At 53.2% G+C, this 57,671-nt stretch carries 53 protein-coding genes (1 of these 53 cut by a window edge); 25 read left to right on the top strand and 28 right to left on the bottom strand.

Annotated features, from left to right (window positions below; translation table 11 throughout):
* Positions 1-58: 58 nt before the first annotated feature.
* From ONV78_RS16920 to ONV78_RS16910, 3 genes are all read right to left on the bottom strand, one after another.
* Positions 59-688, bottom strand: coding sequence for an HAD hydrolase-like protein (locus ONV78_RS16920; protein WP_279504852.1), 630 nt, complete (start codon positions 686-688; stop codon positions 59-61).
* 22 nt (positions 689-710) lie between these two features.
* Positions 711-953: a hypothetical protein gene (locus ONV78_RS16915; RefSeq protein ID WP_279504850.1), complete on the bottom strand. Its 243-nt coding sequence runs from the start codon at positions 951-953 to the stop codon at positions 711-713.
* Between the two features lie 315 nt (positions 954-1,268).
* Positions 1,269-1,712: a DUF6334 family protein gene (locus ONV78_RS16910; protein ID WP_279504849.1), complete on the bottom strand. Its 444-nt coding sequence runs from the start codon at positions 1,710-1,712 to the stop codon at positions 1,269-1,271.
* Positions 1,713-1,840: 128 nt separating this feature from the next.
* Here ONV78_RS16910 and ONV78_RS16905 point away from each other — a divergent pair, with 128 nt between their 5' ends.
* Complete coding sequence (locus tag ONV78_RS16905) at positions 1,841-2,062, top strand: transposase (RefSeq protein ID WP_279505023.1); 222 nt, start codon at positions 1,841-1,843, stop codon at positions 2,060-2,062.
* Positions 2,063-2,170: 108 nt separating this feature from the next.
* Here ONV78_RS16905 and ONV78_RS16900 read toward each other — a convergent pair whose 3' ends face one another.
* Positions 2,171-3,130, bottom strand: coding sequence for a hypothetical protein (locus ONV78_RS16900; RefSeq protein ID WP_279504847.1), 960 nt, complete (start codon positions 3,128-3,130; stop codon positions 2,171-2,173).
* A gap of 659 nt (positions 3,131-3,789) precedes the next feature.
* On the opposite strand from ONV78_RS16900, the gene ONV78_RS16895 reads away from it, so the two are divergent.
* From ONV78_RS16895 to ONV78_RS16870, 6 genes are all read left to right on the top strand, one after another.
* Positions 3,790-5,406 (top strand): peptide ABC transporter substrate-binding protein, encoded by a 1,617-nt coding sequence (locus ONV78_RS16895; protein WP_279504843.1) that lies wholly within the window; start codon positions 3,790-3,792, stop codon positions 5,404-5,406.
* An 84-nt stretch (positions 5,407-5,490) separates the two neighbouring features.
* The gene (gene oppB / locus ONV78_RS16890) at positions 5,491-6,411 is read left to right on the top strand and encodes an oligopeptide ABC transporter permease OppB (RefSeq protein WP_279504842.1); all 921 of its coding nucleotides are present in this window, start codon (positions 5,491-5,493) and stop codon (positions 6,409-6,411) included.
* Between the two features lie 9 nt (positions 6,412-6,420).
* On the top strand, positions 6,421-7,353 hold the full coding sequence (locus ONV78_RS16885) for an ABC transporter permease subunit (protein ID WP_127970628.1): 933 nt from the start codon (positions 6,421-6,423) through the stop codon (positions 7,351-7,353).
* A 70-nt stretch (positions 7,354-7,423) separates the two neighbouring features.
* Positions 7,424-8,413: an oligopeptide/dipeptide ABC transporter ATP-binding protein gene (locus tag ONV78_RS16880; RefSeq protein ID WP_279504840.1), complete on the top strand. Its 990-nt coding sequence runs from the start codon at positions 7,424-7,426 to the stop codon at positions 8,411-8,413.
* Between the two features lie 24 nt (positions 8,414-8,437).
* Positions 8,438-9,433: an oligopeptide/dipeptide ABC transporter ATP-binding protein gene (locus tag ONV78_RS16875; RefSeq protein WP_216739713.1), complete on the top strand. Its 996-nt coding sequence runs from the start codon at positions 8,438-8,440 to the stop codon at positions 9,431-9,433.
* A 126-nt stretch (positions 9,434-9,559) separates the two neighbouring features.
* A complete protein-coding gene (locus tag ONV78_RS16870; RefSeq protein WP_279504837.1) occupies positions 9,560-11,347 on the top strand; it encodes an aminopeptidase P family protein in 1,788 nt (595 codons plus the stop codon).
* Positions 11,348-11,595: 248 nt separating this feature from the next.
* Here ONV78_RS16870 and ONV78_RS16865 read toward each other — a convergent pair whose 3' ends face one another.
* Positions 11,596-12,147, bottom strand: a complete 552-nt coding sequence (locus tag ONV78_RS16865; protein WP_279504835.1) for an NAD(P)H-dependent oxidoreductase — start codon at positions 12,145-12,147, stop codon at positions 11,596-11,598.
* 122 nt (positions 12,148-12,269) lie between these two features.
* Between ONV78_RS16865 and ONV78_RS16860 the strand changes: the two genes are divergently transcribed.
* Positions 12,270-13,163: a LysR family transcriptional regulator gene (locus tag ONV78_RS16860; protein ID WP_279504833.1), complete on the top strand. Its 894-nt coding sequence runs from the start codon at positions 12,270-12,272 to the stop codon at positions 13,161-13,163.
* A 166-nt stretch (positions 13,164-13,329) separates the two neighbouring features.
* Here the strand turns inward: ONV78_RS16860 and ONV78_RS16855 are convergent, their stop codons facing one another.
* The 3 genes from ONV78_RS16855 to ONV78_RS16845 form a co-directional block, all read right to left on the bottom strand.
* Positions 13,330-13,803, bottom strand: a complete 474-nt coding sequence (locus ONV78_RS16855; RefSeq protein ID WP_279504830.1) for a PIN domain-containing protein — start codon at positions 13,801-13,803, stop codon at positions 13,330-13,332.
* A complete protein-coding gene (locus ONV78_RS16850; protein ID WP_279504829.1) occupies positions 13,800-14,945 on the bottom strand; it encodes an XRE family transcriptional regulator in 1,146 nt (381 codons plus the stop codon). The genes ONV78_RS16855 and ONV78_RS16850 overlap by 4 nt, the downstream gene beginning before the upstream one ends.
* 113 nt (positions 14,946-15,058) lie before the next feature.
* Complete coding sequence (locus ONV78_RS16845) at positions 15,059-15,292, bottom strand: UPF0175 family protein (RefSeq protein ID WP_279504827.1); 234 nt, start codon at positions 15,290-15,292, stop codon at positions 15,059-15,061.
* A 250-nt stretch (positions 15,293-15,542) separates the two neighbouring features.
* Between ONV78_RS16845 and lptF the strand changes: the two genes are divergently transcribed.
* Positions 15,543-16,643 (top strand): LPS export ABC transporter permease LptF, encoded by a 1,101-nt coding sequence (gene lptF / locus ONV78_RS16840; RefSeq protein ID WP_279504825.1) that lies wholly within the window; start codon positions 15,543-15,545, stop codon positions 16,641-16,643.
* A 298-nt stretch (positions 16,644-16,941) separates the two neighbouring features.
* The gene (locus tag ONV78_RS16835) at positions 16,942-17,664 is read left to right on the top strand and encodes a response regulator transcription factor (RefSeq protein ID WP_279504824.1); all 723 of its coding nucleotides are present in this window, start codon (positions 16,942-16,944) and stop codon (positions 17,662-17,664) included.
* A gap of 65 nt (positions 17,665-17,729) precedes the next feature.
* Here the strand turns inward: ONV78_RS16835 and ONV78_RS16830 are convergent, their stop codons facing one another.
* The 3 genes from ONV78_RS16830 to ONV78_RS16820 form a co-directional block, all read right to left on the bottom strand.
* A complete protein-coding gene (locus ONV78_RS16830) occupies positions 17,730-18,941 on the bottom strand; it encodes a HAMP domain-containing sensor histidine kinase (RefSeq protein ID WP_279504822.1) in 1,212 nt (403 codons plus the stop codon).
* 388 nt (positions 18,942-19,329) lie between these two features.
* Positions 19,330-21,414: an extracellular solute-binding protein gene (locus ONV78_RS16825; RefSeq protein ID WP_279504820.1), complete on the bottom strand. Its 2,085-nt coding sequence runs from the start codon at positions 21,412-21,414 to the stop codon at positions 19,330-19,332.
* A gap of 45 nt (positions 21,415-21,459) precedes the next feature.
* Entirely contained in the window at positions 21,460-22,821 is a 1,362-nt protein-coding gene (locus ONV78_RS16820; RefSeq protein WP_279504818.1) for an extracellular solute-binding protein, read from the bottom strand.
* 597 nt (positions 22,822-23,418) lie between these two features.
* On the opposite strand from ONV78_RS16820, the gene ONV78_RS16815 reads away from it, so the two are divergent.
* Positions 23,419-23,604 carry a hypothetical protein gene (locus ONV78_RS16815; RefSeq protein WP_279504817.1) on the top strand — a complete coding sequence of 62 codons (186 nt, stop codon included), beginning with the start codon at positions 23,419-23,421 and terminating at the stop codon, positions 23,602-23,604.
* A gap of 31 nt (positions 23,605-23,635) precedes the next feature.
* On the opposite strand, the gene ONV78_RS16810 is transcribed toward ONV78_RS16815, so the two are convergent.
* Positions 23,636-23,992, bottom strand: a complete 357-nt coding sequence (locus ONV78_RS16810) for a hypothetical protein (RefSeq protein ID WP_279504816.1) — start codon at positions 23,990-23,992, stop codon at positions 23,636-23,638.
* Positions 23,993-24,015: 23 nt separating this feature from the next.
* Positions 24,016-25,692 carry a hypothetical protein gene (locus tag ONV78_RS16805; protein WP_279504815.1) on the bottom strand — a complete coding sequence of 559 codons (1,677 nt, stop codon included), beginning with the start codon at positions 25,690-25,692 and terminating at the stop codon, positions 24,016-24,018.
* 248 nt (positions 25,693-25,940) lie between these two features.
* Between ONV78_RS16805 and ONV78_RS16800 the strand changes: the two genes are divergently transcribed.
* Entirely contained in the window at positions 25,941-27,011 is a 1,071-nt protein-coding gene (locus ONV78_RS16800) for an alpha/beta fold hydrolase (protein WP_279504814.1), read from the top strand.
* Positions 27,012-27,071: 60 nt separating this feature from the next.
* Here the strand turns inward: ONV78_RS16800 and ONV78_RS16795 are convergent, their stop codons facing one another.
* The 3 genes from ONV78_RS16795 to ONV78_RS16785 form a co-directional block, all read right to left on the bottom strand.
* Positions 27,072-27,512: a hypothetical protein gene (locus tag ONV78_RS16795; RefSeq protein ID WP_279504813.1), complete on the bottom strand. Its 441-nt coding sequence runs from the start codon at positions 27,510-27,512 to the stop codon at positions 27,072-27,074.
* 1 nt (position 27,513) lies between these two features.
* Positions 27,514-27,891 carry a DUF3703 domain-containing protein gene (locus ONV78_RS16790; RefSeq protein ID WP_279504812.1) on the bottom strand — a complete coding sequence of 126 codons (378 nt, stop codon included), beginning with the start codon at positions 27,889-27,891 and terminating at the stop codon, positions 27,514-27,516.
* A 65-nt stretch (positions 27,892-27,956) separates the two neighbouring features.
* Positions 27,957-28,271 carry a luciferase family protein gene (locus tag ONV78_RS16785; protein WP_216738094.1) on the bottom strand — a complete coding sequence of 105 codons (315 nt, stop codon included), beginning with the start codon at positions 28,269-28,271 and terminating at the stop codon, positions 27,957-27,959.
* A 207-nt stretch (positions 28,272-28,478) separates the two neighbouring features.
* Here ONV78_RS16785 and ONV78_RS16780 point away from each other — a divergent pair, with 207 nt between their 5' ends.
* The 3 genes from ONV78_RS16780 (at position 28,479) to ONV78_RS16770 (ending at position 32,398) form a co-directional block, all read left to right on the top strand.
* Positions 28,479-30,092: an EAL domain-containing protein gene (locus ONV78_RS16780; protein ID WP_279504811.1), complete on the top strand. Its 1,614-nt coding sequence runs from the start codon at positions 28,479-28,481 to the stop codon at positions 30,090-30,092.
* A gap of 119 nt (positions 30,093-30,211) precedes the next feature.
* On the top strand, positions 30,212-31,801 hold the full coding sequence (locus tag ONV78_RS16775; protein WP_279504810.1) for a PAS domain-containing methyl-accepting chemotaxis protein: 1,590 nt from the start codon (positions 30,212-30,214) through the stop codon (positions 31,799-31,801).
* Positions 31,802-32,002: 201 nt separating this feature from the next.
* The gene (locus ONV78_RS16770; protein WP_279504809.1) at positions 32,003-32,398 is read left to right on the top strand and encodes a hypothetical protein; all 396 of its coding nucleotides are present in this window, start codon (positions 32,003-32,005) and stop codon (positions 32,396-32,398) included.
* A 2-nt stretch (positions 32,399-32,400) separates the two neighbouring features.
* Here the strand turns inward: ONV78_RS16770 and ONV78_RS16765 are convergent, their stop codons facing one another.
* The 4 genes from ONV78_RS16765 to ONV78_RS16750 all read right to left on the bottom strand — a co-directional run bounded on the left by ONV78_RS16765 (position 32,401) and on the right by ONV78_RS16750 (position 37,962).
* Positions 32,401-33,228 carry a HEAT repeat domain-containing protein gene (locus ONV78_RS16765; protein ID WP_279504808.1) on the bottom strand — a complete coding sequence of 276 codons (828 nt, stop codon included), beginning with the start codon at positions 33,226-33,228 and terminating at the stop codon, positions 32,401-32,403.
* 48 nt (positions 33,229-33,276) lie between these two features.
* Positions 33,277-33,723 carry a GNAT family N-acetyltransferase gene (locus tag ONV78_RS16760; protein ID WP_279504807.1) on the bottom strand — a complete coding sequence of 149 codons (447 nt, stop codon included), beginning with the start codon at positions 33,721-33,723 and terminating at the stop codon, positions 33,277-33,279.
* Between the two features lie 153 nt (positions 33,724-33,876).
* Positions 33,877-35,061: a glycosyl hydrolase family 28 protein gene (locus tag ONV78_RS16755; protein WP_216738100.1), complete on the bottom strand. Its 1,185-nt coding sequence runs from the start codon at positions 35,059-35,061 to the stop codon at positions 33,877-33,879.
* Positions 35,062-35,367: 306 nt separating this feature from the next.
* Complete coding sequence (locus tag ONV78_RS16750) at positions 35,368-37,962, bottom strand: di-heme oxidoredictase family protein (protein ID WP_279504805.1); 2,595 nt, start codon at positions 37,960-37,962, stop codon at positions 35,368-35,370.
* Between the two features lie 518 nt (positions 37,963-38,480).
* Here ONV78_RS16750 and ONV78_RS16745 point away from each other — a divergent pair.
* Both ONV78_RS16745 and ONV78_RS16740 read left to right on the top strand, forming a co-directional pair.
* Complete coding sequence (locus ONV78_RS16745) at positions 38,481-39,185, top strand: hypothetical protein (RefSeq protein ID WP_279504803.1); 705 nt, start codon at positions 38,481-38,483, stop codon at positions 39,183-39,185.
* A 380-nt stretch (positions 39,186-39,565) separates the two neighbouring features.
* Entirely contained in the window at positions 39,566-40,096 is a 531-nt protein-coding gene (locus ONV78_RS16740) for an NUDIX hydrolase (protein ID WP_279504801.1), read from the top strand.
* 291 nt (positions 40,097-40,387) lie between these two features.
* On the opposite strand, the gene ONV78_RS16735 is transcribed toward ONV78_RS16740, so the two are convergent.
* The 5 genes from ONV78_RS16735 to ONV78_RS16715 all read right to left on the bottom strand — a co-directional run bounded on the left by ONV78_RS16735 (position 40,388) and on the right by ONV78_RS16715 (position 44,237).
* A complete protein-coding gene (locus ONV78_RS16735) occupies positions 40,388-41,191 on the bottom strand; it encodes a hypothetical protein (RefSeq protein WP_279504800.1) in 804 nt (267 codons plus the stop codon).
* Positions 41,191-41,733: a hypothetical protein gene (locus ONV78_RS16730; protein ID WP_279504798.1), complete on the bottom strand. Its 543-nt coding sequence runs from the start codon at positions 41,731-41,733 to the stop codon at positions 41,191-41,193. The genes ONV78_RS16735 and ONV78_RS16730 overlap by 1 nt, the downstream gene beginning before the upstream one ends.
* Before the next feature lie 309 nt (positions 41,734-42,042).
* The gene (locus ONV78_RS16725; RefSeq protein WP_279504796.1) at positions 42,043-42,414 is read right to left on the bottom strand and encodes a hypothetical protein; all 372 of its coding nucleotides are present in this window, start codon (positions 42,412-42,414) and stop codon (positions 42,043-42,045) included.
* A gap of 15 nt (positions 42,415-42,429) precedes the next feature.
* A complete protein-coding gene (locus ONV78_RS16720; protein WP_279504794.1) occupies positions 42,430-42,849 on the bottom strand; it encodes a class I SAM-dependent methyltransferase in 420 nt (139 codons plus the stop codon).
* A 71-nt stretch (positions 42,850-42,920) separates the two neighbouring features.
* Positions 42,921-44,237: a PAS domain-containing methyl-accepting chemotaxis protein gene (locus tag ONV78_RS16715; RefSeq protein ID WP_279504792.1), complete on the bottom strand. Its 1,317-nt coding sequence runs from the start codon at positions 44,235-44,237 to the stop codon at positions 42,921-42,923.
* 440 nt (positions 44,238-44,677) lie between these two features.
* Between ONV78_RS16715 and xylB the strand changes: the two genes are divergently transcribed.
* Positions 44,678-46,171 (top strand): xylulokinase, encoded by a 1,494-nt coding sequence (gene xylB / locus ONV78_RS16710; RefSeq protein WP_279504790.1) that lies wholly within the window; start codon positions 44,678-44,680, stop codon positions 46,169-46,171.
* Between the two features lie 335 nt (positions 46,172-46,506).
* Positions 46,507-47,841, top strand: a complete 1,335-nt coding sequence (locus tag ONV78_RS16705; RefSeq protein ID WP_279504784.1) for a site-specific integrase — start codon at positions 46,507-46,509, stop codon at positions 47,839-47,841.
* Between the two features lie 35 nt (positions 47,842-47,876).
* Here ONV78_RS16705 and ONV78_RS16700 read toward each other — a convergent pair whose 3' ends face one another.
* Positions 47,877-49,202: a glycosyl hydrolase family 18 protein gene (locus tag ONV78_RS16700; protein WP_279504783.1), complete on the bottom strand. Its 1,326-nt coding sequence runs from the start codon at positions 49,200-49,202 to the stop codon at positions 47,877-47,879.
* A gap of 491 nt (positions 49,203-49,693) precedes the next feature.
* On the opposite strand from ONV78_RS16700, the gene ONV78_RS16695 reads away from it, so the two are divergent.
* From ONV78_RS16695 to ONV78_RS16685, 3 genes are all read left to right on the top strand, one after another.
* Entirely contained in the window at positions 49,694-50,188 is a 495-nt protein-coding gene (locus ONV78_RS16695) for a hypothetical protein (RefSeq protein ID WP_216738110.1), read from the top strand.
* Positions 50,189-50,437: 249 nt separating this feature from the next.
* On the top strand, positions 50,438-50,614 hold the full coding sequence (locus tag ONV78_RS16690; RefSeq protein ID WP_279504781.1) for a hypothetical protein: 177 nt from the start codon (positions 50,438-50,440) through the stop codon (positions 50,612-50,614).
* Complete coding sequence (locus ONV78_RS16685; protein ID WP_279504780.1) at positions 50,589-51,053, top strand: hypothetical protein; 465 nt, start codon at positions 50,589-50,591, stop codon at positions 51,051-51,053. Before ONV78_RS16690 ends, ONV78_RS16685 begins: the two co-directional genes overlap by 26 nt.
* 101 nt (positions 51,054-51,154) lie before the next feature.
* On the opposite strand, the gene ONV78_RS16680 is transcribed toward ONV78_RS16685, so the two are convergent.
* Together ONV78_RS16680 and ONV78_RS16675 are read right to left on the bottom strand one after the other, a co-directional pair.
* Positions 51,155-53,155: a catalase gene (locus tag ONV78_RS16680; protein ID WP_279504777.1), complete on the bottom strand. Its 2,001-nt coding sequence runs from the start codon at positions 53,153-53,155 to the stop codon at positions 51,155-51,157.
* Between the two features lie 343 nt (positions 53,156-53,498).
* Complete coding sequence (locus tag ONV78_RS16675; RefSeq protein WP_216738112.1) at positions 53,499-54,104, bottom strand: hypothetical protein; 606 nt, start codon at positions 54,102-54,104, stop codon at positions 53,499-53,501.
* A gap of 315 nt (positions 54,105-54,419) precedes the next feature.
* On the opposite strand from ONV78_RS16675, the gene phnR reads away from it, so the two are divergent.
* The 3 genes from phnR to ONV78_RS16660 form a co-directional block, all read left to right on the top strand.
* Positions 54,420-55,136: a phosphonate utilization transcriptional regulator PhnR gene (gene phnR, locus ONV78_RS16670; RefSeq protein ID WP_216738113.1), complete on the top strand. Its 717-nt coding sequence runs from the start codon at positions 54,420-54,422 to the stop codon at positions 55,134-55,136.
* Between the two features lie 174 nt (positions 55,137-55,310).
* Positions 55,311-56,339 (top strand): putative 2-aminoethylphosphonate ABC transporter substrate-binding protein, encoded by a 1,029-nt coding sequence (locus ONV78_RS16665; RefSeq protein WP_216738114.1) that lies wholly within the window; start codon positions 55,311-55,313, stop codon positions 56,337-56,339.
* 778 nt (positions 56,340-57,117) lie between these two features.
* Positions 57,118-57,671: the 5' portion of a putative 2-aminoethylphosphonate ABC transporter ATP-binding protein gene (locus ONV78_RS16660; protein WP_279504775.1), read on the top strand. The gene runs 529 nt beyond the window's last position; the window shows 554 of its 1,083 coding nt (coding positions 1-554); its start codon is at positions 57,118-57,120; the stop codon falls past the right edge of the window.

The following is a 57,671-nucleotide window of genomic DNA, read 5'->3' as shown; positions in this document are numbered from 1 at the left end:
ATCCGACATTGCGTTGAGTGGCGAAAGCAGGAAGAGTGAGGCTCACAAATAACACTGATTATTTTAATCCAATGAACCTAAAGGCCTTATCAGATTCAGTATAGTCGCCAATGGATTGAGCAGTATGAATCCGACTTCCCACCGATATAAAGTTATAGCCGAGCGCTTCGGACGCCTTCCAATCCCAAGGCCCATCGCCAAAGTAAGTTTTAGAGTCGTAACTCCCCTTGCTTGCACGCATTTCAGCCACCCTCATGATCTCCGTCCTGCAGTAGTGGTCTGAAGATGAAGCCATCGCTATCCCTGGAAGGCTGATGCCAGCCGCGTCCAGCTTCATCCTGGCGGTTTCGGCCCAACCACCTGTCGCAAATGCGATCGCCACATCCTGACGTTTTACGAGCCGTGACAAAAATTCAACCGCCCCACAAATTGGAGACAGTTCATGGTGCGAAATATATTCTTCTACGCGTCTAACGAATTGTGCTTTTACATCGAAAAAAATACGCTCCCGTTCCCTCTGAAGACCGGCCTTTTCAATTATCTCGGAAAGAATTCCTGCGTCAGTGACATGACGATACCGCCCCCAGTCAGTGCCAATCGAAATACCCATCACATTTTTTACGGCAGCCTGAAAGCACTCTGTATCGAAATCGTAGGATTCGACCAACGTTCCGTCTATGTCAAACATGACTAGATGCACGCCATCTCCCCTAACCATCAAATTGCTGTCTGATCACCTGCCACTGCTCCCATGCCTTCTCGGGATCGATATCTGAGTACCCCCTCGATTCCTCAAGCGCTCTTACCTGATGAATCGTACCCATCTGGCATATGGCGCTATCTCTTATTTCGATAACTTCATCTTCTGTAAGAGGTGCGCCTTTTTCACGCTCTTTATTGAGGAGCACCGCCACCAATGCCGGAATCGGTATTGGAATTAGATTATCCGCCATCTGTCACCTACCATTTTTAGCTATTTAGCCCTATAAACCCGATCATCCACTCGCTAAATACAATTTCAAGGAAATACTCTGTAGCAAAGAATCCCCGGAAACCATGGCATAGCGAGTAAAGTAGCGAATTTGAGATATTGAGCGCCATTTTCACCTCACATGGCGGAAAATATGGACAATCATTCACCACATAGTTCGACTTGCCTGGATTACGCCCCTTTCCTCAAACCCTTTTTTAGTAAACATTTCGTCGATTTCTTTCGCAGTTATATCTCTGAAAGGGTTACCGAGGCCTTTACTCCTTGTAACCTCAAATTATTGAGTAAATGTAATAGCACTGCACTTTTCCGCAATATCTCGCTGCTTGATTTCTGAACCGAGAGCAACCAGCTGTACTATTACTGAGCGAGATTCAGTACTTTTCGCAAATTCAAGCTGAATTCCATCAAAGTAGCCTTGCTGATTATGAAGCACCCAAGACCATAGCAGCGGATTTCCAATTGCTAATGACCAAGGCCGTCTTTTCATAAATGATATGGATTTCCATTTAGGGTCACTGCACCAATCGTTTGCATACAGCACAAAACTGTCATCCTCTTGGACCACAATGTAAAATTTTGACTCCTCGAAAATGAATCCCATCGCGCATAAAACACACTCGAGACTGCTCTCTTCACAATTCTCAAAATACCCAACAACATCTACTAACTTTTGCTCAGAATTTGCGTAGTTTGATAATATTTGTTGATTTACGCTCATGCCGAATATTTCTGCCCTTTATTCCCGTCGGTTTTATAATCTTGAAAGCTGATGCTACCCACCAATGATAGACACCTTGTTAAGCGAGTACACTACGCTACAGAGGTGAACTATGACCAAACAGAAACATCAAACTCCAAATCTCGCAACGTTATTCCGACGAGTACAAGGCGGAAGCCCTGGCGTTAGCTCAACGTATCAGCGTGAGCACCGCCGCAAGGCAATTGGGTCTGCACGAGTCACAACTTTACAATTGGCGCAATAAAGCCCGACTGGCGCAGGATCAGGGCACAGCTGAGCTGCCAGCCCCCCCTCCTAATAAAGCCTATAGAAAAATACATCCAGCCTAATACATTGCTCCGAACTTCATAAAGTTGCGTGAACAGCTTTAACTCAGCAGAGAAAATTATTAGGCTTATATATTTTATGTGTAAATCTTACTTATACAACAGCCAGCGCTAATGAAAAGAGAGGTTTACGTATGAATTAACTTTAGGATTAGAAGGAAGATTAACAAAGTCCGATACAACAGTGTCAATCAGTGAATTATATGCAAAAACCCCTTTCGTTTTAAAATATCCTGAATTCAAATAAAAAGTTGCATCTTTTCCCTGTATAGACACAATATTTACGTTGCGTTCAAAATCATCATTTGGCGTTTCGCGTACGTATAGTTCATAGAAAGGAATATAATCCGCATCACTTTTTTCAGGAACAAATCTATTTACTGATTTAATCTCACCATCAGATTCTTTAAAGCAGGCAATGTTATACTCTCCATCAAAAACATTGCCTTTCTCGTCACTATGATTATATATATAATACTTACCATAGCCTTTTCCGGAGTCTAATCCAGCTATTTTAATCCACTCAATTTCTGCATTATGCGCTCGTCTACTGCCAGAAAACAAGGGATGAAACCCCTCAAAATGGGTAAGGGAAAGACGATCGTTAGAGTGCCGATTTACAGTGTAGCGAGACGCTCCATAGGAGGGGGGCTGATACCACTCATTTCCTTCACGCAAGTAAATGCGCTCATTATTATCAATAGCATATATTGAATCACTCCCCCCGCAACTGTTAATTGAAATTTTTCCATCTGGCAACTCCCTCACAAATACAATCTTCCTTGTCATCCCTTTAGAGTAAGTAACTGTTGAGACGCCATCAGAATATTCATTATCCCACTTTGATACCGCTACCCACACGCCATTTAGATCAGCAGAGTTTTTGCAACCTAATGCCTGATATGAATCAATAGAGTACTTATCATCACCTAAACTTTCACTACTTCCACCACAAACTTGAGAGTCAGCACCATTATTTGCTGAGCCATTCCCGTTACTACAGCCAGCCACAAATAAAATCATAACTAATGCCAATTTTTTATTAATCCAACTTCTTATTCCGATACACATATTGGCTTTCCTTCAGTTCCGCCCAGTTTTCATTTAATTCCCCAATACTCAAAAGATCGTTATTTAATCATGCCGTAAAAGCGGATAAAAAACGAACATTTTGATCCCTTTTTATACAGCCACTATATAAATCGAAACTATAAATGAATACGGTTACTAACCATTATCTATAAAATGGCATAGTCCCACCAGAAAAACATAGTATATTTTTTCATGGCAGGCATTAGGCTCTTTGATTGAAAAGCTTATTACCTTGGATTCGCTACTAAATTTTCTACTGACTTACTTGTTTAGAGCTCTGTTGCAAGTCCCGCTATGTTGTTGGTCAAACGAGCATGCTGATGCATAGCGGCCTGGTTGCTTATTGCTCTATCTGGAGATAACTCGTTCTGCTTGTTAAAAGGTCGAAGCAAAACTTCAGTTTCCTATGATTCCAAAACACATCGGGGGCCTTCCAGTGTTCCTGAACTCAGCCAACAATTTGGGGCTGTAATAGATTCATGCCTTCACTTGAATCCTCACCCATCAGTCTCACTTTCTGAGACCGCCAAGCTCTGATTCTGATCCTTCATATTGACGTCTTCAAAGGGTGTTGAGAACGAATTGTATACAATATACATTCCCTCGTTGCATAACGAAAATAATACGACGAGGTAGTCATGAAGATAAGCAAACTACTGATGCTGGGCGCTATTTCTCTGATAAGCAGCGTGTGTACGGTAAGCGCAGTGGCGAAGCCCTACCCTCCAGGAACTCAACTCGCAGCCCGACAGGAAATTACGCTGAACAATGGTGGCGAGGTCACGTCTGTCGATCCCGCCAAGTATGCGGCGGAGCCCGCTTTTAATCTGGGTCGCGATCTGTTTGAAGGCCTCGCGATTCAGGACAAGACCGGTAAAACCATTCCCGGAGTGGCGGAGAGCTGGTCGGTCAATGACGACAACACCGTCTACACATTCAAATTACGTCGCTCACAATGGTCAAACGGCGATCCGGTGACCGCTCACGACTTTGTTTATAGCTGGCGTCGCCTGCTTGATCCCAAAACCGCCTCGCCCTACGCCTGGTTCGCCGCCATGCCGAAAATCAAGAACTCGGCGCAGATCATGAAAGGCGAAGCGGACCCCGCGACCCTCGGCGTGCGCGCGGTGGATGATTACACCTTTGAAGTCACCCTGGAGCAATCCGTTCCTTTCTTCCTCAAGCTCATCACCCATCCGGTGTTGGTCCCTCTGCATGAGGCTACCGTTGAGAAATACGGCGCTGCGTGGACGCAGCCTGCGAATATCGTCACCAACGGCGCTTTTACCGTGTCCGAGTGGAAAGTGAATGAAAAAATGGTGCTGAAGAAGAACCCTCATTACTGGGATGCGGATAATGTGGTGCTGGAAAAAATCACCTGGCTGCCCATCGGCGACGCCAATGTGGCCCTGAATCGATATCTGGCTGGTGAAATTGATCAGGCGTTGTCCATTCCTTCCGCGCAGAAGAAACAACTGCTGAAGAAGTTCCCTGAAGAAGTGGCCAACACCAGCGCGTCCCTGGGCTCCGTTTACTACTACATGAACACCGTCGCCGGCCCCACCCAGGATGTACGCGTGCGCACCGCGCTGTCCTACGCCATTGACCGCGACATCATGACCAAGGCGATTCTGAATAACGGCGGCGTGCCTATGTACACTCTGGTGCCGCCGCAGACCGACGGCTACAAGCCTTACACGCCCGAGTACGCCACCTGGACGCAGAAGCAGCGCAACGAAAAAGCCAAACAACTGCTGACGGAAGCAGGCTATGGCAAAGACAAGCCGCTGAAACTGTCCTTCACCGTGCCTACTTTCTCCAATGACGTGAAGATCGCCACCGCCATGGCTGGCATGTGGAAGAGCGTGCTGGGCGTGCAGGTGGAGATCAAGCAGCTGGAGCCGAAGGTGTTCTACGCCCTCAAAGACACCGGCGACATTCACCGCGGCGGCTGGGTCGCCGACTACAATGAAGCCTCTTCCTGGCTGGACGTCTTCGTCTCCTCCGGCGAATTCAACGACTCCAAATACAGCAACCCGCGCTACGACCAACTCATGCAATCCTCCAAGGTGTTGAGCGATCCCTCCAAGGAATACCGTGAAGCGGAGACGCTGTTGATCAACGACATGGCGATCATCCCGGTGTACCGCTACGGCAATGATCAGTACCTGATCAAACCCTATATCGGCGGCTATGAACGCACCAATCCGGAAGCCTCCTACTACCGCAAGAACGTGTATGTGAAAGCCCATTAAAGTGGGCGATCTCTTGGCCTGGATGTCGGAAGTACAGAGCCGGTGCGTCCAGGCCCTTTTTAACGGATTCCTGAGAGCGTCATTATGTTGCTATACATTTTGCGTCGCCTGTTGATCGCCATTCCGACGCTGCTGTTCATCGCCCTGGTGTCGTTCTGGCTGATGCACGTCGCTCCCGGCGGCCCTTTCGACATGGAGCGTCCCATGCCGGAAATCGTGCGCGCCAATATCGAAGCCAAATACCATCTGAACGAGCCGTTTTTCACCCAGTTTTTCATCTATATTCGCGATTTCGTACAAGGCGATCTGGGTCCGAGTTTCGTGTACCAAGACTTCACCGTGACGCAACTGGTGGGCCAGTCCTGGCCAGTGTCGGCGACGCTGGGCGTGTTGTCCTTCTGTATTTCCGTGCCGGTAGGCATGCTGCTGGGAACTCTGGCGGCGTTCAATCGCAACAGCAAGCTCGATTACTGTCTGATGTCATTGTCCATGACTGGCGTGGTGGTGCCCGCTTTTGTGCTGGCGCCAGTGCTGGTCACGATCTTCGCCATACAGCTCGACTGGCTGCCCGCCGGCGGCTGGGAAGGCGGCAAAACGCCCTTTCTGATTCTGCCTGTATTGAGCCTCGCCATCGGCTCCGTCGCCAGTATCGCCCGGGTCATGCGCGGCGCCATGATTGAGACGTTAAACCAACCTTACATCCGCACCGCCATCGCCAAAGGTCTCTCCACGCCCTACTTGCTGTTTCATCATGCCCTGCGGCCCTCGTTGATCCCTGTGGTGGCGATGTTAGGCCCTGCGTTTGTCGCGGTGGTCACCGGATCAGTGATTATCGATATCTTCTTCGGCACCGGCGGCATGGGGCAGCACTTCGTCTCCGGCGCGCTGAATCGGGACTATGGTCTGGTGATGGGCATCACCCTGATCGTGGCTTCGCTGACCATCTTTTTCAATCTGGTGGTGGACCTGCTGTACACCGTCATCGACCCGCGCATTCGCATTTAGGAGGCCGTCGTGCTGACAACCAGAAAACTCGATCCGCAATGGTTCTCCGATCAAGTCACCGCCCCTGTCGAGGCTGTGGCGGGACGCAGTCTGTGGCAGGACGCCTGGATGCGTTTCCGCAAGAACCGCGCCGCCATGGCGTCGGTGTACGTGTTGCTGTTTATCGTCGTTTGTATCGTCATCGGACCTCATGTCGCGCCTTTCAGCCACGATGAAATCGATTGGAATGTGGTGGCCGATCCTTACGAGCTGGGCAAACCCTCCCTGGAAACCGGGCATTACTTCGGCACCGACGATCTGGGTCAGGATCTGTTCGCCCGCACCATGCAAGGGGGGCGTCTCTCCATCATGGTGGGCTTTATGGGCGCCCTCGTCGCCGTAGTGATCGGTACGGTCTGGGGCGCTATTTCCGGTTATGTGGGCGGGCTGGTGGACAGCGTCATGATGCGGGTCATCGAAGTGCTGGACTCCGTGCCGTTCATGTTCATGGTGATCCTGTTCGTCACCCTGTTCGGCAACAATATCTATCTCATATTTATCGTCATCGGCATGGTGTCCTGGCTCAACATCGCCCGCGTAGTGCGCGGCGTCACCTTCAGCATCAAGCGGCGCGAGTTTATCGAAGCGGCGCACTCCATCGGCGTGTCCAAACTCACCATCGTGCGTCGCCATGTGCTGCCCAACGTGCTGGGCATTGTGATGGTGTATTCGTCGCTGATGGTGCCTGGCTTCATCATGTTTGAATCCTTCCTCAGCTTTTTGGGTCTGGGCGTGCAGCCGCCGGACACCAGTTGGGGAATTCTCATCGCCGAAGGGGCGAAAACCATTGATGTGGCGCTCTGGCTGCTGATGTTTCCGTCTCTGTTTCTGGTCGCCACCCTGTTCTGTTTCAACTTCATCGGCGACGGCCTGCGCGACGCCCTTGATCCGAAGGACCGTTAACTCTCATGCGCCCCGGACCTCTCATGCATCTAATAAAAAAGCAATCATCCAGCAAGCGCCAGGAGCTCTCATGACCATATTGTCCATCGAAAACATGAATGTTCGCTTCGAAACGCCGGACGGACTGGTGCAGGCGGTCAGCGATCTTTCCTTCACCGTGCGCGCCGGCGAGACCCTCGGCATTGTCGGGGAGTCAGGCTCCGGCAAAAGCCAGTCGGTGTTCGCCCTGATGGGACTCACTGCCGATAACGGCCGGGTGTCCGGCGTCGCCAATTTTCATGGCGAAAATCTGCTGGCCATGAGCAAACGACAACTCAACCGCATTCGCGCGGAGAAAATCGGCATGATCTTTCAGGACCCGATGACCTCTCTGCATCCCTTCCTGAAGATCGACAAGCAGCTCACCGAAGTGCTGATGATTCATAAGGGCATGAGCAAAGCGGCGGCGCGGGCGGAATCCATCCGCATGCTGGACGCGGTGCGCATTCCCTCGCCACAGGCGCGTATGGGCCAGTATCCTCACGAGCTGTCCGGCGGCATGCGTCAGCGCATCATGATCGCCATGGCGTTGCTGTGTCATCCAGAACTATTGATCGCCGACGAGCCCACCACCGCCCTGGACGTGACCGTGCAGGCGCAGATTCTGTCGTTGTTGTGGGAGCTGCAGGGGGAGTTCAATACCGCCATCCTGCTGATCACCCACGATATGGGCGTGGTCGCGGAAATGTGCGACCGGGTGCTGGTGATGTACGGCGGGCGCAAGATGGAAGAAGCGGACACGGAAACCCTGTTCGAGCGTCCGGCCCACCCTTACACCCAGGGCCTGCTGAAGGCGATTCCGTCGATCACCGAAGATATGCCGCGCCTGCCGACCATTCCCGGCAATCCGCCCAACGCGCTGATCAACAGCAAAGGCTGTCCGTTCCGGGAGCGCTGCGACTTGCAAAAACCCAGCTGCGAGACCGCCCTTCCGCCCCTGACGCGGCTCGGCGCCACGCAACTGGCCGCCTGCCACGCACTGGCGCAGAACAAAACCACGCCACTGGCGCGCACCGCCTGACGCCATCGACACAGGATCTGCTGGATGAACGCAAAAGAAGTCTTACTCTCCGCCCGAAACCTGGAAGTGCACTTTGCCATCGGCAAACACATTCTGCCCAGCCGACGCCCGCGTCTGAAGGCGGTCAACGGCATTGACGTGGATGTCTATCGCGGCGAAACCCTGGGCATTGTGGGCGAATCCGGCTGTGGCAAGTCCACCCTGGCGCGCGCTTTGTTACGGCTGATCGAGCCTACTCGGGGCGAGTTGCGCTGGAAAGGCGAAGACATGCGCGGTTTCGACAAAAAAGCTCTGGTGCGCCGTCGCCGGGAGTTCCAGATGGTGTTTCAGGACCCCACCGCCAGTCTCAACCCCCGTTTGACGGTATCGGAATGCATCGCCGAGCCCCTGTTGACCCATGAGCCGGGTCTGCAACGCCGGGAAATCGAGCGCCGGGTGATCGCCATGATGGATAAGGTTGGTCTGTCGGCGAGTCAGCGCAACCGCTATCCCCACGAGTTTTCCGGCGGCCAGTGTCAACGCGTCGGCATCGCCCGCGCCCTGATTCTCAACCCGGATCTGGTGGTGTGCGACGAACCGGTCAGCGCGCTGGATGTGTCGATCCAGGCTCAGGTGATCAATCTGCTGGACGACCTTAAGCAGGAAATGGGACTGACCCTGGTGATGATCGCCCACGACCTGAGCGTGGTGCGCCACATCAGCGATAGAGTCATGGTGATGTACCTGGGCAAGCCCATGGAAGTCGGCCTGTATGACCGGGTTTTCGATCAGGCGCAGCACCCCTACACCAAGGCGCTGTTGTCCGCGGTCCCGATCGCTAATCCCAGACTGGCGCGGCAACGGGAGGTGCAGCTTTTGCCCGGCGATCTACCCTCGCCGCTTAACCCGCCCAGCGGCTGCGTTTTCCGCACCAGATGCCCGGAGGCCACCGACCTCTGCGGGAGCCAGCCTCCCACCCAGAGCGGGTCCGACGAGCATCATATTTTCTGTTCCAACACCTTGCTATTGGCGGGCCAATGAGATCGCTCGCCAACATGCCGGCGCCGGGATGCGCTTATCGTGGGAGACAGCACCTGACACGCGCAGGGTCTGTCGTTTTCAGTTTTTCCGCCGATTTAATCGTCTGTCATTAGGAAGTTTTAAACTATGAACACGCCCTCAGTCACGCAACGACTCGAACACCTTCGCAAGGCGATGGACAAGCAGGCGTTCGCCGCCTATATCGTCACCAACAACGACCCGCATTCCAGTGAGTATTCGGCTGATCATTGGCTGACGCGGACCTGGATTTCCGGTTTCAACGGTTCGGCGGGCAATGTGGTCGTCACCGGCGATGGCGGCGGCCTGTGGACGGACGGTCGTTACTTTATTCAGGCAGAGGAGCAATTGGCGGGGTCAGGCCTCAAGCTCTTCAAGGCCAGGCTGCCGGAGACGCCGACCATTCCCCAGTGGCTGGCCGCCACCCTGCCGGAAAACGCACGCGTGGGCGTGGACGGTCGCTCGATCAGCCGCGCATTTTATCAGGAGCTGTTGGAAGCTTTCGCGCCCAAGTCGATTCAGTTGATTCTGGATCAGGACCTGATCACGCCGCTCTGGTATGACCGCCCCGCCCGTCCCAAAGCGCCAGTGTTCAACCATGAGTTACGTTACGCCGGCGTGGACGCCCAGGAAAAAATGCAGCGCATTCGCGACTGGATGACGGAACAACAGGTGGACGGTCTGCTGGTCTCCACGCTGGACGATGTCATGTGGGCGCTGAATATTCGCGGCGGCGATACGCCCTATTGCCCGATTTCCGAGTCCTATCTGCTGGTCACCGCGCAGCAAAGTCAGGTCTTCATCGATCGCGACAAATTGCCAGAGGCGGTGGAGTGCACCCTGGCGGAATATGGCGTGACGGCGCACAGCTATGAGCTTGTCGTCGAAGCGGTGAATCAATTGCCGGAAGGCTGCAAGCTGTCCATCAATCCCGCCAGCGCCAACAGCCTCCTGGTCAATCAGATCAAGTCGGAGATCACGCTGGTGGAAACGCCCTGCCCGGTCACCGACATGAAGGCGCAGAAGAACTCCACGGAAATGGAGAACTTCGAGCAGGCGCTACGTCTGGACGGCGTGGCCATGGTGAATTTCATGTACTGGCTGCAGGCGCAGGTTCCCGGCGGCAAGGTCACCGAGTTATCTGCGGAGAAGCAGTTGCGGGAGTATCGTCGCGCCACGTCCAGCTATATCAGCGACAGTTTCCGCACCATCGCCGGGTTTGGTCCTCACGCGGCGAAGATGCACTATTCCGCCGGCGCCGACAGCAACGCCACCGTGGATGAGAGCAATTTCTTCCTGGTGGATTCCGGCGGCCAGTATCCGGGCGGCACTACCGACATCACCCGCACCTTTCATTTTGGTACGCCCACCGCGCAGCAATGCAAGGACTACACCCTGGTGCTCAAGGCGGTGATACGGCTGACCCAGACCGTGTTTCTGAAAGGGGCCACCGGCGCCAATCTGGATATCATGGCGCGGGGCATGCTGTGGCGTCATCGCATCGACTACAAGTGCGGCACCGGCCATGGCGTCGGTCTGTGTCTGAACGTGCATGAAGGCCCGCAGAATTTCTCGCAGAATCCCAAAGAGGTCGCTCTCAAACCCGGCATGGTCATCACCAATGAACCCGGCGTGTATCGCGAAGGCGAGTATGGCGTGCGCATCGAAAACATCATGAAAGTGGTGGAGCTGGAGGAAAACGAATTCGGCGTCTTCTATGGCTTCGAAACCATCACCCTGGCGCCCATCGCGGTCAACGCTCTGGATATGTCCATGCTCAGCACGGAGGAGACCGATTGGCTCAACGCCTATCACTGGCGCGTGTACGAAGCGCTCAGCCCTTATCTCGAAGCGGCGCAAACCGCCTGGTTGAGGAACGCCACCAAGCCGGTTTAACCGCGCATATCAAACAGACACGCCGTTTTTAGCTTTACTCGTTTATTTGAAATTGACAGGGCCTGTTCATGTTCGGGCCCTGCCTCTCGCGGCGTATCGCCGCACCAGCGCATCCGTGCGCCCGGTTATTAACCTGTCAATGTTGGCGCCAGGTTAATAACAAGCAGTACAGGTAGTAGAAGTACAAGAAGGTCCATCCATGTATTGCCCGGCATTCGCCGGGCTTTTTTTTGCGGGATTCGAAGCGCTTACTGCCCCCGCACAAACTCGGTCCGCCAGTTTTGAATATGGGTGAGATAACGCTGACAGGCGACATCCAGTTCCGCATCGGTCAGGTAGTCGGCCTGATACACCACAAACGGATCTCCCCAGGGCAGACGGCAGCGATTGGCGGTCGCTTGCAGCGGCGTCAGCAGGGTTTCCATGGTGAAACGATTCTGCCCGCGAGGTTGATAAGCCGCCTCGGTATTGCCAGCGGTGGTGGCGATCATGACAGGCGCGCCTTCGAAGCGGCGCCCGGTGTTTTCGTAGTCCAGGTAGTACATGTGGGTCAGCACGAGGTCCTGCCAGCGCTGCAACAATGGCGGCGTGGAGTACCACTGAATAGGAAATTGCAGAATCAGGCGCTCGCTTTGCAGCAGTCGGTCAATCTCCGTGGCGACGTCAATGCGCTCATCCGGATACAGCCGATTCATATCCACCACATCCAGGTTGTCGAGGGTTTGCGCCACCGCCATCAGTGCCGCGTTGATGCGTGAAGGGCGATAACGGGAGTGGAACATCAGCAGTGTGGTTTTCATCGTTGGCAGTCCTATTCAGTTGGTTTTCAGCGCGTTGCTGCGCTGTGTGTCGATAGGTGCTAGATTGCGCCACGGGCTTATATTAATCTAATCGATAGTTTATATATTTGATTATTCGTTTTATGAATTTACGCGGCGTCGATTTAAATCTGTTAGTGATTCTGGATGCGTTAATGGACGAGCGTCATGTCACGCGCGCAGCGAAGCGCCTGCACTTGTCGCAGCCAGCCACTTCCAGCGCCCTGGAACGCTGTCGCCACCTGTTTGGCGACCCTCTGCTGATTCGCGGTCGTGGCGAGATGCGCCTCAGCGCCAAAGCGGAATCCCTGCGCGAGCCGATCAAGGCCCTGTTGATGCAGGCGGAGCGCGTGATTAATCAGGCTGATACGCCTCTGGCGGAACTGCGCCAGACCATACGCATCCTGATGGCGGACTTTCCCGTTTCCGCGCTGCTGGGGCCGTTACATCAACGCCTGCTGACCAGCGCCCCCAACCTGGACCTGATCGTGCAGCCCTGGCATGGCGCCAAGTCCGCCCTGGAACAACTCGCCAAAGGAGAGGCCGATCTGGCCGTATCGGTGTTCCCCAATGTCGGCGCCTCATTCCGCTGCGTTGAATTGTTGTATGAAGACTATTGCGTGCTGATGCGCAAAGACCATCCCGCCGCCCAGGACTTCAACCTGCAACAATGGCTCGCCTATCCCCATGTCCTGGTCTCCGGCCGCGGCGACGCCGACAGCCCCGTCGACCAAACCCTGCAAGCCCATGGACTCCGCCGCCGCGTCGCCCTCGTCGTCCCCTACTTCCAAATGGCCCCCGACCTCGTCGCCCAATCCGACTACATCGCCCTCCTCCCCATCCACTGCGTCCCCCAAGACACAACAAGATTCACCGTCTTCCCACCCCCCATACCAGTAGAAGGCTTCCCACTGCACCTGGCATGGCACGTGAGAAGGCAGGGGGATCAGGCGGTGAGTCATGTGGCTGGGGTGATTCGGGAGGTTACTGGGGGGTGAGTTGTTGGGTTATTTATAAGAATAAAGTAATTTATTGGGAAAGAATGAATGACGTAAAAACAAAGCATTCATTACAATACATTTTCGGAGGCTTAATAAGCAGTCACACACAAAATCATTGACATTCATATTTATAAAATATGAAAAGGAAGATACAAACTTAGTTCTAAAATCGCCAGTCTTCAGCCTCCATGAACTGCTCAAGATTTATGCATGGAACTTTAAAGTGCTTACAGATGTTTGGTATTTTAGCAGCACCAGGCTTTTCTTTCTCTAGTGTAACCACTGATGCTATTGGATCACGACCCGCAGCAGCGGCAATAACGAAAGGGTCAGCATTTTTACCCCCTTTAAGCAATTTTTTTTGCTCAATATTTGCTTGAAAGTGCTTTACATTATAAATTTCACGAATAAAGCCTGCTTCTTTAGGAGTGGGGATAGAAAAGACATCTTGATTTTGTTCACTCCATTCTTTCAAATCATCAGTCTGCTCTTCGATTTCTTTCATGACTTCACGAGTAGAAACAATGCTTCCATTTAAAATCATCGCATCAAACTTTTCCCACAGAGAAGGAAACCTTTCCTTATAATAACTTTTAAAAACATCCCTAAATGCCGAAGTATCAAATACGTATATCATTTAACCTTTCGGATATACCGCTCCTCAATTTCAGAAACAAACTTCGGCTTCATATTCATGTACTCCGCAAGCTGATTAATATCAAAGCGGTTTTGGTGGTATTTTTTAAGCACCATTCCAATATATGAATCACCTAGATAGGACATTTGAGTATTAAAATAATTACCAGTGCCCGCTCCCTTATTTTTGACCTGGCTCCGCCACTCTCTCGCAGCTCTCCCGTACTCTTCCTGACTTATCCTTCCTCTATCAAGAAACTTCCTATATATCACTTCACGACTCACACAAAATAGATTTGAAAGTGATTCTGCAGATTCTCTGCTTGCTTGAAGAGTTGCAATTTGTTGATCAAAAACATCGTTAGGAACAAGAAAGCATCCTGAAAAATGATTGCATGTAACCTCAATATTTTTATTAGCATCTGAGAGATGATTTATATATTCATCATCCATTAAATCAACGCCACTTGTACGAAATAATAAATGTGCAATCTCGTGAAAAACAGTAAATATTTGCCGAGTTTTTGAAACTGAATTATTTAAGTAAATTACAGGAAACTCCTCATCATAGAGGCAAAAACCACAGAAATTACTATCCCGAAAAGCATCTTTGAACACAAAAATTCCGTGGTCAAAAAGTGTCTTCCGCCAATTATCAAGAGCCACTTTTGGTGACTGCCATGAAAGCTGAGTTTCAATCGGTATATTAAAGTATCTCCTCAGATTAATAGACATCTCTTCAACACTTGAAACTGCAGAAAAATCCAGGTCTTTTGTGACAACTTTTTTTGCAGGATTAACACCATCATTAATTTCTGAAAGACTAATTTGCATTGAACGTGCTTTTCTAAGCAATAGACGAATATTTGGTGGTATATTACCTAGATCTTCCTGGGAGAGAGTCCTAAAGGTTTCCTCGATCCTGGGAACATCAGGAGGCGTCGGAAAAAAGAATACCGCTGTTGGTACTTTAAATTTCTCAGCTAGCTCCTCAAGTTGGGGATAGGTAGGAGATGACGTTCCGGCCTCCCAATCAGAAATTTTCTTAAATTTCTTCTCTATTTCCTCAATAGAAAACCCCGCGCGGACTCTTGCCCACGTTACAACAGAGGGAGTAATTGGCATTCTAGCGTTCTGTGTCATCAATTTTTCCACCAAGCAGATTCTACTTATTGTAGATCCAATTTATTTTTTTTCGATCTTTTCTGATATCCCATTAATAGCTCTGCTTGGAAGCAGTACTTTACCCAACATACTCACAAATCGTTACTCTCAATATCCTCAAGAAAGTCACTGACATCGTAGTTCACACTAAAACCCTTTTTGGCCATTAGGCCGTGAAATTCGAACTCGGAAATCCCCGCGACTTTTCCAGCTAATGCGCCGTGAATGCCACGGTCTTTGTACAAGGCGATTGCCAGTAGTTCCAGCGCTTCTTTCTCTGTGAGTTGCAGCTTTTGGGCTATTTCGTCATCTATTTCGATTTTCACGTTTCATCCTTCACGAGTTTCTGAAAGTTGGCCGGCATGGATGCGTTAAGGCAGATATGGAGGTGTTTAAGCTGAGCATCTTAGCATCTGCCCAGCCGCGTCCCCATCAGCCTTTTGCTCCTCTGTACTCCCCCCTTGATATTTAATTGATATCTCCTTGATTTTTGCTTGGTCCCTGCTTTTCTACAATTCCTTATAAGGCTTATCAAACAAGGCGGTTTGGCTATACGAGGGGGTTGGAGGCGGTCGGATGTGGGTGTTGTTTCGTTATCTTAATCGTCAGATTCTGACGTCGCTTTTTGGATTGACGTTTCTGCTGCTGTTTGTGTTCACCAGTACGCGTTTCGCTCAGTATCTGACTGAGGCGGCGACGGGGCAGATTTCTGCGGATGTGCTGGCGCCGATCATGGCTTATCGTCTTCCCGGTTTCCTGCAGTTGATATTGCCGTTGGCGCTTTTCCTGTCGATTTTGCTGAGCTACGGGCGCATGTATCTGGATGCGGAGATGACCGCCATTTTCGCCAGCGGGGTGAGCAAGTCCAGGCTTGTCGCCGTGACCATGGGGTCAGGGTTTGCAATCGCTCTGGTGGTGGGGTCGATGAGCCTTTATCTGAACCCGCTCGGGAGGCAGCAGACGGAACGGATTTTACTGGAGCAAGCCAAGCGCTCCCGGTTTGAACTTGTTACTCCAGGACGTTTTCAACGTTTCTCCGAGGGAGAGGATGGCCGGGTGTCTTATGTGGAGTCGCTCAGCAACGATGACCGCGAGATGCGCAACGTTTTTATGGCGGAAACCGACAAGGAGAAAGGACAAACCGCGGTGCTGACCGGCGAGTCCGGGCATTTGTTTTACGACGCCGCCACAGGAAACCGCTTTCTGGTGATCAATAACGGGGCTCGCTATGTGGGAACGCCAGGACAGGCGGATTATCGCTCGGTCACGTTCGATACCTACGGCATCCGGCTTGATGAGCCGAGCCTGGAGCGCGAAGCCTTTGACGAGACCATCCCCACCGCCACGCTATGGCGGAGCGATTCGCCCAAAGCGTCGGCGCTGCTGCAATGGCGTCTGTCGCTGCCGATGCTCGCGCCTATCGTCGCCCTGCTGGCGGTGTCCTTGAGCCGAGTGAACCCCAGACAGGGACGCTTCCACCGCCTCCTTACGGCATTGCTGGTGTACGTCAGTTATCTGGGATTACTGATCTACTGCAAAAAGGCCGTCGCTAAGCAGTCACTGCCGGAGTGGCTTGGCCTATGGTCCGTGCATGTCGCCTATTTTTGCTTCGGACTGCTGCTGTTGTACGGACAGGAGATCCGCTTGCGGCTGCAGCCGCGAAGCTCAACGCCGTAAGCTGTCTCAAGAACAGCGCTATTGACATGGCTCAACTTTTCTCGCCGCAAGAATCGGCTCCTTGCTCGATTCTCACTCTACAGCCGCGCACATAAATTGTTATACCCATACATTTGTACATAAAAATGAAATATAAACTTCTTCTCCCCTTTTAAGGTGGTCTATATTTCACGTAATGATCTTATAGATAAACTGAATCGCAGCCTCGCAATATATCGGAATATTTGAGCGGCTTAATATTCATAGCGATTAAAAGATATGACAAAGGTAGCTTTATATAAGGAAATAAAGGCTTTTTATGCTGAAACACTGGGACAGCGCGGATCATTTCGATACGAGTAAACTTAAAGTTTTGCTGGTGGAGGATCAAAAGCCTCTGGCGGAGAATATTTTCGAGTTTCTGGGGGACGAGAAATACAGTTTGGACTTCGCCGCCGATGGGCTGACCGCACAACATCTCCTGGCGACCTCTCATTACGACGTCATTATTCTGGATATCATGCTACCTGGACTGAACGGCCTTGCGCTGTGCCGGATCATCAGGAGAAATCTGGGCAAAAATACGCCAATCATTCTAATTTCCGCTAAAACGTCCATCGAGGATAAGGAAGAAGGCTTTAATAGCGGCGCAGACGATTATCTGGTTAAGCCCTTTAATTTGTATGAACTGGAAATGAGAGTTCGAGCCTTATGTCGCCGCAATTTTTCCAAGGACGATAGCTTCATTGCCGAAGACCTGAGATATTCGCCGGGAATGTTGACGTTGGCGACAGAGTCCGGGCAAAGCATCGTATTGACGGGATACAACGCGACTATTTTTGAAACCTTGATACGCTCTTACCCTGTTTATGCCTCATTCGAACTCCTGAGTGAACAATTATGGGGACATAGCGACGGCGCCTCGCACACAATTCGCACCCACGTATACACCCTTCGCAAGGCTCTGAAATCTGAATTGGGACGCTCAATGATTCTCACCGTACATGGACGTGGCTATCGGCTGTCGCCGCAATTGGTTTAATCGCGCGCCCGATGAAAAACACAACGACTGTGGATTAACCTAAACGGCGAAGTTCACCTGTCTGCTTACGCGTAAATCACGCTAATGGTCGATCCCGCGTCTGAGTGATTCTCCGCGGTCAGCCGCCAGCCAAGACGACTGCACATGATGGAGACGATATACAGCCCGAAGCCGTTCAAGCCGGAGCGATAGTGGGTGAGTTCGCGACCATTGGAAAGGGCGTCGAGCAGTTCCGGCGCCAGGCCTGAGCCTGCGTCCGTCACGGCTATTTTTTCAGGGGTGATGTGAATGACGATGTTGTCGTCGGTGTGCTGCAAGGCGTTCTGCACAATATTGCGGATGATCATCTTGGCCATGACGCTATTGGTGGAAAGCGTGACTTTCCGGGTGATTTCCAGATCCACGCGGGTATAGACGGGATAGTCTTCATACAAGTCCTCCAGCACCTCTTCCACCAGCCCGGGAATGGACACAGTCTGCCGTCCCTCCCCTTCCTCGGACTTTTGCGCCATCATCAACAGCACCTTAACGTTGCGCTCCATTTCCTTATTGGCCTGACGAATGCGCATCAAGGTGGCGGCGTCTTTCTCCTGCAATTGCGCCCGCCTTTCCAGCACATCAAGCGCGCCGGTGATGACGGCTATCGGCGTGCGCAGTTCGTGACTGGCCAGGTTCACGAACGCCTGCTCCCGCTTGATAAAAGTTTCCAGTTCATTCAGGAATTGATTGAAGACATCGGCGATCGCCTGCAGTTCGCAGTCAGAATATTGGGTCTGCAGACGCGGCATATTTTCTTTCACCGCCGTGCCTTTGATGCTTCTGGCCAAGTCCCGCAGCGGACGGATGATGCGACGACTGCTGACTTGCGACAGAATCAGACTGCCGCCCAGGGTCAGCAAGCTGACCAGCAATAAAACGCCGTCGAATATCATCTCCCTCGCTTCCAGTCGGGAGATATCTTTGGCGATATAGAATTTGCCGGAGGACTCGCCGCCAATATTCACCAGATAGGTATGATCGTTCTTTTCCACTTCCCCCATAAACGGAAAGCCCAGGCCGTCAAAGATGCTGGGCAGCGCGACGGCGTCGCTGTAATTGGCGGGTACAAACACAATATCGATATCCCCCGCTTCCCAGGCGTAAGGGCTTTCTAAACCATAGTGGCTGGCGACAAACTCCTTCTCTTCAGAAAAGTTTCGGTCCAGCGTCGCTTTCTCCAGCTCCTCGTTTAACAGCAGCACGATAGCGACCATCACACTGATGGTGTAAAAGCTCATTAATATGTAGGTTTTTCTGATCCTGTTCGCGATAGATGTCATACCGGTTTATTAAAAAATCCTGATTCCATTTCCAACGTACAAATTCATTTTTATATCGGCACAAGCACGAGCAACGCCTCCGGCGGGGAGACAAATGCATAAGTCGCGACAATAAAGACGCCTCACGCCGCGCCTGCAATGCCGGCGATCATATTGCTGACGCTCCCGAAGACAGTGTCCGTCGACAACCATCATCGAGCGCTGTGTGACAGGGGTTCGTTCACGATAGGACTGCGATCCGATTTTTTTCCTTACATACTAATCAGGGTCGCAACAACGGATTATCAAAATTACGTCAAGAAAATATCAATTTGGGGAATTGGGGGGTTGAATGTCTTCGGGTTTCTTAGTTTCTTGTTTCCTTCAAGTAACCCGAGTTGATCATCTGATGTTTAATGAGCGCCTGGGACTGCTTCAGGGCTTCATCGATACTCATTTTGTTTTCCAGCACATTGGCGAAATTGAGGCTGATTTGCGCGCCAAATGAGGAGAACTCGTTGATGCTGACGTATTGCGCGCCGGTGTATGGAACAGGCAGTGCGGAGACATTGCTGGCGTCCGAGCGTTCAATGGCGTTCAGCACCAGATCAGAAAACGGCGCCGCCTGATGGTAGGCAGGGTTTTCATAGGTGGAGCGGCGGGTTCCCGGCGGAACCGCCACCCAGCCTTTGGTTTTCGCCACGAGGTCGATGTACTCCCTGGAAGTGGCCCAGGTGATAAATTTCTTCGCCGCCGCTTTGTGTTTGGACGCGGCGGGAATCGCCAGCGACCAGGCCCACAGCCAGCTTTGATCCACCTTGCCTCTCGGCGCAGGCGCAAACCCTGTTTTATCGCTCACCTGGGAGAACTCTGGATTATAGAGAAAACTCGCCGCTACGGTGGCGTCGATCCAGACGGCGCAATGGCCTTGCGCGAACAAATCCAGGCTTTCCCGATACCCCAGACTGGTGGGGTTCGGCGGGCCTTGAGTGGTAATCAGATCCACATAATAATCCAGGGTCTGACGCCACTCTTTTGAATCCAGTTGCGGCGCCCAGTTCATATCAAACCAGCGCGCGCCAAAGGCATGCGACAGAGAAGATAACAGCGCTACGTTTTCTCCCCACCCAGGCTTCCCTCTCAGACATAACCCGTATACCTGATTGTCAGGGTCATGCAGAGATCGCGCAATCAGCTCAATATTCGCGAAAGTTGGATGCTCAGGCATCTCCAGTCCGGCTTTTTTCAGCAGATCCTTGCGGTAATAGGTCATGATGCTCTCGCCATAAAACGGCAGCGCATAGAGCTGATCTTTGTAGGCAAGCGACTGCCTGACCGTTGGTAAGATGTCATCGAGACGATAGGCCTTCGGCAGCGGATCGAGAGGAGATATCCACCCATTGCCCGCCCATAAGGGGATTTCATAGATGCCGATGGTCATCACATCAAACTGGCCGTCGGAAATGGCGAGATCGCCCAGCAGACGTCGTCGTAAAGTGCTTTCGTTGATGATGCGCCAGTCGAGTTCGATATCCGGATTTTGCGCTTCAAACGCCTTCGCCAGCTCCTGCATGATCACCATGTCGGGATTATTCACGGTGCCGATAACCAGTCTGATTTTGTCATCGCCGCGATCCACATTGGGCAGCAGGCCGTATTCAAAGCGCAGCCGGTCCAGCGTCCCATCCTCGCGCATTTTTCTGAGGCCTTGATTGAACGCAGTCACCCACTTGTCAGCGGACGCGCGATTGTTAGCAAAGGCGATATGAAATTGTTTGTCGGCGAGGGGCGGATAGACAAAATCCAGCTTCCCGATGTAGTGCGGCCGATAACCGACGATCAGATCCGCCGCCGTGAACTTATCGATCAGCACGAACTGGATGCGGTTGATCGCCAGCTTGTCGATGTTCTGCAGTTCGCTGGTGACTTCCTCGATTTGGATGCCGGGAATGCTGCGCAACTCCTGCAATGTGGATTCGCCCCGGACTTGCCCGATAACGCCGCCGGACAAGCCGCTTAGCGCCTGCATTAAATTCACGGAGGGCGGCACGGAATATTGAAAGTAATTGTCCTTGCGTTTCAGAATCCCGATGGAGTCTCCCGGAAAAGGGTCGCTCAGCCGAAACTCCTGCTGCGAAAAGGCGCCCGCATAAACCGGCACAATGCCATCGACCTTGCCGCGCTGCGCCATCGCATTGGCTCTCGCCCAGGGATGAAACGAGATATGAACGGTCACGCCAGAGCGCTTGAACGCCTCCGTCACCACCTCATGGGCATAGCCGTTCTTCCATAGATTCACGCCAATGTAGGGCTCTTTCTCCCCGCTCACCAGCTCGACCACCGGCTCCGCTCCCTGCGCCGACATCCAGCCGCAAAGAAGCAGGCATAAACAGCGCTTTATTACCCTATGCAAGGCCATAGCTGATTCCTCCGGCGTCGCGTCTAACGACATTGCCCAACATTCCTTATTACTCCCTATCCACTACGCCATTTTTCATCAATACGCGTCAACGCCTTTCTGACGCAACCTTTCCGCAATATTGTGCGACGCCTGCACGAACTCAGACATATGAGACAATTCCTGCTCCAGATTAATCGGCTTGCCAGTGAGTTTTCGCTCCAGCAGGACGGACAGCTTTTTACCGATGAAGTCGCCAATCTGCTGGAATTCCTCCATCTGGATAAACTGAATGCCCCGGTATGGCACGGGCTGAATGCTGGGGCGTTCGAAATCCGCGCTTTTGATGGCCTTCAGCGTAATATCCGCAAAGCTGGCGTACTCGCGGTACGACGGGTTTTCATACAACGCGTGGCGGGCGCCCGGCGGCGTCTGCGAGATACCGAAATTGCGTTCCACAAGACGATGATAGTCATCAGAGGTCGCCCAGCTCACGAAACGCCAGGCCGCGTCTTTGTGGAGAGAACCTTTCGGCACGGCGAAACCCCAGGACCACAGCCAATTAGTCCCTCTGTCAGTGACCTGCGAAGGCGCGGCGGCGTAACCCACCTGGGCGTAGAAGGACGCCTGGGCGATGGCGCCGCCAGCGGCGGTGGAATCCACCCAGATGTCGCACTGGCCCGCGACAAAGGCCTGCAGGTTTTCGGAATAGCCGTTGTTCCAGGAAGACGCCAGACCGTACTCCGCCATCATGGATAAGTAGAACTCGATGGCCTGATTCCAGGCCGGCTCCGCCAGCGCCGAACGCCAGTTTTCATCAAACCAGCGACCGCCAAAACCGTTCAACATGGTCGCCAGGATAACGACGTTCTCCCCCCACCCCGGTTTGCCGCGCAGACACAATCGCCCATGCTCCCCTTGCGACTTCCGCCGCAACTGCGCCAGGGTTGACTCAATACCACGCCAAGTCGGCTGCGACGGCATCTGCAGGCCATAGCGACTCAGTACATCCTTGCGGTAATAGGTTATGGAACTTTCACCATAATACGGCAAGGCGTAATACTCGCCGTCGTAGCGAAACCCTTCGATAATCTCGGGAATCCACTTCTTCATTTCGCCATCGGTTTGATAGGCCGCCGGCAATGGCGACAAACGCCCTTTACTTCCCCATATGGGCGCTTCAAACAGACCCAGGGTGTAGACATCGTATTGGGCGCGTTTTTGTTTACTGTCGCTGGCCTGCATACGTCGCAACACGGACTCATCCACGATTTTCCAGCTAATTTGAATGTCCTGATTCTGCTCTTCGAAATGGTGCGACAGCGTCTTCATGTTCAACATATCCGCATTGTCGACAGTGGCGACGACAATCTCGACCGCCTGACTTGGAACGCTTGCGAACAGCGTCGCCAGACTCAACATCAACAAGGTTACAAACGGATAGTTACTGCGATGCTTCATGGCGTTTCTCTCTGGTTAAAGCAGCTCCTCGCCGCTGCGGCGATTTACTTCCACAGCGACGCGACCTTTCTGCAGGCGACAAGAAGCCCTGGCCCAAAAACGCGACAGCTTTGGGCGGGTTAACTTGTCAGATAGAAGATTCAGGTATCAGGAAAACAGGGAACGTCGTCAGTTCGGTTTTTGACGTCGCAAAGTTTGGCCCATTGCTATAACAACAAAGGGAAACGGGCTTATCCGTGAGGCTGGCAGAGACTGAACGCCAAGATGGAAACTGAAGACAAAGAAAACGTCTGTTTTGACTTTCATGACAGCGCCTTTGTTGTACTTATTCTGTTAACGACCAGCCTGACCCTTTCATCAAGCGCCGATACTGACGCTCGCGGGAGAGCCTGAGAGTGCAATCATTAGACAACGTGCGCCTATCTGGCTCAAATACTAACCAGGGGAATTACCTGTACATTTTTGTGCATTGTTTTTATCTGTTTTCCGGGGTGAGTCGCCGGAAAACCAAACCGGTTAATTCACGCTACACTAACTGTGCAGGAAGATTTTCCTTATCAACCCGACACAACAAATCGGCATTCCAGCGGTCCCCTTATGAAAGCAATCGGCATCATCAGCATCCTACTGGCGCTCCTTTACGTCGCCTACCTGTCCGTCGAACACAGCGAAGAAGCGGAGCGCCAGAAAGAGAAAGCCGAACAGCAGATCGATCAGGCCCAGAAGCAGATTGAAGCAGCCATGGAGAAGAATCGGGAGCGGTTGGAGCAAGGGGCGCAATAAGCTAACTGATCCTGCCCCCCTCAGGCTCTAGTTAAGAGGACTCCTGAGTGAGATGTGCGGATTGAAACTGGCGCAACAGCCGAAAAAATGCAGCCATCGCATCCTGTTCCCCGAAGTGCTTCAGAAGCATGTTGCACCAGCCAATAGTTGAACACCCCTCGTCCAACTCCTTGGCGACAAAGAGGTCAAACGCAGTCAGTAGCTTATCATCCTTCGCATCATTCCGCCCCACAACCCAACCGTTTACGAACGACATCAAGCAAGGCAGATCGTGATTCTGAAGCCACAGCCAAGGCCTTTTTTCGACTTCGAACAACGCCTCAAGCAGCGGCTTGTCTCTCAGGTTGATGACGTTAATGGGGTACGTGTCGCGTGGGTCTTTTTCCATGGGGAAGTACCTTAATTGGCGTCCTATACCTTCGACGCATTCATGGAAGAAACATATTTCTCTATAGCGTCGAGTATCTTCATGGATTTAACCGTTTTCGCCTTGTCGATAAGAGAAATAAGGTTGTGCAGGATTTCCTGATTTGGCTTAACGAACCAATAAGATTGATAGTGAAGTTCGAACCATTCTCTTAGCGCACTTTCTGGCAGGTCGGACTCAGGATTCTTTAGATGGACATTTAGAAGAATGACCAGATAGTCCCATTTGCTTTTCTTCCTGGCTATCTTGACGATACGTCTAAGCCGCCCAGTTTCATTGCTCCTCCACAACAAGCTAACAACATCCTGGGCGCTGTAGTTTTCATCCGCCGCCAAAATTTCACTCGCTATGCGCGCCTCTGATTCTGAGCCGGCAATTATTTTGCCTTCAAACCAGGCGGGAGGCATGCAACCAAGGTTCCCCGCCGCCCTGACGACGGCGCTGCGAATTCGCGGATCATTTGAGCTTTCGAAGTGGCTCACGTGCGCCCAATCGCCAACATTGCCGACTTCAGACAAACCTAGTATTGCCGAAACGAGTTTTCTGGGGTTATCAGATTGCAGATGATTTATGTAGAACTCCGTGAAGTTAACGGCTGACAAACGCTGAAGATAATACTTGCAGGTATTTCGGGTGCCTTTGCTTTGATGGAGCAGGTTGGCGAGCAGGAGCGGTTCGGCGTCATTTGGAAAAGCCTCCACGACTGCATACAACGCCCTTTTACAAATTGAAGGCTGCCGATCCGCGGCTAAGGTTTCCAGAAGCGCATACTGAGACTGGGGACTCTCCAGTCTGTGAATGAGATTAAACGACTTGCCCCGGATCACCACGTCTTTGCTGGCTGTCGAGAGCTGCAGCAATGCGCCTGGATCGTATGAAAGTTCCGTTAATACCTTGAAGGCCAACCGCGCCAGTTTGTAATCCGCGTCTTTGACGGCTGTGGCCAGCGCCTCGTGTCCTTTATCTGAATCAAGGCGGTCTTTCACCGCGCGTTGGATAGCGCTCAAATCACGTCGTGTCTTGTTGGTGAGCTGATCCATGAGGTGCAAATACTGGATGAGCTGACTTTCCTGAAGCCGCGGAAGATTTACGGCAGTGACGTCAAACGCAATCTGGCTGACCTGTGACACCCAGTCGTTGGCTCGCACAAAAGAAACTCTTATCGCAGTCTCCATGTCCACCGACGCCAGTCGCTCAAGCGCCTGCATGCGGACATAACCGTTATTGTGGCAACAGAAAAGCGTGAGCGCTGTGACGAGGAGTCTTCCCTCAAAGGGGAGATTATCTACCGTTGATACGGTTGCCTGAAACCAGTTTTCCAGCCAGCTTTTACAATCAGGGTCGTAATAAGCCGAGCGAATGCTTTGATCCAACCAATGCAGGTTTAGACTGTCATGGCCGTCCAGAATGCGGGCCATTTGCTCAAGCGCCATAGTGCTTATTGTGATATCGGGATGCGCGACGAATGGCGTCAGTGCAGCAATGGCTCCAGGGCTCTCCAGTTGACTAAACAGGGCCGAAATGATTTCAGCGGGCGGTGCGGCGTTATTCCCGGTGAAGAAGGCTCTCAGCTTGCCTTTTGGTTGGGTTGGTTGAGTTGGTTGGGCTGCGGTGTAGATCTGGTGGACTATCGCCCTCTCGGCGGACGTCAAGTTTCTCATGTATAGCTAATCTCCGCGAAGTGAGCATTACACCCTACGTAATGCTACCAGCCGTTTTTTGGCCAGTCGGCCAGATTAAGGGAAGTTCAATCGCCAGGTCAATCTCTTATTCATATCACCAGATCGACCACTTTCCAGCTCCATCTTAAGACGGTCTTAATGCCCAGTGGCGTTTAATGCCGTTTCCTGGACCAGAAATCGATCACCTCACCCACACTCGGCACCAAAAGAACAATCGGGGCATAACGTTGAAAAAGTTCTCTCTGCTAACCAGCGTTTTCATGTTTTTGACGGCATGCGCTGACTCGCTTGGCTGGTTATCCAGGCCACAAGATCCTAAAGACAGGAACTATCGAATTGAGCAGGTGCGATTTCAGGGCGGCGAAGCGGATGTCACGCTGGCGGGGGAGTTAACCATGCCTCTAGGGCAAGGGCCGTTCCCGGCGATTATATTGATTACAGGCTCAGGCCCTCAGGATCGCAATGAGGCGATCGCCGGCCATAAGCCCTTTCTGGTTTTGTCGGATTACCTTACCCGTAATGGATTTGCGGTGCTTCGTTATGATGACAGAGGCGTTGGCGAAAGCACTGGTACGTTCTCAAGTGAGAACAGGTGGAAGCCCACCCTATCGGATTTTGCACAAGACGCCGCCGCTGCCTACCGGTTTATGCAGAGCATCCCTGCAATCGACATGCAGAAGATCGGTTTTCTTGGTCATTCGGAAGGCGGCTATATCGCTTCTGCGGCCGCGGAGTTTGTTCCCGCCGCGTTCATGATTTTTCTCGCTGCGCCCGCCCTTCCCTTACTTCCTGATGTGATGGCCACGCAAGTAGCGGATATCGCGCGCTCGCAGGGTAAATCTCAGCAGGACATAGAACGGGAGAAATCGTTATGCAGGGACCTTACGGAGATACTGAGAACAAGCCCTTCCATAGCGGATGCAAGAAGCCGAATAGAGAAACGCTTGCAGTCCCATGGCCTCACGCGGGCGGAAATAAAAGCCAACATGGAAGTATGGGGTTCGGATTGGGGACGTCACTACGCAAGTTACGACCCGCTCCCTGCATTCAGGCGCTTTAAAAACCCCGTTCTGGCGCTGTTTGGCGGCAGCGACTTGCAAGTATCAGCGGCTGAAAATGCGCCCGTCATGAAGTCTGTCCTGACTAATCCTAAATCTGAGGTGCTCGTATTAGACAAGCTCAATCACCTGTTTCAACCTTCGGAAACAGGACGGATAGAAGACTACATATTGATCGATACAACGATTGATACCAGAGCGTTGAATGCGATCAGCGAATGGCTTTCTGGAATCTTGTAAGTATGAATTTTAGAGGGCTTATTCATGTCACTAACTAATCGCCCCTACTCGTCACATCAACTAAATACAGGCCCACACAACGAACCTGACCTGTTCCGGCTGATAGCGGCCGCTGTCGATCAGCGCTTCAATCAACTTAATAACAGGTCCCCACTGAGTCCCGGCGAGGCGCCCGTATTCCTCAGCGAATACTGGCCTCAGTAGTTCCGAGTAATACAAATGTGTGTAGCCAAAGTGTTCGTTAGCGCAGCCTTTCTCTTCATCTTCAAACGTTTTGATGTCCTGAATATCTCTGAGGGTTTGATAGCTGGGGTTAGCGGGCAGCCCTCTTTCCATTGCAATGGGACAGTCGTCTTTCCAGCCATTTCCGATGCCGAAAAGTAAAACAGACCCTCTGTCGCACACGTCTATTAACGGCGAAAGATTCAGGAGCCCAGACCAGTGCTCACTACCGTCCGCGCTATGGGTAACTTCCACCCAACCATCGATATCAATACCCATGTCAGTCTCCCAGATCTTTGTCAGACTTGCCCTCCATACCCTCCCCACGCAACACCCTCTCCAACTCCTTACGCACTGGCATGGGCGTAAATGCGTTAACGTTGGCGCCGCCGGTGTTGCCGATGGGGAGGCGGCCGGTCAGGTGGCCGAGTGGGGTTAGGAGCAGGCGCCATAGTTGGCCGAGGATTTCGCGTCGGTCTCGTTTCGCCCACCCTACCCGCAGCATCCAAAGGTGGACGTGAAAGTGCCAGCCCAGGCGGCGTTGTCCCAGAACGTGGGCGTTTTCCAAATGCGCAAAGGCGACGTCGAGACGGCCCTGGCGCCAGTTATCCCGCGCGGCGTTCATTTCTGCGGAGAAGGCTTGTCGCAACGTCGTCATAAGCCTGAAACCTATTGCGTCATAAGGGGTTTACACGCATAGGATAGGTCTCTGAAGTAAAAATTTCATAATTCGCTGACGGCAAGTTTCACTAATCTGGCCACTTCGTTTACTTCGTCCTGGGTATGAAACCTGAGCTCGATCCATTGCGAGTTCAGCGATCTTTTGGGATGGACGGTCGAGTCTTGCGGATGCATGAGTTTTTCTTTCTTGATGTGCTTTTTGGTCAGTTTCAGGTCCAGCTCATGATCGTGATGAAAATGCGCGAATTCTTTGCCGTTGTAGTGCAGCGCCGAGCCGCCCGCCACCGGCGAGGGCTGATCTTTTACGCCTGATATTTTTTCAACCTCTTCTATCAATATCTCTCTCAGCGAACGCATCTCATTGAATCCTTTTTAACTTCCAGAACATCACAATCTATTTGTGCGACTTTGATTAATCAACACCTGTCTCCTACATGCCGAATCGCTATAAGCCAGCGGCTGGCGCCGGCTTCCCGTCGTGCTAGACTTTATGGTTAAACGGCAGTTTCTTCCGTCCTTCTCTCCGGGCTTATCCACAGATCGAAGTAGAGAGCGCTGCGATTAATGATCAAGCATCGAAAGGAGTTGTCACAGACAAATACGTCTGAGCGCCTGCGTCATTCCGCCCGCGTCGACCTGGGATTGAGCATCGCCCTTGTCATTGGGTTGACCGCCCTGACCTCCTTTTTCCAGATTGATCTCCTCGAAGGCCTTTACGACTACTCCCGCGCTCACGAAGACTGGGAGCTGGATGAGATCATTATTGGGCTTGGCTGGGTTGGGATCGTCGCCGTGGTGTACGGCGTGCGCCGTCTGCTGGATATCAGAACCCTGAACCTGGAAATCGCTTCTCACGCCTATTACGACATAGTGACCGGTCTGCCCAATCGGGTGCTCGCCATCGACAGACTCAATCAAATGCTCGCCAGCGCGCAACGCCGTCGTTCACAGGTGGCGGTGCTGTTTCTGGATTTCGATAATTTCAAAGCCATCAACGATAATCACGGTCACGCCAAAGGCGATATGTTGATCAAGAGCGTTGGCGAGCGTCTGGCGCTGCAAATCCGCCAGGGCGATACCGTGGCGCGCCTGGGCGGCGATGAGTTTCTGATCTTGATCGACCTCGATATATCAGATAGAGACATCCTCCCCACCGTATCGCGCATTGTCAAAACACAAAAGCAGCCCCACCAACTTGGAAGTATCGAAATATCAGTCGGTTTCAGCGTCGGCGTCGCACTGTTCCCCAAAGACGCCAATACGCCGGAGAGTCTGTTGAAAGCGGCGGATATGGCCATGTACCAATCCAAAAGCGACGGCAAGGGGCAGGTGCAGTTTTACTGTGACGATATCGGCATCCGTCTCACTGAACGCTATAAGCTGGAGAAAGGCCTGAAGCACTCCATCCAGAACAAAGAACTCTATCTTGTCTATCAGCCGCAAATTGATCTGCGGCAGCGCCGGGTGATCGGCTATGAAGCCCTCTGTCGCTGGCGTCATCAAGGCGATCATGTTCCCCCGGATATCTTCATCAAAATTGCGGAAGAAACCGGATTTATCCATGAATTGGGGCGCTGGGTCTTGCAAACGGCGCTGGCGGAAGGCAAAGCCTGGACCGTAAAAAAAGACGCCGTGATCGCGGTTAATGTTTCCGCCCGCCAGCTTCAGCGGGACGACTTTGTCGACGAAGTGCGGCTCATCCTGGAGGAAGCGCAAATCCCCCCGCACCATCTGGAGCTGGAGATCACAGAAACCGTCGCCTCCTCTGAGCATTCGTCCAATCGCAGGAAACTGCAGGAGCTGCACCAACTGGGCGTCAAGATTTCTCTGGATGACTTCGGCACGGGCTACTCGTCGCTGGTGAGATTACGCGAACTTCAGGTCAATCAGCTCAAGATCGACCGCAGCTTTGTGTCCGGTACGGAAGACCTGGACATCAACAGACAGATCATCAAGGCGATTATCTCTCTCGCAGAGAGCCTGGACCTGACCGTCATCGCAGAGGGCGTGGAAACGGCCGAACAAATGGAGATGCTGCAGCAATTCGGTTGTGACTATGTGCAAGGCTATTACTTTAGTCGCCCGGTGCGCGCAGAAGAAATAAGCGACACCACACGCACGATCGAACAGACCTCAGCCAGCAGCGCCCAAGCGGAAAAACAGAGTCCCAGAGACTAAGTAATACTACGGAATTTCAGGGCGAAAATTCCGTAGCGCTCCTCTCCTCACAAAATCCGAATACAGGCATATACTTAATTCTCGCGCCCAAAATTTATGCCGAACGAGGAAGATTCATTATGCGGGTCAACCAGCCTGTCACGGGTCGCAACCTGGAACTGCCGCCAGACGCCAATATCCTGTCCACCACCACGCCGGACAGCCATATCACCTACGTCAATCCGGATTTCATCAAGATCAGTGGATTCTCAAAAGAAGAATTGGTTGGCCAGCCCCATAACATTGTTCGCCACCCCGACATGCCGCCCATGGCGTTCCAGCACATGTGGCAGACGTTGAAAAGCGGCCGCTCCTGGATGGGACTGGTGAAAAACCGCTGCAAGAACGGCGATCACTACTGGGTCAGCGCCTACGCCACGCCCATCACCAAAGACGGGCGCACGGTGGAATATCAATCCGTACGCACCAAGCCCTCCAAGAAGCAGGTAGAGGCGGCGGAAGAACTGTACGCCCACATCCGCGCCGGCAAAACGCCTTTGGCCTGGCGACTGCCGCGACTGGACGTGCGCTTGAAGGTTTCCCTGCTCTCTACCCTCAGCCTGATCCCGGTGCTGCTGCTCCTGTCGCATATGCTGCCGATCAGCGTCGCCGACACCGCCATCATGGGCGCTTCACTGGGCTTGTTGAACGTGTTGTTTATCTATTTATGGCTGTCGCCGTTGCACAAGCTGGTGCTAAAGGCGCGCACTATTGCCGATAACCCGCTTAGCCAGGTGCTGTACACGGGACGCCACGACGAGTTTGGCGAGATCGAGTTCGCCATGACTATGGCGCAGGCGGAGACCACCGCGGTCATCGGGCGCATGGCCAACGCGGCGGATCAGCTGGAATCCCTGACGGATGAGCTGGTGTCGGAAATCGAAGACTGCAATAACAAAACCAATGGCCAGCAGTCGGAAACCGATCAGGTGGCGGCAGCCATCAATGAAATGACGGCGACCATTCAGCAAGTGGCCGCCACCACACAGGAAGCCGCAAGCGCAGCGGATCACGCCGATCAGGAAACTTCCCAGGGGCAGGAACTGGTCACCAGCACCAAACGCATCATCAGTTCCCTGGCGGATGAGATTCATCAGGCGGCGGAAGTGATTAACGACCTGGACAAACACAGCAAAGAAATCTCCACCGTCCTCAACGCCATTCAGGACATCGCCGAGCAAACCAACCTGCTGGCCCTGAACGCCGCCATTGAAGCCGCCCGAGCCGGAGAAATGGGACGCGGTTTTGCGGTGGTCGCGGATGAAGTGAGACAACTTGCGTCTCGTACGCAACAATCCACCACCGATACCCAAAAGATGATCAACTCGTTGCAGGATGGCGCCCGCTCAGCGGTGGCCGCCATGGAGAAAAGCCGAGAGAAAGCCAATCACAGCGTGGATCACGCCCATCAGGCGGCGGAGAAATTGACCGCCATCGGTCGTCGGGTTAATCAGATTTCAGATATCAGCACCCAGATCGCCAGCGCGGTGGAACAGCAAGGCGCCGTCAGTGAAGGCATCAATAACAGCGTCGTCGCCATCCGGGATACCGCCAGCGCCAACGCCACCGTCGGTCAGTACAACCGCAAGCGGGCGGAGGACGTGGCGCAACTCACCTCTGCATTGCAGGAGCTCGCCAAACAGTTCTGGAGTAAACGACGCCAGTCATAAATTTTGCCTTGTTTTGTAGCGCTGCTATTCAAACACTTAGGACGCAGGCCTAAACCAGCGACAATCACCGACATCCGTTCCTCTAACAGATGTCGGCCTTTTACAATCCCTCAGAATTCATCCGCGTTACCTTAACGGCGAGTCGCCTGTTCAACTCAGGCTATACGATATCTGACCGTCACTCATCGCGGAGGAAACACTGTGAAAACATCTCTTATAACAACCGCCCTCAGCTATGCCCAGCTCGGCGAAAACGAAGCCCGACAGTGGATGCTGTTGTCTCTGTTAGACGTCATCCGCGCCGACGCCATTACTGCGGAGCCCGCGGTACAACTGGCGCTGGGCGCCCTGTTGGGCCGCTTTAATGGAGAAATCGACGCCAGACGATATCAGGAAGCGCAACAGTTTTTCCTGGATTGGATGCGAGACAGCCAAAGCGAACTCGACGAACCTGCTTTGATGTTCGCCAATGCCGTCCGTGTTTGCCTGGAACGTGAGGAACCGTCAGATGGGCTGGAAGATGGACTGGAAGATGCGCTGTTTATGTTCGCGCACTATCTGGATCAAGGGGAGTTCAGCCAGTTCATCGAGGCGTAGATTTACCCTGCGGACGCAGTCAGTTTGCCAAGTGCGCCCTCAATAGACTCTCCAGCTAATCGCGAGACTTCAACGCGCAAGGCGGCCTCCAGTTCAGGAACCGCCTGCTTGACCTGATGCTCGCCCAGTCCGAAGGCGGCGATATCCCGTACAGTTGGGTCCGTATCCTGAAGACGGGCGATCAGCGCGCTTTCGAATAATGCCAACGCCAATTCCGGTATGCTCTCTCGCGGCAATCCCGCCAGGGTTTTAGTCGCTTCCTGGCGCACTTCCGCCTCCTTGTCTTCCATCAATGGCGCCAACATCGCCACGATGGCTTCGTCCGGCCAGCGTCCCACTACGCCGCAGGCGACACGGCGCACCGTTTTATTTCCGTTACTCAGTAGCGGAACAAAAGCGGCGCGAACGCGATAGTCGGCGAAGTAGCGGTGCACGATGTGCGCTAACGCCAGAGCGGTTTCTTTAACAAGTCTGGCTTTGCCGTGGCTGAGCGCGTCAATCAACACATCGGTGACGCGCGGGTCGCGAATCCAGGCGTAAGTCGCTTTATTCGTCGCCCTCGCCGCTTCTTTGGCGACGGCGGCGACCGCTTTGACGGCGCTGTCGTCAAAAGGCGGCTGTAGCGCCGATTTGAGTGGACTGAGCTTTGCTTTCAGCGCTTCGTCTATCGGGATCAGCTCATAATAGGCGTTTTGCAGCAATGGGTTGTCGCCCTGGACGAATCCCTCTTGCAGCAGCAGTTCCCGGGCTTCTTCCAATGCGCCCTGCTGCAACAGGGTTTGGGCTTTTGCGATGAGTTGCGTTTGCTCTGACGCATCCCGTCTTAGCATCAACGTCCTCCTGACGATCTATTCAATGAGTGTTGCGGCGTCTGCGCCTCAAGAGGGATCGATTTTCTTCACCACATGAATCAGGCGCTCCACCTCGGTATATCCCAGAGCGGTGTGCGCTTTCAGGCTGATTTCATTGTTGACCAGCATATCACTGCCGATTTCCCGCAGGCCGCGATCCAGGGCCCATTCTTCGGCGGCGTCCATCAGGCGGCGACCGACGCCCTGGCGGCGATGAGAAGGGAGCACATACCAGCCCTCCACATAGGCGACGGGATGACTGGCGCAGCCTTCGCCGTATGAGCGCAGGCCAGCTTCCAAAAAGCCCAGCATGTCGCCGTTATCGTCGATGGCGACAAAGGTGGCGAGATCCGGCATGCTGAAGTAGGCGTGAATTTCCCCTTCATGTTCCTGCGGCGGGGTTTCCGGCCAGAGTTCCTGACGTAAGGCCAGCCAGTTGGCTTTGTCGGCCTCCATGACGTATCGGATTTTCAAAGGTTTATCTCCCGTGTTCCGCAAGCGTACAGGCAGAGTTTTTCAGGAGCGGCTTTGTTTTGTCAAAGTAATTTTTATCATTTGTTCCCAGGCCAACGCGCATCCGCCTGGGAACGGTTGTACAAGAGAGGTCTCAAGCCCTTTCACCGCGCTTCAGTCGCAGCTGCATTCTCCGTCCACGTCCACATCTTTGCAGGAGATGGTTGCGCCGTCTTTGCAGTGCAGTTTTCTCAGCTTCACTGTGCATACGTCGGCGTATTTGCAGTTCAAATCAATTTCGCCGCCATGCACCGATATTTTCTTGTAGGTGACGTTTTCAATGCTGGAGCGGGCGTTTTTATCGCATTTGCTGCTGCCAGGGTCGTCACAGTGATCGTTGTGGTAGTCCGTTTTGATCTGGATCGGATTGCTGGAAATGCGCTTCACCAGACTGTCTTTGAATTTGATGTTTTCCACTTTGCCGTTAGCGTATTTCTGCATTTTAATGCGCAAGCCGAAGTGTGAGTCCATCACCGTTACATTCTCGACTTCCACATCTTTGACCACGCCGTTCATCGCAATGGAGCCGATTGAAAGTCCATGGCCGTTGTGACAGGTCACGTTGGAGATGCGCACATTGGACGAGTTAGCCTTGACGGCGATGCAGTCGTCGCGACTACGAACTTCTGAGTCTTTGATGCTGATGTCGTCCCCGCTGATATCCATGCCGTCCAGATTGCAGGAGCTTTTTGAGCCGTTATGGTGCGTGTTGACCGTGACGTCCTCAATCTCGATGCCGCCGCGGGAGTGTTCGACATGCAGGTTGAATCCAGGCCCGTGGGACAAGGTAATGGACTTCACTAACAGATTCTTGGAGCCTTGCAGGTCCATCATGATGGGCCTGACTTTGCCGTCATAGTCGCCACAGTCCTTATCGCCCATCCAGGTGTTATTGCGACCGTCGATCTCGCCATCCCCGGCAATGACCACGTTTTCCAGATTTTCTCCTTTAAACAGAGGCGGAAACCGCTTCTCGCCTTTGGGTATTGGCGGCCAGTCATCCTTGGAGGGCGCTTTCAGCTTATGCAGAATATACAGATTCAGGTTGCTGCAAAGCTGAATCGGCACATCCTGGCCATCCACTTTGGAGTCCTGATCGTCCATGAAGACGAACTTTTTCACCGAATCTCCCACCGCGCAGCAATTAGCGATAGCGGAAGGCAAGTTGTAGTTATAGTCCGACGCATAACAACACATGTTTCCCTGCTCCGAGCAAACTGGATTTTCATCCGCCTGCGCGAGACCGCTCCACAAGAAAACAACAACAGCGAGTAGTTTTATCCCTATCATCCTGTTCATGATGACTCCCTCTTCCTGCCATTGAGTGTTTGAGGTTGTATCCTTGGAAATGGCGTGTCGTCCTAGGCGACGCGCTCTGTTTCATCTCCTTTCATAGATGGATGAACAAGGCTCTATTATCTCCTCCCCATCTTCGCCACGTCACACATCGATTAGACGCATTGCGCATAAAACGCCCAAGGCTATAGCGGGATTTTCTATGGGGCCAGTCGTAGCCATAAAAACCAAACGGGGAAACACTGCGGCCAAGCTGGCTTGCCAAACCGCAGTGTTTTTAAGGAGAGGTCGCCCCCTCCAAAAGCGTGACTAGAGCGAATTCAGGAAGTGTTTCAGGGCGTCCCGGTCAGCCGGACTTAGCGCCTCGTAGTTCTGGCGGCTGCCGGCGGCTTCGCCGTCGTGCCAGAGAATCGCTTCGTCCAGGGTTCTGGCGCGGCCGTCATGCAGGTAGCGCACGTTTTCCTGGCCGCCTTGCACAAACTTAAGGCTGCCCAGCCCCCACAACGGCGGCGTGCGCCACATGGACGCCACAGCGTCGCCCTGCGGCAGGGTGTCGGCCAGGCCGGCGCCCATATCGTGCAACAGAAGATCCGTATAAGGGTGAATCGTCTGGTTGCGCAGTTCCGCCATCGGATGCGTGCTCCCGGTCTTCAGGGTCGCGGTGTGACAGGCGACGCAGCCCGATTGCGCAAATACGTCTTTGCCCTGACTGATGCGCTCTGGATCAACGTCATGCTCTGGCGAGACCCGAATCCCGTCGGGATAACCACTGCGCAGACTGCGCTGCGCCGGCACGCCTAACAACGCCAGATACTGACCGACGCGATCCAGCTCAGCGTTGTCGATATGGGTGTCGGCGGCGTTGTCATGGCAGTCCGTTTCGGTCTTCTGACAGGAGCGCGATGGGTAGGTCGGCGTGGTGACGCCCATGTCCTGCAGGAACGCGGTCCCCACCTGATGACGCAGGCTCAGTTTGGAAGCCTTCCAGCCAAAGCGTCCCAATTGCACCGCGCCAGTCTCGGGGTTCTTGATCCAGTTGGGCTGACCGCGCACGCCATCGCCGTCCGCGTCATTTTCATCCACGCCCGCTAGAATCGTCGCCTCTGAAACGGCTTCCAGCAACCCCATGCCGATAACCTGCGGCGCCTGGCGTACGGAGTACAGTTCTGGCGTCGGTCCCTGGAAGGTGTAGTAAGGTTTGCGCAATTCAACCACTTCACCGCCATTCAGTTCCTTTGTGGTCACTTCATAGTGGCTGAGATTGACGGCGTAATTCTCCTGCCCGGCGTCTTTGGATTTCTGCAGTACATTGAAGCCATAGAATGAATCAGGCGCTGCGCCGTCCTGAGAGCCAAACGCCGCCGTCAGCACCGAATAGCCTTCCAACGCCTGTCCCGCCTGAGCGGGTTGGCTGCGGCCATTGCTCTGGTGACAGCCGATGCAGCTCTCGTTGTTGTAACGGGGTCCCAACTCGCCGACATGCGCGCTGAACACCGGGTTGGTGTCGGAGAATTCAGAGTGTTTACCTGATGAGAATGAGGTGTGGAACAGGCGTCGTCCTTCTACAAAGCGCTGGCTGTTCTCGATGCCGATGTTGTTGGCCATCTGCTGAAACATCCGATGGGGTTCTTCGGAGTAGTTGTAGGACACACTCGCCTGACCGCCCAACAGGGTGTCCGGCGGCAGCGGTTCAGAATCCAGATTAGGAGCGATTCCGTACCAGGGACGCATGCCCTTGCCCACCACATAGAGCTGCTCAAAGGAGTAATAGCGCTCTCCGCCGCCGTCGATCACCGGCGTCAGCAAACGCGGCGCCGGAGCCAGCTCGATCTTGTCGCCAACCTTCAATGGGCTGTGCGGCGAGGTGCGCCAGTTGGAATTAAAATCCATCATGCATTCGCGCTTACCAGCGTGACAGATGGGCTGCCCTCCCTCATTGGGATTGTTGAAGCCGTAGTTGAGGGACCAGCCGAAGTCTTTCACGTTCGGATTTTCGATGTTGCGGAACAAGCTGAAGGTCGTGCCGCGGAAGGTATTGGCGTTCACATGCAGCCAGACTTCAATTTTATCGCCGCCGGCGGGAACCGAGTCGCGAATCTCCAATCCGAAGGTGCGGTTCTGGAAGTAGAAAGGCGGGAACGTGAGATAACGCCCCGGCCCCTGATCCGGCGCATCCCAGGGCTCACCCCGTTCACGGGCGTGGCGCTCGGTGGGTCGGGCGCCCATCAGGGTGACCAGCGTACCGTCCGCATCCACATACTGAATCCGTTCCAGCACCTCCGTGCCTTTGGGATACAGCGGTGCGAAGGCGGCGGGCAGGTTATCCGGCAAATCGGGTTCATCCGGCTCGTCGGGACCGTTTGGATCACCGGGCCCGTCAGGTTCATCAGGATCGTCCGGCCCTGACAGCGGCGTTCCGTAGACCTCCAGGTCGAAAATGGAATATCCCCAGGCATTGCCGCGGCTGCGCTGGGTGGCGAAGATTCGCACGTAGCGATAGTCCCCACTGACATCCACCGTATCGGTGCGATCGCCAAACACGCCGCCGCTCTGGGCGGAAAGCGTGGTCCAGTTTTCGTTATCGTTGGAGCCCTGGATTTCGTAGGTTTCCGGGTTCGCCGCCTCCCAGTCGATAACGACCTGCTCCAGGCTGCTCGCCCGCCCCAGATCCACGGTCAGCCAACTGGGCGACACGCCATGATTGGATTCCCAGCGGGACCGGCTGTCCGCATCCACGGCCAACCTCGCCTGGCGCAGCTCCGTGCTGGCGAACGTGTTTTTACCCGCCGCCAGATTGACGGCGGCCTGCGCGGCGGGAAATGACGACGCCGCAGCGGCGACGCCGATAAGTGTTCTGGCGAGCTTGCGCCGAAGCGCATTGTGGCACGAATCATTCGTATACATATTGACCTCCTTTTAACGCTCCCGTTCTTTGTTTTTTTCTAAGTTGTCTGAGTCTGGGCATAAAAAATTCACAGCGGTAGTTAAGTGATAGCCGAACAAGTGACAACGCTTTCATTTAGATCTCAAGCGATACAAAAAACAAATACAATACCGGCTTAAATTAATATATTTTTGGCATCTCTTGCGTCGCCAGTCAGTATTTGAACGCCCTAGACATGAAAACGCTTGCACAAGACAAAGCTAACAACCCGCCATATCTCAAACTATCGCCCGAACGGACGAGATAGCGGAAGTCTCACGGCCAATAAGCCACTGATCTTAAAAGGACAAATGACACTTACTCAGCTATTGCATTCTTCATCACCCTACAAAAATGTAATGCGAAGAACTGGCCGGCGAACGGTTTATAAATCGCATTATTTAAAGCCTGAAATTAATCGCCATGAGAAATTAACTAGACTCAACAAAACAGGACAAAATGTTTCGTTGATAGATGCAAGGAAAAGAAAGGAAAAAATATGTGGAATGAACTGGAAAGAGTGATGGCCTCACTCAGAAATACAACGCCTCTGTATACCACGCCCTACTTTGTAGATATCCCCGGCTCTACGTCGAAGGGCCAGCGCGCCATCAAAATTGTGGCCTCGGAATCACCGCTTCGTTTCAATTTTGTGCTGGGCGATGGCGCCAACTCCAGAACCGTAAAGTGGTTGCCATGGGAGGAAGGCGGCGTCACCAAATTGAAGCTGAACCGGGAAGGCGCCGACTATTGGTTCGTCACCGCCGCGTTGTCCGGTTGCTCTGTTGGTTTTGATCGTAACAAAGGCGAAGTCTTTCACCTCAACGGCGGCTACAGCGATATTCCCGCCGACTTACGCCAGACCAGCGACTTCCTGTGTCCCCTGCAAAGCGCCACCGGATTAACCCTGGACGCCTGGGCGCAAGGAGCCGGCGTGCGCTCCAATACGAACAGCAATATCACCCAATACGGCTCCATAAGACGCAAAGACGCCGTCCCCGCCCGCCCGGCAAAAACCACTGGTCCCGCATTCTTGCGCAGAGCCCGCCCAGCCGAACCCGCCAAATACATGACCGACATCGCCCGCGCCACCGTCATCGGCCGGGTAAGCGGCGGAACCCTCACCCTCGCCTACCAGGACATCTCCGAACAAGGCAAACAACTTTACCCCTGGTATGAAATCACAACGGCCGTGTTGGCCTAACGGAGAGAGCGGCAGGAGCATTTGAGCAAGTCGGATTGGCAAAGCGCTATCCGGCTTCTTGCTCTCCCATAACGCTAGTGTCGGAAGGCGCTGCGCTTTTCCAACCTACCTAGCTATAGGTTGTTCCTTCATTGTAGGTTGGATAAGCGCAGCGCCATCCAACAAACCGCCACTGCCATTGAGTGGGCATGGGTGAGCTAGAGCCATGCCTCTGCAATCCCAAAAACTGGTAAAAAATAGCAACTTCGCCAATGAAAACAGGTTGCTGTAGCTGTTACATGTGGGTATAAGGTTCCTCACGTCAGCCTAGACGAACTTAATGGCATGCTGATGAAGTATCAGACTCAACGTTGGGATTCTGCGCGAACAGGTATGAAGTAATGGAGATTAAGTTTTGCTCACAGTGTGGTGAAACTATGAGATGGCGATCACCCGAGGGAGATAATCGCAACCGCTTTATTTGTGATAAATGTAATTTTATCCACTATCAAAACCCTAACATCGTCGCTGGTTGCATTGTTTACAAAGAAGACTCCGTACTACTTTGCAAAAGAGCTATAGAACCTCGGGCCGGGCTTTGGACTCTACCCGCAGGCTTTATGGAAAATGGAGAAACGACGAGGCATGCAGCCGAGAGAGAGACCTTTGAGGAGACTGGAGCAAGAATCTCCGCCGAAGAGCTTTTCGCAATTACAAACTCGCCTCATGCAAATCACGTCAATATCTTTTACCTCGCAAAGCTAAAAGACAGTCGCTTCCATCCAACTAGCGAAAGCTCAGAAGTTCAACTATTCAAAAAAAGCGATATTCCTTTGGATAACATTGCGTTTCATACAGTTAAGGTTGTACTAGAGCTTTTCTTCCGTGATGTGGAACGAGGAAATTTCAGCCTACATGAAATAGATTTTTAATTATTTAATACCTTGCCAGTCGCAAGGAACATTCTCCTGGACATAACCAAATAATATTCTAGGCAAGGTCTCCAGACTAAACGCCGCAATTAAAATTCAAATGTAGGTTGGATAAGCGCAGCGCCATCCGGTTACGCATTCCACAAGGGCGCCTACCGTCTCTTTATAAGAGTCCTTAGACTGGAAACGCGTAAATTTATCTGCCGACACAGAATAAATTTACACATAAACATACATCCACCTATTAATAATCTGTAACTTTCATACTACAAATACCAATACGAGAAAGCACTAATAAGATCCGTACTGCTCATGCGGCAAGGATGACCAGAAATTTGCCAGAAGACTAAAGGTAGGGTTATTTGCCTTCTCTGCTAACTTTAACATCGCTTTTTTCGCATCAGAAAACCTCCAGCCATTAGAGTTCAAACTCATCCAGGCTCCTGCAAAATTAGAGTCTTCCAACAGTTGGTAAAATAAAGGCTCCTGATCATCTGTTTTTAACCAGTATGGGGACTCTTCCAGCGTCGAGACTTGTGGCTTCAGATTTTCATCAAACTCTGTTAAGCATGTTTTTGTCAGCAATTCTTTGGAAAAAATCATATTTTTATTCGGGAAATCACCTTTATAACCTGAAGAATCAAGATGAAAAGGAGGGTTTCTTTTGAATACGTCCAGCCGCATCAAACAAGCTTTATCGTCACCATAATCTTCATAAAGCTCATTTAGCTCATCGAGCCCTTGAATAGAAATAGCAGAAGCTATATGTCTTAATTCATCGCTTACTCCATCTTCAGAGACGATATCATCAAAACAAGCCAGATATAGTAGCTGGTCTAGAGATCTAGCTATCTCGCTGTGCAAGTATTCAACCTGAGGACGCTCAATAACGATGGTTGTTGACCGACGGCAAAACCAATGCTTCCAATAACCAACCATCCGTCCGTTATCTCGCCACAAGGGTATTAACCCTGGTAAAAACCCATAAAGCTCCGGGTTTTGCTCAACAAAAAACGGCAATGCTATATCGCCAGCTGCAATTTCAGAAGCAAGCAATGGGAATCCCATATTTATTAACAACGATTTGTAATCCATTACGCCACTTTCAAATGCAATTCACAGCCAGGCAGACTCTGTCGAATATACGCTGCTGTATCTTCTTTAATTTTTGTTCTGGTAACGTCTAAATATTCTAGTCCTTTCAGGTTTGCCAGCTTAATAATACCAAGGTCAGTTAGGCTTCCGCTAAGTATTTGGAGCTCTTTCAAACTAGAAATCATGGCAATATCGCTCATAGCTTCATCGACCAAGTCATTCCCAGTCAATTTTAAAACAGATAAATATTTAAAGTCATTTAAGTATTTAATAGAGGCATCAGAAATTGGAACTCCCATCAAGTGAATCTCTTTCAACTTAAGATCTGATAGGCTATCTAGGAAGCTACCGTCAACCTTTTCGCATGAGACAAGCTTGATAACCCTTATATCATGTAAGAATCTTAATTTTCGTAGCAATTCATCTGTCAGCCTTGAATTAAAAGGGTTTGTTCCATCGTAAAAAATCATGTCATAACTAGAGATATAGGCCGCCCCATATTTCTCCAGTTCTGACAACACCCAATCTCTATAATCAACCATATTTAATCCCTCAGCTATTCAAGAATCTCAAACCTTAAACACTCTAACCGCCCAGGTTTAAGTTCTTCCGGGAGCCAATTCGAGAGCCGCGTAAGTTATTCATCAGCGGCATTCATCCAGGGGTAGCAACTCATATTGGAAACTCCTTATTTGATTGACTGTTTCTGCCGAGCATCGCCGTGGAACGAGATATCGTAAAGTAAACGTAGGTTGGATAAGCGTAGCGCCATCCGACAGCTGAATCCACGTAACCTCATTTGTTGGAAGGCGCTGCGCTTTTCCAACCTACGACCCTTCAATATGTACCTCCTATCTGGCTCGATGCACAACGCCCCGGATCGCCCAGGCTTTCGCTTTTAAGGGGATGGTTCCATCTGGCTGTATGGGGAGTGTTTCTCTTAATTTGTCCGCTATGGCGTTTCTTAGATCGTCTGAGAGGGAGGCGATGTAAGTGGGGGCGGGTCCGGTTGCGCCGAGGAAGGGAAGCCAGTAGTCGTCGAAGTGGGTGAAGAGGGTGGGTATTTCCACGGCTTCGCATTGGATGTCATCAAGGCCGGATTTGGTGAACAGTTCGATGAGTTTCTCGGGATGACAGAGAGGAAAGCGATAGCCTTCGTCCAGTTCTTTCGCGGCGTGATCTTGCGCTGTCGCCGCATCCCAGAAGTAGCGTAGAAACTCCAATCCCTGAGCGTAGTCTCATACGCAGGCGGAGACGATAGCGCTTGGGGCGGCGATGGTCTGCATTTCGCGAATAGCGGCGTCTGTATCCGGGAAAAAGTTCAGTGCAAACATAGACGCGACGCAGTCAAATCCTTCGGGACGATGTGGCAGATTCCCTACTCCCGCCGCTGTAAATGACGCCGGCATCTTCAACGTCTGTTCTCGGGCGAATGCGATAAAGGGTTCTGCGGGATCGCAGCCAATGACAGAGGCAGATTGCGCGGCATTGCAAATCGCACGGGTCAGCGCTCCCGTACCGCAGCCTACATCCAGCCAGTGCAGTCCAGGCGGCGCATTCAGCCAGGACACGTATTCTAAGGCGATGCGTCGGCTCCAACGCCCCATGAATGCTTCATAGCTCGACGCCGCCGCCCATTTGTCATCCGTATTCGCCATGGCTTTCACGCCTCACGCAGCATTTCAAGGTCGCCCCAAGATGTCCCCGCAACGAAGCAGGCCGTTTCACGTTAAGACTCGCTGGAGTTGTCCACCAGATCACCCACTACTTGGGAGACGTATTCCGCGCCTTTGAAAATTTCCTCGATGATTCGGGAGGCTTCCGCGATCAGGTCCGCGTTCTTGCCGGCCTGTTTCGTCACTTCGACCATGCTGTCGCCCGCCTGCAGCACCAGTTGGTTATTGCGATCCACCATCTGGTTGATTTCCTCCGTCGATTTGGTCGTTCTGCCCGCCAGAGATCGCACTTCATCCGCCACCACGGCGAAGCCCCGGCCATGCTCCCCCGCTCGCGCGGCTTCGATAGCGGCGTTGAGGGCCAGCAGGTTGGTCTGTTCCGCGATGGATTTGATGGTGGTGACAATATTGGAGATCTGGTTGGACTGCTCATTCAGATCCTCGACGAGTTTGGCTGAACGTCCGATATCCGTGGAAATCTTCTCGGAGTTGGCCAGGTTTTCCTTGAGGATGCGCGCGCCTTTCTGGGAGACCTGCGCGGTTTCCACGGAAGTGCTGTGGGCGACTTCAGCGGCTTTCTGAACCGCTAACTGGCGTTCAATTCTTTCCGTCACGTCGCTGGCGACCTTGGTGATTTTGACCACCTTGCCCCTATGATCGAATACGGGGTTATAGGTCGCTTCTATCCAGACGGAACGCCCCTGCTTGCTGATGCGGAGGAACAAGCCGTTTTTGATTTCGCCGTTCGCCAGCTCGCGCCAGAAATTGGGATTTTCTCTGTAGAAGTCGTCCGGGCAGAATATCTCATGGTGCTTGCCCTTGATTTCCTTCAGGTCGCTATAGCCTAACGCTCTGATGAAGTTTTTATTGGCGTTCAATATAGTCCCGTCCGGCTTGAACTCAATGACTGCGTTAGAGCGATCGATAGCCTTGATCAAAGCCTGATTATGCGCGGACTGCTCATGATCTTTGGTGACGTCGTTGGCCACCTTCATGACGCGCATTACCTGTCCGTCCTGAACGATAGGAATGTAAGTCGCTTCCAGCCACACGTCCGAACCGTTCTTGTGGCGGCGCCTGAATGTCCCCCGCTTGGGAACGCCCTTGGCCAGATCCGCCCAGAACTGGCGATATTCCGGGCTATCGACAACGTCCTCTGCGCAGAAAATGCGATGATGTCGCCCAATGATCTCGTCCAGCTTATATCCAACACTCGCCAGAAACAGTTCGCTGGCGTCCAGAACCTCCCCGACGGGCGTGAAATAAATGGTGGCGCAGGACTTCGCGATACTGCCCAGTTCAGCTTGCAACGCTTTGGCTAGATTGTGGGCGTCGTGTTGTTGCTGTTTGTTTTTCTTGGTTGAGAACATATAACGCCATACCTCAAATGATTGACCTATCGTTCAGTTTGTATGCAACGGCGGACACTTCAATCATAGAACAAACCGTCGTCTTTGGTAGGCCGCCCATTCGCGCAGGCCGGGTGAGCGGGGCCAACGGCGAAACTCTTTCTGTGAGCCGTACAGTATTTATACGAGGCGCTGTGGTGTGCGGACCTTCGCTGTTGGAAGGCGCTGCGCTTTTCCAACCTACCTGGCTATAGGTCGTTTCTTCTTTGTAGGTTGGATAAGCGCAGCGCCATCCAACAAGCGGCTATCCAACAAGCAGTCCCTCAACAAACTGCCACCCAACAAACCGCCGCCCATCTGCGTCCCGCATTCGCAATTGCCGGCGGGTTCGGCGTACACTCCCTGTCATATTGTCCGTGGCCGTTCAATGGCTTGCAGCCGGAAACCGAGGAGAATCAGGTATGTACGTAGGCGTGGATTGTGGGACTCAGGGAACCAAAGTGGTGGTGCTGGACCCGGAGCGGGAAGTCATCCTGGGAGAGGGTTACGCGCCTCATGCGCTGATCAGCGACGCCAATGGCCGCCGTGAGCAGCATCCCGACTGGTGGACCCAAGCCTTCGTCGACAGCTACCGGCAGGCGCTTGAGCGCTCTGGCGTCAACAGTCGTCATATTCGCGCTATCGGCGTATCCGGACAGCAGCACGGACTGGTGGCGTTGGACTCTCATGGTGAGGTGATTCGGCCAGCGAAGCTGTGGTGCGATACGGAAACCGCGCCACAGAACGCGGCGCTGCTGGATCAGATGGGCGGCGAGCAAGGCTCTCTCGAACTGCTGGGACTGACGCTCGCCACCGGCTACACCCTCTCCAAGCTGCTCTGGCTGCGTCAACATGAGCCGGACGCTTTTCAACGTATCGCCCATATTCTGCTGCCTCACGACTACCTCAACTACTGGCTGACCGGCGAGATCGCCGCCGAATACGGCGACAGCTCGGGGACCGGGTATTTCGATATCCGCGCTCGGCGCTGGGTCCCGGAAGCCCTCGAACTCATCGCCCCCGATGGACGCCTGGTCAGCGCCTTGCCGCCGTTACTGCAGGCGCAGCAACCCGTAGGCAAGGTCAGCCCCGCCATCGCCCGCTTGCTGGGTCTGTCGGATAACGTGTTGGTGGCCAGCGGAGGCGGCGACAACATGATGGGCGCCATTGGCACAGGCAATATAGATGAAGGAGTGGTGACCCTCAGCCTGGGCACTTCCGGCGCGCTTTACGCCCATTCAAACCGGCCGCCAAAACAAGGACACCCATCCCTGGCGGCGTTCTGCTCCTCCAGCGACGGCTGGCTGCCCCTGATATGCACCATGAATCTGACGGCGGTGGTTAATCAGGTGCGAGGTCTGTTCGGCTACGATCTGGACCGCTTCAACCAGGAAGCGGCGCAAGCGCCCATCGGGTCTCAGGGCGTCACCCTGCTGCCGTTTCTCAATGGCGAGCGCGTGCCGCCGCTTCCCGATGCGACAGGCAGCTTATTGGGCCTGAATATGCAGAACCTGCAACCCGCCAATGTTTGCCGCGCCGCGCTGGAAGGGGTCACCTTTGGGCTGCGTTACGGTTTGGACCTTTTGCGGACATCCGGCATCCATTGCCAGGAAATCAGATTGATCGGGGGCGGCTCGAAAAGCCGGTTATGGCGTCAAATGGTGGCGGACATGATGAACGCCCGCGTCATTTGCCCCCAGGTTGGCGAAAGTGCGGCATTGGGCGGAGCGATTCAGGCGGCCTGGTGTGACGCGCACGCCCAGGGCGACGGCATCCGTCTGCATGACCTGTGCCGGCGCTTTGTGAAACTGGATGAAGGCGCCGCCGTATCGCCAACACGGGAAGCCGTCGAGACATACGAAAACGCTTATAAGTTGTACAGAACAAGGTTGACGACTATACACCCAATCACCTAACCACCAGTTTCATTCATACTTTAAGTTTCATGCTTATCTATCTGTTTATAAAGCAGTTATCTTCCAACTTTGAATTGTCGCCGTTTCATCATTCCGCTATGCTTGCTCTTTCCCTTTTGCGAAGGCAAGCATAGCCATTGGGGCGCTTAACCCCGCCCAATCACCGTTCCCGCGCATGGATAAGGAGTATTTATGCCATTTGATGAAAAATCGTACTGGGAGCATTGGGCGCTATAGCGCTTTCCTCTCACTCCTAACTTTATACAAAACATTAAGTATCAATCTTATGTTATTGTTTTTTAAATACAAACCAAACATAACCGTTACCCAAAGCCATGTCCGCTCCCGACTTTCCAGCTTTCCCCCTCTTTGACGCCCACCGCGAGTTCGTCAAGCTCCCTCTCGGCCTCGCCATGCTGGACGACTACCCGGACAGCAGGCAATTTCTCGCTCGGCTTAAGGAAACCATTCCCGGCGTCAACGAGGACTTCATCAGCGCCCAGCGTTTTCTGAAGAGCTATTCCCGTAAAAGCGAGAAGACTTTCACCAGTTTCCGCAATGAGGTGGAGCGTTATCTGTTGTGGGCCTGGACGGTGGAAGGCAAAGCGGTGTCCCAGCTTCGTCGCTCTCATATCGAGAATTACTTTGACTTTCTGCATGCTCCGCCAACAGGCTGGATTGGCTCCGGCAGCGTGCGCCGTTTTGAGTTTATTGGCGGACAGGGCCTGTTTCGCAGCAATCCGCTGTGGCGGCCTTTCGTGATAAGGGAGGCGGCGCGTTCGACCAACGATTCCAAGCCGGACAGCAAAGACGCCGTCGCTTCGGCGAAGAACGATAAGAAGGACAAAAAGGACATTCTGCAGCCGGAAAAGAAAGGTTACCGCCTGAGCAACAGCGCCACCGCCCTGGCCTATTCCGCCATCAGCGTGTTTTATGATCATCTGGTGCAGGAGGACATCGTTCTCGGCAATCCTATCCCCGGTATCCGCAAAGCCTCGCCCTACCTGATCAAGGACGCGCAGGTGAAACAGATCAAGCGCCTGTCTGAATTGCAATGGGAGTATGTGCTGGAAACCCTGAAGGAAAAAGCCGAGGAGCAGCCAAGCTATGAGCGCACTATCTTCATTATCGCCTGCCTGAAATCTCTGTACCTGCGTATCTCCGAACTCTCCGACCGCCCTAAATGGACACCCATGTGGGAGCATGTGTGGAAGGACCATGACGGTAACTGGTGGTTCAAAGCCTTCGGCAAAGGCCTCAAGATCCGCGATGTCTCTGTTTCCAGCGCCATGTGGGAGTACATCCGTCGCTACCGCGAGCATCGCGGCCTCACTGCGTCGCCTTCCCCCGGCGACAAGGAGCCGTTGCTACAGAAAATGCGCGGCGGCGGCGGGCTCACCAGTCGACAGATCGCCCGTTTGGTACGGGAGGCCTTTGAGCTGGCCTATCACCGTATGATGAAAGACGGCTTTGAAAATGACGCCGAGGAGCTGCGCAAAGCCACCACCCACTGGCTGCGTCACACTGGCGCCTCTCAGGACATCGCCAACCGTCCGCTCAAACACATGGCGGACGACCTCGGTCACGCCAGCATGGGAACGACCGACCGGGTGTATATTCAGTCCGACATGAAAGAGCGAGCCGCCACCGGCCGCTCGCGCAAGGTTTAGAGGCCTCTATTTCAAGGCCTCAGAACATATCTGGCTTAATTGCTCTTGCTGACCTTGAACCAGTTGATGTTCCAGCCCCCGGACAGCGCCTTGATACCGAATTGCAATTGTCCGGCGGGCAGGTTCACTTTGTGCTGCACCGTACGCCAGTTCTGCCAGGCTCCGGTGGCGGGAATGGACAGGCTGCCATAGACCGGACTGCCTCCGGCTTTCTCCAGTTGCAGTCTGCCGCCGCCATTCAGGCTGGCTACCCGGTATTCCACAGTGTAAGTTCCCGCCTGTGGAATGTTCACCGCCGCGTAGGACATCCAGTCATTGGCGTCGATATAACCGACATTCTGGCCGCCGCCCGCGTCGGTGGTGGGCTCCACCTGCACGCCGCTCATATAGGTGTAGTTCTCCGCCTGAACGGTGATGCCGCCAGGGGTCGGGGGGTTACCGCCGTCGACAGTCTCCCAGATGGTTTTCATCAAAGAGGTATCGTCACGGGTATCCTGGGAAATTTCCCAGAACATGACGCCGCCCGCTTCGGATAGCGCCAGCTCGGTCTTCGCCCGGATAGTCGGCTGCCCGTTATAGTCGAGGCCGCCAGCGTCATCCCGTTGCGCCGCGCCGGCGCCGTAGCGGGCGATCACGTCTTTATAGGCCACCCAGTCTTTATGGGAATAAAACGGCACGCCCAGCACCGCTTTGTGCTGAGGCAGGCCTTCGTTGAATTTCCAGTGAGTCAGCGCGTTCTGTGCGTGTTGATAGGTGGAATGCGGATAACCCAGGTCATACACCATCAGGTTGAGGAAATCGACGCTGTTGATGACGTCTGCGTCTACGCTGCCGGGGAAGTCCGACGCAGTGACCGCCGCAGTCAGAATCTTGTTGCGGCTGTGCAGCGCCGCGCCCAATTCCCGCATCAGAATTTTGAAGTTATTGGCTTCGGCGCCGGCTTCCGGGTATTCCCAGTCCAGATCTACGCCATCCAGGCCGTAGGCGTCCACCATGTTCATCAGGTTGCGGATAAAGTTGGCGCGACTGCCGCTGTTGCCGGACAGCGCGGCGAAAGCGGAATCATCGCCGTTATTCCATCCGCCCACGGCGATCTGCACTTTCACCCCGGCGCCATGGGCGCGCTGCACCAGCGTGCGCAAGCGCTGCTCCCCGCCTTCCAGAGGCTGCAAGCCGCCATTGGCGGTGGGTATGGCGAAGGAATAGTTGATGTGGGTGACTTTATCGTAGGGGATGCTGTTTACGTCCCCCTGCCAGGTTGGAAAGTATCCCACAACTTTGAATTCAGCCATCGCCGGCGCGGCGATCATGGCGGTGGTCAGCGCGACTGCCGATACAATGTGTTTGAGCTTGATAGCCATAATTATCACCTGTCCTTTTAAGGTCATGTTTGTCGTGCTGGTCGGATGGAAGGCGCTTGCGGCGTATTTTTCGGTTTTAGTATTAGCTTTTGATTTCTGCTGATCGCCCGAGTTTATTGAGAGAGCGACAATGCAAGCGCTTTCATAACATACTCAATCATTACGGATAAGGTAATCACTCAAAAAGCCTATAACCGGCATAAGTCAGGCTCGTTTCACCGGTATTTGCAGATCCCCTTCTGACAAATAAAAGACGCTTAAAGCATCAAAAGATCCAGCGGGAAAAATGCGTAATTCTTTCAACAGTTTTTGCAAGGCTTACGCTCGGACCTTTTGTAACCGGTTCTTTTTACTGACAAAAAAAACACCCAATGCGGCCCTCACCCCTTTGAGTTCAAGGTTTGTAAGAGGTTGGCCCAGCGTTTGCTCAAGCCTTATTGACAGTATGAGTAGTAAACCTTCAAACAGGATATTGATTAGAGGAAATAACCATGAGCGACGTAATTACAGGTATGTTTAAAGTTCCCACTAACGCCAGCGCGGCGATTCATATGTTGGAATACAAAGGGATCAAGTCAGATGACATCTCACTGGTGACCAACAGCAACTTCACCAAAGACAGCTTCGCCCTGACCGAGCACAGCAAACTGCCGGAAGGCGTGGCGGTTGGCGCGACCACCGGGGGCGTACTGGCGGCGGTGGCAGGCGGCCTGACCGCAGTGGGCGCGGTCGCTACAGCGGGCGCAGGCCTGTTAGCGGCGGGCCCCTTTGTCGCTGCTCTGGCAGCGGGCGGAGCCGGCGGCGCTGTGGGCGGCCTGATCGGCGGAGCCATCGGCCTGGCGATCCCTGAGCACGAGATAAAATACTATGAAGACGCCATCAAAAAAGGCGCTGTCCTGGTCGGCGTCCGCTACACCAGCGACACCAAGGACATGATCAAAGACGTGTTCAAACAATTTGATGCGGACAAAATAGCCACCGCATAAGCGCACGGCACACAGGCTTTTGGGAATTTCTTGAGGTCTGTGTGCGCTTTTTTACTGTCATTTCATCAAATAGCCCCCCATATTCAACACATCTTTCGCCTCTCTCCTTAAACCATAATTGACAGCATTTGCGGTTGGCGGCTCGATCAGTTAAACAAGCAAAAATCAAAAGACGCTACTTTCATACAAAGAAAACAAATAGAAATAGGGTACCCTATTGATATTACTTTCTTAGATCAGGAAATAGTTATGAGCCTACATACAGGCCTTCTCATGATTAAGGGCGACGGATTTAGCCTACCCTCGATATTTGAACATTTCGACTATGCGGCCAATGAAGCCCCACATAAAGCAGGCACGTTGGAGGCGGCTGGCGATTATGTAAAAAGCCACCACTCTCATGCCCCTGAAAAAAACTATTTATAAAGAAGTCGCCTCAATAAACGGCTGGACAGTCATTTTGGACTCAGATTTATGCATGACCGAGGACACAGATAGAATCAGGTCTATTAGTGAGAAACTAAATACGCCTGTTTTCTCTATGGTATGCGAAAGCGTCTCTGGTACTTATGGCTTTTCATATACTGACCAGGGTGTTCACAGATCCTACTGTTTGGAAGGCGGAACCATTATTGAAGATATAGGCCAACCTATCCCACAAGAACGTGATATCAAACTAACGGAACTATTCGAGACTGACGTTATAGGCTTATTGAGCCGAATAGGCGTTTCAAGTTTGGACATTCAGAACCACTCAGACTTTGAAGTGTGGGAACTTGAATATACAAACCCTCTGGAAGAAAACCATCTTCATACCTCCCTTCCCTCAAGCAAAAATCCTTGGTGGAAGTTTTGGAAAAATTGAAATATTCGCCGACTTGTTGTGCTGCGCCAATTCAAGAAAGCCCGCACAAACTATTAAAAGCCAGCCCAAATACTGGGCTGGCTAAAAGCTTTCTGAACGCCTTATCCGTCGCTTCTGCCCCAATACCGCAAGGCTCTGGCGCTGGTCAGGAAGTTTTCTATATCCGCTTTTTTTGACAGGCTGAACATGGCTTGGTCGCATTGGCGGCCGTTTAGCAATTGTTCCACTGTCTCTTGCAGATTACTGGAGTACGCGATGTATTTGCTGTGCCGGTACGCATCTTCGATGAAATGTCTGGCTGCTGGCGTCGTGGTGAACAGGCTCCGTTGTTCATCGCTGACAATCACTACGACGACGTCGTACAAAGCTGAGGGACCGCCTTCGTAGGTTTCGTCGCCGGTGATGACTTCGCCATCGCTTAATGTGGTTCCCTGAATGGCGGGAGTGATCAAGTCATAATCCGCGCCCTCTTTTTTAAGTAGACGCTTCAAGTTTTTCAGCAGCTTGTTATCGGCGCCGTTGGACAGAAAAACGCCAAACGTGCGCCCAGCCAGCGTCGGCTGTGAGCTTTTATTTATGCTCAACGCATCTGAAACAGGTAAGTCCATAATGGGTTTCCTGGCCGCCGGGGCCGGTTTAGGCAGAGTACTGATCCCTAATTTGCTGGCGACGTTTTTCGCCAGTCCCCGGTCAATATTAAGCAAGTGTGAGACCATTCTTTCCCGAATGTCGCTACGCTCCACCTTGCTTAATTCAAACAACAGGGCGTCAGCGATATGCGCCTGTTCCACGTCGGTTTGACTGCGGTAAAACTGGTTGGCCTGGCTGTAATGGTCACTGAAGGTTTCGCTGCGCTGTCGGACTTTCTCCCCCGTCATCGGTTCCGGATAGCTGACGTAGCCGGTTTCGCTATCCTCGCGCGGCCCGCCCTGCTCGCCTCCCCAGCTATTCGGCTCGTAGTTGGCGCGTCCCGCGCGGTTGTGCATGGCCATATGTCCATCCTGCATGAAGTTGTGCACCGGACACTTGGGCGCATTGATGGGGATATGGGTGAAGTTGGGCCCGCCCAGGCGTTTAAGTTGGGTGTCCAGATAAGAAAAATTGCGCCCCTGCAGTAGCGGATCGTTGCTTTGATCAATGCCGGGGACCAAATTCTGGGTGCAGAAGGCGACCTGTTCCGTTTCCGCAAAGAAGTTGTCGACCACCTTATTGAGCACCATTCTGCCGACAATTTTCACCGGAACCTGTTCTTCAGGAATCAGTTTGGTGGCGTCCAGCACGTCAAACTCAAACTGTTCGGCGAACGCCTCATCAAACAGCTGAACGCCCAGTTCCCAGGTCGGATAGTCGCCTGACTGAATCGCATTCCACATATCGCGCCGATGGTAATCCGGATCGGCGCCGTTAATACGCAGCGCTTCGTCCCAGGTTACCGACTGCATTCCCTGCGCCGGTTTCCAGTGAAACTTAACGAAGGTGGATTTGCCTGCGGCGTTAATAAAACGGAAGGTGTGCACGCCAAAGCCTTCCATAAAACGCAGGGATCGGGGAATGGTGCGGTCGGACATGATCCACATCACCATGTGCATACTTTCCGGGGTCAGGGAAATAAAGTCCCAGAAGTTGTCATGCGCCGTCTGCGCCTGCGGAAAGCCCCGGTCCGGCTCTGCTTTCGCCGCGTGAATCAGGTCGGGGAATTTCATCGCATCCTGAATGAAAAATACGGGAATATTGTTCCCCACCAGATCCCAGTTGCCTTCCTGGGTATAAAACTTCACGGCGAAGCCGCGCACATCGCGGGCCAGATCGGCGGAGCCTTTGTTGCCCGCCACCGTGGAGAAACGCGCGAACACCGGCGTCTTGAGCCCTTTGCGTTTGAACAGACTGGCGCAGGTCACGCCATCCAGGGTATCCAGCGTTTCAAAGTAACCGTGAGCGCCGAAACCCCGCGCATGGACTACCCGCTCAGGAATGCGTTCATGATCGAAATGAAACAGCTTTTCCCGCAGTTGCCGGTCTTCCAGCAAGCCCGGTCCGCGCGCGCCGCCGCGCAGAGAGTTCTGATTGTCGGCAATCGGCGTCCCTTGCGGTGACCTGAGCACAGGCGCACTCCGGGACTCTTGATGTATTTCTCCGCCCTTCCCTACATTTTCTTTGTAACTTTTACTTGCTTTAACGGATGTGGATTTTTTTATCGCCATGATCATTTTCCTGAATTCTGTCCCTAAGTACTGGAGTTGTAAGAAGTACGGGGGGTTGTAAGAACTTGGCGGTAACCTGTTGGAATGGTTAAACAAAACCGCCCTTAACTCACCATGAACAGGGGCAAGAACCGCACCAGGTCAGACAATGACTGGGCGGCGCAGGGAAATTGGCGCAGGAAGCTTGATAAAAAAGCGCCGCTAACACAGCGGCGCAAAAAGTGAGGTTCAATTCAACGCGGGATCAGACCGGCAGCCCGGCGCTGGCCACCCAGCCGGGGATGGTGGTGTGGTCGATGAGTCGTTTCACCTCGCGGTTCTTGGTGGCGAAGGCGAACACGTCGATGGTGTCGCGGCTGACGCAAGCGAGCACCGCGCCGGTCTGGTAACTCATCAGTTCGTCCTGCGTCAACTTGCCCAGGCTGTCCCATTTATAAAGCAGCTTGCCGCCTCTGGCCTTGAAGTATTCAGTCGGGTCCGCCAGCCTGCCGCCGCCCCGGTAGGCGTGCACCGCGTGCAGGTATCCCAGCGGTCCCCGGAACAGATAGAACACGCAGCCGGAGAAGCTGTCGGAATAGATATAGCCGGGCGCCTCCAGGTCGGCGAAGGTCGCCTGACGGTCGCGATACTTGATGTTCACCGCATCCGCCCCTTCCGGTCCCGGCACAGACTTCAGAAGCACTTCATTGTCGCCAAACTCCACTTTCGCGTGAGTGAAGTTGTCCATCATGCCGTCCCGTTGCGGGGCCTGAATGATTTGCTTGGACACCAGCTTTTCGTTGGCTGCGTTGTACCAGACCAGCCCGCCGTTGCGGATCACCTGGCCCACTCGTTCTGCATTAACAGTCATGCGTTATTTCCTTGAAAATTAAAACGTTCCACTTGGAGTTACCGCGTCTTGGGAACGACGCCGAGACTTCCGACAGGCGTCAGCGCCGCTAGTTCCCTTACCGCCTTCTGATCGTTCTTTTCCGGTTGCGACGATAGCCCGTGGTTTCTGCTAAGCTTCGCAAACAAAGTCAAAAAGCGACGGAAACGCTGAATTCGGAAAAGAGCGACGTCGACTCACCGGTTAGCGCCGTTGACCTTCGGCGGACCGTCATAGAATCGTCATATAGCTTCAATAGCCTTGTCGTATTTTTGGAATAGACCAGAAGAATCTTTGATGGAAAAGCAGATCGACAACCATTACCGCTACCTGCAACAGCACTTCAGCTATCTGATCCGCCAGCAAGCGCTCCTGCCCGGAGAGAAGCTGCCCTCTGAACGGGATATCGGGGAACGCTTCAATCTCACTCGCATGACCGTACGCCAGGGATTGCAGACACTGGAGGCCGAGGGATTGATCTATCGCCAGAATCGCCGCGGCTGGTTCGTCTCGCCGCCGGCGGTGGTGTACAACCCGGCGCGGCGGCAGAGTTTTATTGAGTACGTGTCCAGTCAGGGCTTTGAGCCCAGCACCGACCTGATCGGCGTCACCGTCAATCCTGCGGATGCGCGCATGGCGGAGCTGATGAAAGTCGACAAAGGCGCGCGCCTGTTGTTCTTGCAACGCCGCCGCTCCATTGACGGGCGTCCCGTGTTGATCGAGCACATCTATATCAACACGGCGCTGCTGCCCGGCATCGAAAAAGAAGACATGTCACAGTCTCTAACCCACCTGCTGCGCAGCAAGTATGGGCAGGCCTATCACAGCATGAACCTGACGTTTAAATCCACCGCCCTGCAGGAAGACGCCGCCCGCGAACTGGGCGCGGCGGCGGGCCTGCCCGGCCTCCATATCGAGCGCACCAACTACGACGCCTCCGGCCGGGTATTGGAGTTAGACTACGAATACTGGCGTCACGACGCTGTGACGATCCAAATTGACGTAATCGACTAATAATTCTGAAAAGCCAGCCGCCTCGCTATGGCGGCCAATCCCAGCACTGCCGCATCCATACGCCGGTTAATCATAAAGTTCTTAAAAACGTCACCTTTCTGCAACATTCAGTCGCTACCGTTGCTTCTGGTATAGACCAGAAGCAACCTCCAACCCTCACCAAGGAGACTGAAAATGACGTTGAAGTATCTGTTGAAGCGTGTGAGCGTCCTGGCCGGCGCAGCTCTGTGTTCCCTGGCGGCCCAGGCGGCGACCACTGAATTGACCGTATATACCGCAATCGAAGCGGAAGACTTAAAGAAATACGCGGCGCGCTTCAATGAAGAGCATCCGGACATCAAAATCAACTGGGTGAGGGATTCCACCGGCATCATCACCGCCAAACTGCTGGCGGAGAAAGAAAACCCGCAGGCGGACGTGGTCTGGGGCCTGGCCGCCACCAGCCTGATGCTGCTCAACGACGAAGGCATGCTGCAGTCCTACAAGCCCAAAGGCTATGACGCCCTCTCGCCAAAATTCCGCGATAACAATGCGGCGCCAGTATGGACCGGCATGGACGCCTGGATGGCGGCGGTGTGTTTCAACACCGTGGAAGCGGAAAAACTCAATCTTCCCAAGCCTACTTCCTGGAAAGACCTGACCAAGCCGGAATATCAGGGCCATATCATCATGCCTAACCCCAACTCCTCCGGCACCGGCTTCCTGGACGTAAGCAGCTGGCTGCAGATGTTCGGCGAAGAAAGAGGCTGGCAGTATATGAGCGACCTGCACCAGAACATCAGCCGCTACACCCACTCCGGCTCCAAACCCTGCAAAATGGCCGCCGCCGGCGAAACGCCCATCGGCATCTCCTTCGCCTTCCGCGCCGCAAAGTCCAAGAAAGACGGCGCGCCGCTGGACATCATCTTCCCACAGGAAGGCCTAGGCTGGGACATGGAAGCCACCGCCATCGTGAAAGGCTCCAAGAAAATGGACGCCGCCCAAACCCTGGTGGACTGGACCGTCTCCCGCAAAGCCAATGAAACCTACAACGAAGGCTACGCCGTCGTCGCCATGCCCGGCGTCGCCAAACCAGTGCAGTACTTCCCGGAAAACGCCGAAGCCCTGATGATCGACAACAACTTCACCTGGGCCGCCGCCAACCGCGAACGCATCCTGGCGGAATGGCAAAAACGCTTCGACGGCAAGAGCGAAGCCAAGTAGTCAGCGCTAATAGGACACCCACTTTAAGCACCAATACCGTTCGTCCTGATCCTGTCGAAGGACGGCCGGCAAACCCGGCCTAAAGTGGGTGTCCGTTTAATGATTTTGATGATGACTGCAGTTAGCAGGACACCCATAAGAGCGCTTCGACAGGCTCAGCGCGAACGGGTGAGCTTGGGATTGAGTTTTAGGGATAAAAGGCTGCTTGAAGCAGTGTTTTTAGTCGGACACCCACTTTAAACGCCCCTCCTCGTCCGTTCTGAGATTGGGGTTAAAAGTGGGTGTCCATTTAACACCGCCGTTCGTCCTGAGCCTGTCGAAGGACGGCCGACAAACCCGGCCTAAAGTGGGTGTCCGTTTAACGACTTTGATGATGACCGGAAGTTAGCAGGACACCCATAAGAGCGCTTCGACAGGCTCAGCGCGAACGGGTGAGTTTGGGATTGAGTTTTAGGGATAAACAGTTGTTTCGAGGGTGTGTTCTTAACCGGACACCCTCTTTAAACGCTCTCCCCGTTCGCGCTGAGTTTAGGAATAAAAGTGGGTGTCCATTTAACACCACCGCTCGTCCTGAGCCTGTCGAAGGACGGCCGACAAACCCGGCTTAAAGTGGATGTCCATTTAATGACTTTGATGATGACTGCAGTTAGCAGGACACCCATAAGAGCGCTTCGACAAGCTCAGCGCGAACGGGTGGGTTTGGGATTAAAAGTGGGTGTCCATTTAGCTTCAGCGGACGCCGGTTAAATTTTGATAGACAGAACAAGAGTAATTAAAGATGTCCAAGTCCCCCGCACCTTATCTGCAGCTGACCGATATCGATCAATATTTCGGCGATTTCCAGGCGTTGAAATCTGTTTCGCTGTCCGTGAATGAAGGCGAATTCGTCTGTTTTCTGGGACCTTCTGGCTGCGGTAAGACCAGTTTGCTGCGCATCATCGCTGGACTGGATGTCCTCAGTGCGGGACAAGTGACGCAGGGCGGACGGGACATCACTCACGCGCCGGTGAAAGCGCGGGATTTCGGCATTGTATTTCAATCCTATGCCCTGTTTCCCAATCTATCCGTAGCGGATAACGTCGGCTACGGCCTGAAGTCCCAAGGCGTGAAAGCGGATGAGCGTCGCCAGCGGGTGCGGGAGCTGCTGAGCGTAGTGGGCCTGGACGGCAGTGAAGAGAAATATCCTTCGCAACTGTCTGGCGGACAGCAGCAACGGGTCGCCCTCGCGCGGGCGTTGGCCACTTCTCCGGGTTTGCTGCTGCTTGATGAGCCCCTGTCTGCGCTGGACGCCCGCGTGCGAGCGCATTTGCGTCAGGAGATCAAACAGCTGCA

The sequence above is a fragment of the Hahella sp. CR1 genome, assembly GCF_029813005.1.
In the GTDB taxonomy this organism is placed as follows: Bacteria; Pseudomonadota; Gammaproteobacteria; order Pseudomonadales; family Oleiphilaceae; genus Hahella.
The sequence above is the reverse complement of the archived record's forward strand: the minus strand, read 5'-3'. Positions and strand labels throughout refer to the sequence as shown.

What these genes read in the sequence shown, in the direction of transcription:
- ONV78_RS16880 (WP_279504840.1), top strand. Translation starts at nt 7,424, where the DNA reads ATGACCATATTGTCCATCGAAAACATGAATGTTCGCTTCGAAACGCCG.
- ONV78_RS16780 (WP_279504811.1), top strand. Translation starts at nt 28,479, where the DNA reads ATGATCAAGCATCGAAAGGAGTTGTCACAGACAAATACGTCTGAGCGC.
- oppB (WP_279504842.1), top strand. Translation starts at nt 5,491, where the DNA reads ATGTTGCTATACATTTTGCGTCGCCTGTTGATCGCCATTCCGACGCTG.
- ONV78_RS16825 (WP_279504820.1), bottom strand. Translation starts at nt 21,414, where the DNA reads ATGTCGTTAGACGCGACGCCGGAGGAATCAGCTATGGCCTTGCATAGG.
- ONV78_RS16715 (WP_279504792.1), bottom strand. Translation starts at nt 44,237, where the DNA reads ATGTTCTCAACCAAGAAAAACAAACAGCAACAACACGACGCCCACAAT.
- ONV78_RS16820 (WP_279504818.1), bottom strand. Translation starts at nt 22,821, where the DNA reads ATGAAGCATCGCAGTAACTATCCGTTTGTAACCTTGTTGATGTTGAGT.
- ONV78_RS16695 (WP_216738110.1), top strand. Translation starts at nt 49,694, where the DNA reads ATGAGCGACGTAATTACAGGTATGTTTAAAGTTCCCACTAACGCCAGC.
- ONV78_RS16875 (WP_216739713.1), top strand. Translation starts at nt 8,438, where the DNA reads ATGAACGCAAAAGAAGTCTTACTCTCCGCCCGAAACCTGGAAGTGCAC.
- ONV78_RS16765 (WP_279504808.1), bottom strand. Translation starts at nt 33,228, where the DNA reads ATGCTAAGACGGGATGCGTCAGAGCAAACGCAACTCATCGCAAAAGCC.
- ONV78_RS16910 (WP_279504849.1), bottom strand. Translation starts at nt 1,712, where the DNA reads ATGAGCGTAAATCAACAAATATTATCAAACTACGCAAATTCTGAGCAA.
- ONV78_RS16740 (WP_279504801.1), top strand. Translation starts at nt 39,566, where the DNA reads ATGGAGATTAAGTTTTGCTCACAGTGTGGTGAAACTATGAGATGGCGA.
- ONV78_RS16810 (WP_279504816.1), bottom strand. Translation starts at nt 23,992, where the DNA reads ATGGAAAAAGACCCACGCGACACGTACCCCATTAACGTCATCAACCTG.
- lptF (WP_279504825.1), top strand. Translation starts at nt 15,543, where the DNA reads ATGTGGGTGTTGTTTCGTTATCTTAATCGTCAGATTCTGACGTCGCTT.
- ONV78_RS16895 (WP_279504843.1), top strand. Translation starts at nt 3,790, where the DNA reads ATGAAGATAAGCAAACTACTGATGCTGGGCGCTATTTCTCTGATAAGC.
- ONV78_RS16785 (WP_216738094.1), bottom strand. Translation starts at nt 28,271, where the DNA reads ATGCGTTCGCTGAGAGAGATATTGATAGAAGAGGTTGAAAAAATATCA.
- ONV78_RS16805 (WP_279504815.1), bottom strand. Translation starts at nt 25,692, where the DNA reads ATGAGAAACTTGACGTCCGCCGAGAGGGCGATAGTCCACCAGATCTAC.
- ONV78_RS16855 (WP_279504830.1), bottom strand. Translation starts at nt 13,803, where the DNA reads ATGATATACGTATTTGATACTTCGGCATTTAGGGATGTTTTTAAAAGT.
- ONV78_RS16745 (WP_279504803.1), top strand. Translation starts at nt 38,481, where the DNA reads ATGTGGAATGAACTGGAAAGAGTGATGGCCTCACTCAGAAATACAACG.
- ONV78_RS16850 (WP_279504829.1), bottom strand. Translation starts at nt 14,945, where the DNA reads ATGACACAGAACGCTAGAATGCCAATTACTCCCTCTGTTGTAACGTGG.
- ONV78_RS16685 (WP_279504780.1), top strand. Translation starts at nt 50,589, where the DNA reads ATGCCCCTGAAAAAAACTATTTATAAAGAAGTCGCCTCAATAAACGGC.
- xylB (WP_279504790.1), top strand. Translation starts at nt 44,678, where the DNA reads ATGTACGTAGGCGTGGATTGTGGGACTCAGGGAACCAAAGTGGTGGTG.
- ONV78_RS16720 (WP_279504794.1), bottom strand. Translation starts at nt 42,849, where the DNA reads ATGGCGAATACGGATGACAAATGGGCGGCGGCGTCGAGCTATGAAGCA.
- ONV78_RS16870 (WP_279504837.1), top strand. Translation starts at nt 9,560, where the DNA reads ATGAACACGCCCTCAGTCACGCAACGACTCGAACACCTTCGCAAGGCG.
- ONV78_RS16755 (WP_216738100.1), bottom strand. Translation starts at nt 35,061, where the DNA reads ATGAACAGGATGATAGGGATAAAACTACTCGCTGTTGTTGTTTTCTTG.
- ONV78_RS16830 (WP_279504822.1), bottom strand. Translation starts at nt 18,941, where the DNA reads ATGAGCTTTTACACCATCAGTGTGATGGTCGCTATCGTGCTGCTGTTA.
- ONV78_RS16675 (WP_216738112.1), bottom strand. Translation starts at nt 54,104, where the DNA reads ATGACTGTTAATGCAGAACGAGTGGGCCAGGTGATCCGCAACGGCGGG.
- phnR (WP_216738113.1), top strand. Translation starts at nt 54,420, where the DNA reads ATGGAAAAGCAGATCGACAACCATTACCGCTACCTGCAACAGCACTTC.
- ONV78_RS16665 (WP_216738114.1), top strand. Translation starts at nt 55,311, where the DNA reads ATGACGTTGAAGTATCTGTTGAAGCGTGTGAGCGTCCTGGCCGGCGCA.
- ONV78_RS16730 (WP_279504798.1), bottom strand. Translation starts at nt 41,733, where the DNA reads ATGGTTGATTATAGAGATTGGGTGTTGTCAGAACTGGAGAAATATGGG.
- ONV78_RS16865 (WP_279504835.1), bottom strand. Translation starts at nt 12,147, where the DNA reads ATGAAAACCACACTGCTGATGTTCCACTCCCGTTATCGCCCTTCACGC.
- ONV78_RS16735 (WP_279504800.1), bottom strand. Translation starts at nt 41,191, where the DNA reads ATGGATTACAAATCGTTGTTAATAAATATGGGATTCCCATTGCTTGCT.
- ONV78_RS16775 (WP_279504810.1), top strand. Translation starts at nt 30,212, where the DNA reads ATGCGGGTCAACCAGCCTGTCACGGGTCGCAACCTGGAACTGCCGCCA.
- ONV78_RS16920 (WP_279504852.1), bottom strand. Translation starts at nt 688, where the DNA reads ATGTTTGACATAGACGGAACGTTGGTCGAATCCTACGATTTCGATACA.
- ONV78_RS16795 (WP_279504813.1), bottom strand. Translation starts at nt 27,512, where the DNA reads ATGGGTATTGATATCGATGGTTGGGTGGAAGTTACCCATAGCGCGGAC.
- ONV78_RS16915 (WP_279504850.1), bottom strand. Translation starts at nt 953, where the DNA reads ATGGCGGATAATCTAATTCCAATACCGATTCCGGCATTGGTGGCGGTG.
- ONV78_RS16700 (WP_279504783.1), bottom strand. Translation starts at nt 49,202, where the DNA reads ATGGCTATCAAGCTCAAACACATTGTATCGGCAGTCGCGCTGACCACC.
- ONV78_RS16815 (WP_279504817.1), top strand. Translation starts at nt 23,419, where the DNA reads ATGAAAGCAATCGGCATCATCAGCATCCTACTGGCGCTCCTTTACGTC.
- ONV78_RS16790 (WP_279504812.1), bottom strand. Translation starts at nt 27,891, where the DNA reads ATGACGACGTTGCGACAAGCCTTCTCCGCAGAAATGAACGCCGCGCGG.
- ONV78_RS16705 (WP_279504784.1), top strand. Translation starts at nt 46,507, where the DNA reads ATGTCCGCTCCCGACTTTCCAGCTTTCCCCCTCTTTGACGCCCACCGC.
- ONV78_RS16750 (WP_279504805.1), bottom strand. Translation starts at nt 37,962, where the DNA reads ATGTATACGAATGATTCGTGCCACAATGCGCTTCGGCGCAAGCTCGCC.
- ONV78_RS16900 (WP_279504847.1), bottom strand. Translation starts at nt 3,130, where the DNA reads ATGTGTATCGGAATAAGAAGTTGGATTAATAAAAAATTGGCATTAGTT.
- ONV78_RS16835 (WP_279504824.1), top strand. Translation starts at nt 16,942, where the DNA reads ATGCTGAAACACTGGGACAGCGCGGATCATTTCGATACGAGTAAACTT.
- ONV78_RS16860 (WP_279504833.1), top strand. Translation starts at nt 12,270, where the DNA reads ATGAATTTACGCGGCGTCGATTTAAATCTGTTAGTGATTCTGGATGCG.
- ONV78_RS16690 (WP_279504781.1), top strand. Translation starts at nt 50,438, where the DNA reads ATGAGCCTACATACAGGCCTTCTCATGATTAAGGGCGACGGATTTAGC.